This is a genomic window from Alphaproteobacteria bacterium (genome assembly GCA_030739735.1).
Classification (GTDB): Bacteria; Pseudomonadota; Alphaproteobacteria; order UBA7887; family UBA7887; genus UBA7887.
The window spans coordinates 1-57,671 of record JASLYQ010000019.1 but is presented as its reverse complement, the minus strand read 5'-3'; the positions used below and the strand labels follow the sequence as shown (position 1 = coordinate 57,671).

The 57,671-nt window shown below is 61.2% G+C and carries 53 protein-coding genes (1 of these 53 running past the window's edge); 31 read left to right on the top strand and 22 right to left on the bottom strand.

The window, feature by feature from the left end; all coding sequences use genetic code 11:
- From QF629_10180 to QF629_10170, 3 genes are all read left to right on the top strand, one after another.
- On the top strand, window positions 1–1,338 hold part of the coding region annotated (locus QF629_10180; GenBank protein ID MDP6013898.1) for an autotransporter domain-containing protein (this coding region is incomplete at its 5' end). Its footprint begins 988 nt before the window's first position; 1,338 of 2,326 annotated nt are visible.
- A gap of 104 nt (window positions 1,339–1,442) precedes the next feature.
- Window positions 1,443–3,011, top strand: a complete 1,569-nt coding sequence (locus tag QF629_10175) for a class I SAM-dependent methyltransferase (protein ID MDP6013897.1) — start codon at window positions 1,443–1,445, stop codon at window positions 3,009–3,011.
- Window positions 3,012–3,107: 96 nt separating this feature from the next.
- Window positions 3,108–3,851: an alpha/beta hydrolase gene (locus tag QF629_10170; GenBank protein ID MDP6013896.1), complete on the top strand. Its 744-nt coding sequence runs from the start codon at window positions 3,108–3,110 to the stop codon at window positions 3,849–3,851.
- 624 nt (window positions 3,852–4,475) lie between these two features.
- Here QF629_10170 and QF629_10165 read toward each other — a convergent pair.
- The 5 genes from QF629_10165 to dctP are packed head-to-tail and all read right to left on the bottom strand — an operon-like array spanning window position 4,476 to window position 8,668.
- Window positions 4,476–5,282 carry an enoyl-CoA hydratase gene (locus tag QF629_10165; protein ID MDP6013895.1) on the bottom strand — a complete coding sequence of 269 codons (807 nt, stop codon included), beginning with the start codon at window positions 5,280–5,282 and terminating at the stop codon, window positions 4,476–4,478.
- On the bottom strand, window positions 5,282–6,472 hold the full coding sequence (locus QF629_10160) for a CoA transferase (protein ID MDP6013894.1): 1,191 nt from the start codon (window positions 6,470–6,472) through the stop codon (window positions 5,282–5,284). The genes QF629_10165 and QF629_10160 overlap by 1 nt, the downstream gene beginning before the upstream one ends.
- A gap of 2 nt (window positions 6,473–6,474) precedes the next feature.
- Window positions 6,475–6,885: a nuclear transport factor 2 family protein gene (locus tag QF629_10155; protein MDP6013893.1), complete on the bottom strand. Its 411-nt coding sequence runs from the start codon at window positions 6,883–6,885 to the stop codon at window positions 6,475–6,477.
- 16 nt (window positions 6,886–6,901) lie between these two features.
- Window positions 6,902–7,675: an aldolase/citrate lyase family protein gene (locus QF629_10150; protein ID MDP6013892.1), complete on the bottom strand. Its 774-nt coding sequence runs from the start codon at window positions 7,673–7,675 to the stop codon at window positions 6,902–6,904.
- A gap of 6 nt (window positions 7,676–7,681) precedes the next feature.
- On the bottom strand, window positions 7,682–8,668 hold the full coding sequence (gene dctP, locus QF629_10145; GenBank protein MDP6013891.1) for a TRAP transporter substrate-binding protein DctP: 987 nt from the start codon (window positions 8,666–8,668) through the stop codon (window positions 7,682–7,684).
- Window positions 8,669–8,783: 115 nt separating this feature from the next.
- Between dctP and ggt the strand changes: the two genes are divergently transcribed.
- Window positions 8,784–10,373 carry a gamma-glutamyltransferase gene (gene ggt, locus QF629_10140; protein ID MDP6013890.1) on the top strand — a complete coding sequence of 530 codons (1,590 nt, stop codon included), beginning with the start codon at window positions 8,784–8,786 and terminating at the stop codon, window positions 10,371–10,373.
- 24 nt (window positions 10,374–10,397) lie between these two features.
- Here the strand turns inward: ggt and QF629_10135 are convergent, their stop codons facing one another.
- A complete protein-coding gene (locus QF629_10135) occupies window positions 10,398–11,273 on the bottom strand; it encodes a 4-(cytidine 5'-diphospho)-2-C-methyl-D-erythritol kinase (protein MDP6013889.1) in 876 nt (291 codons plus the stop codon).
- Between the two features lie 2 nt (window positions 11,274–11,275).
- Window positions 11,276–13,084: a tetratricopeptide repeat protein gene (locus QF629_10130; GenBank protein ID MDP6013888.1), complete on the bottom strand. Its 1,809-nt coding sequence runs from the start codon at window positions 13,082–13,084 to the stop codon at window positions 11,276–11,278.
- 159 nt (window positions 13,085–13,243) lie between these two features.
- On the opposite strand from QF629_10130, the gene QF629_10125 reads away from it, so the two are divergent.
- From QF629_10125 to moaB, 4 genes are all read left to right on the top strand, one after another.
- The gene (locus QF629_10125; GenBank protein ID MDP6013887.1) at window positions 13,244–13,435 is read left to right on the top strand and encodes a hypothetical protein; all 192 of its coding nucleotides are present in this window, start codon (window positions 13,244–13,246) and stop codon (window positions 13,433–13,435) included.
- A gap of 10 nt (window positions 13,436–13,445) precedes the next feature.
- Window positions 13,446–14,237, top strand: coding sequence for a uracil-DNA glycosylase (locus QF629_10120; GenBank protein MDP6013886.1), 792 nt, complete (start codon window positions 13,446–13,448; stop codon window positions 14,235–14,237).
- A gap of 215 nt (window positions 14,238–14,452) precedes the next feature.
- Complete coding sequence (locus QF629_10115; protein MDP6013885.1) at window positions 14,453–16,360, top strand: lytic transglycosylase domain-containing protein; 1,908 nt, start codon at window positions 14,453–14,455, stop codon at window positions 16,358–16,360.
- Complete coding sequence (moaB, locus tag QF629_10110; protein MDP6013884.1) at window positions 16,275–16,811, top strand: molybdenum cofactor biosynthesis protein B; 537 nt, start codon at window positions 16,275–16,277, stop codon at window positions 16,809–16,811. Before QF629_10115 ends, moaB begins: the two co-directional genes overlap by 86 nt.
- Here moaB and QF629_10105 read toward each other — a convergent pair.
- Window positions 16,792–17,370, bottom strand: coding sequence for a TIGR04282 family arsenosugar biosynthesis glycosyltransferase (locus QF629_10105; protein MDP6013883.1), 579 nt, complete (start codon window positions 17,368–17,370; stop codon window positions 16,792–16,794). The genes moaB and QF629_10105 overlap by 20 nt on opposite strands.
- The gene (locus QF629_10100) at window positions 17,370–18,050 is read right to left on the bottom strand and encodes a TIGR04283 family arsenosugar biosynthesis glycosyltransferase (protein MDP6013882.1); all 681 of its coding nucleotides are present in this window, start codon (window positions 18,048–18,050) and stop codon (window positions 17,370–17,372) included. Before QF629_10100 ends, QF629_10105 begins: the two co-directional genes overlap by 1 nt.
- Window positions 18,051–18,278: 228 nt before the next feature.
- On the opposite strand from QF629_10100, the gene QF629_10095 reads away from it, so the two are divergent.
- The gene (locus tag QF629_10095) at window positions 18,279–18,869 is read left to right on the top strand and encodes a ribonuclease HII (protein ID MDP6013881.1); all 591 of its coding nucleotides are present in this window, start codon (window positions 18,279–18,281) and stop codon (window positions 18,867–18,869) included.
- Between the two features lie 166 nt (window positions 18,870–19,035).
- Complete coding sequence (locus QF629_10090) at window positions 19,036–20,067, top strand: site-specific DNA-methyltransferase (GenBank protein ID MDP6013880.1); 1,032 nt, start codon at window positions 19,036–19,038, stop codon at window positions 20,065–20,067.
- Here QF629_10090 and mutY read toward each other — a convergent pair.
- Window positions 20,042–21,115, bottom strand: a complete 1,074-nt coding sequence (gene mutY / locus QF629_10085; GenBank protein ID MDP6013879.1) for an A/G-specific adenine glycosylase — start codon at window positions 21,113–21,115, stop codon at window positions 20,042–20,044. The two genes, QF629_10090 and mutY, sit on opposite strands and share 26 nt — an antisense overlap.
- Before the next feature lie 63 nt (window positions 21,116–21,178).
- Here mutY and QF629_10080 point away from each other — a divergent pair, with 63 nt between their 5' ends.
- The 10 genes from QF629_10080 to QF629_10035 all read left to right on the top strand — a co-directional run bounded on the left by QF629_10080 (window position 21,179) and on the right by QF629_10035 (window position 30,838).
- On the top strand, window positions 21,179–21,604 hold the full coding sequence (locus tag QF629_10080) for a DciA family protein (GenBank protein MDP6013878.1): 426 nt from the start codon (window positions 21,179–21,181) through the stop codon (window positions 21,602–21,604).
- A gap of 64 nt (window positions 21,605–21,668) precedes the next feature.
- Window positions 21,669–22,256 (top strand): DsbA family protein, encoded by a 588-nt coding sequence (locus QF629_10075; GenBank protein MDP6013877.1) that lies wholly within the window; start codon window positions 21,669–21,671, stop codon window positions 22,254–22,256.
- A gap of 68 nt (window positions 22,257–22,324) precedes the next feature.
- Window positions 22,325–25,825, top strand: a complete 3,501-nt coding sequence (locus tag QF629_10070) for an AAA family ATPase (GenBank protein ID MDP6013876.1) — start codon at window positions 22,325–22,327, stop codon at window positions 25,823–25,825.
- A gap of 134 nt (window positions 25,826–25,959) precedes the next feature.
- Window positions 25,960–26,301 (top strand): AtpZ/AtpI family protein, encoded by a 342-nt coding sequence (locus QF629_10065; GenBank protein MDP6013875.1) that lies wholly within the window; start codon window positions 25,960–25,962, stop codon window positions 26,299–26,301.
- Between the two features lie 30 nt (window positions 26,302–26,331).
- The gene (locus QF629_10060; protein MDP6013874.1) at window positions 26,332–27,066 is read left to right on the top strand and encodes a F0F1 ATP synthase subunit A; all 735 of its coding nucleotides are present in this window, start codon (window positions 26,332–26,334) and stop codon (window positions 27,064–27,066) included.
- 51 nt (window positions 27,067–27,117) lie between these two features.
- Window positions 27,118–27,342 (top strand): F0F1 ATP synthase subunit C, encoded by a 225-nt coding sequence (locus tag QF629_10055; GenBank protein MDP6013873.1) that lies wholly within the window; start codon window positions 27,118–27,120, stop codon window positions 27,340–27,342.
- A gap of 37 nt (window positions 27,343–27,379) precedes the next feature.
- Window positions 27,380–27,871: a F0F1 ATP synthase subunit B' gene (locus QF629_10050; GenBank protein MDP6013872.1), complete on the top strand. Its 492-nt coding sequence runs from the start codon at window positions 27,380–27,382 to the stop codon at window positions 27,869–27,871.
- Window positions 27,871–28,359 carry a F0F1 ATP synthase subunit B gene (locus QF629_10045; protein MDP6013871.1) on the top strand — a complete coding sequence of 163 codons (489 nt, stop codon included), beginning with the start codon at window positions 27,871–27,873 and terminating at the stop codon, window positions 28,357–28,359. The genes QF629_10050 and QF629_10045 overlap by 1 nt, the downstream gene beginning before the upstream one ends.
- Window positions 28,360–28,952: 593 nt before the next feature.
- Window positions 28,953–29,372 (top strand): DUF3775 domain-containing protein, encoded by a 420-nt coding sequence (locus tag QF629_10040; protein MDP6013870.1) that lies wholly within the window; start codon window positions 28,953–28,955, stop codon window positions 29,370–29,372.
- A gap of 116 nt (window positions 29,373–29,488) precedes the next feature.
- Window positions 29,489–30,838, top strand: coding sequence for an aspartate aminotransferase family protein (locus QF629_10035; GenBank protein MDP6013869.1), 1,350 nt, complete (start codon window positions 29,489–29,491; stop codon window positions 30,836–30,838).
- A 427-nt stretch (window positions 30,839–31,265) separates the two neighbouring features.
- Here QF629_10035 and QF629_10030 read toward each other — a convergent pair whose 3' ends face one another.
- Both QF629_10030 and QF629_10025 read right to left on the bottom strand, forming a co-directional pair.
- Entirely contained in the window at window positions 31,266–31,898 is a 633-nt protein-coding gene (locus QF629_10030; protein MDP6013868.1) for an HAD-IIIA family hydrolase, read from the bottom strand.
- Window positions 31,895–32,890: a GDP-L-fucose synthase gene (locus QF629_10025; GenBank protein ID MDP6013867.1), complete on the bottom strand. Its 996-nt coding sequence runs from the start codon at window positions 32,888–32,890 to the stop codon at window positions 31,895–31,897. Before QF629_10025 ends, QF629_10030 begins: the two co-directional genes overlap by 4 nt.
- A gap of 186 nt (window positions 32,891–33,076) precedes the next feature.
- Between QF629_10025 and QF629_10020 the strand changes: the two genes are divergently transcribed.
- The 6 genes from QF629_10020 to uvrC all read left to right on the top strand — a co-directional run bounded on the left by QF629_10020 (window position 33,077) and on the right by uvrC (window position 40,633).
- A complete protein-coding gene (locus tag QF629_10020) occupies window positions 33,077–33,775 on the top strand; it encodes a DUF2461 domain-containing protein (GenBank protein ID MDP6013866.1) in 699 nt (232 codons plus the stop codon).
- A 48-nt stretch (window positions 33,776–33,823) separates the two neighbouring features.
- Window positions 33,824–35,968, top strand: a complete 2,145-nt coding sequence (gene uvrB, locus QF629_10015; GenBank protein MDP6013865.1) for an excinuclease ABC subunit UvrB — start codon at window positions 33,824–33,826, stop codon at window positions 35,966–35,968.
- On the top strand, window positions 35,968–37,209 hold the full coding sequence (locus QF629_10010) for an O-antigen ligase family protein (GenBank protein ID MDP6013864.1): 1,242 nt from the start codon (window positions 35,968–35,970) through the stop codon (window positions 37,207–37,209). The genes uvrB and QF629_10010 overlap by 1 nt, the downstream gene beginning before the upstream one ends.
- Entirely contained in the window at window positions 37,206–37,973 is a 768-nt protein-coding gene (locus tag QF629_10005; GenBank protein ID MDP6013863.1) for an SDR family oxidoreductase, read from the top strand. Before QF629_10010 ends, QF629_10005 begins: the two co-directional genes overlap by 4 nt.
- Window positions 37,974–38,384: a dihydroneopterin aldolase gene (gene folB, locus QF629_10000; protein ID MDP6013862.1), complete on the top strand. Its 411-nt coding sequence runs from the start codon at window positions 37,974–37,976 to the stop codon at window positions 38,382–38,384. It abuts the gene before it with no gap.
- A gap of 350 nt (window positions 38,385–38,734) precedes the next feature.
- Window positions 38,735–40,633, top strand: coding sequence for an excinuclease ABC subunit UvrC (uvrC, locus tag QF629_09995; GenBank protein ID MDP6013861.1), 1,899 nt, complete (start codon window positions 38,735–38,737; stop codon window positions 40,631–40,633).
- Between the two features lie 274 nt (window positions 40,634–40,907).
- On the opposite strand, the gene QF629_09990 is transcribed toward uvrC, so the two are convergent.
- The 9 genes from QF629_09990 to QF629_09950 form a co-directional block, all read right to left on the bottom strand.
- A complete protein-coding gene (locus QF629_09990) occupies window positions 40,908–42,611 on the bottom strand; it encodes a methylmalonyl-CoA mutase family protein (GenBank protein ID MDP6013860.1) in 1,704 nt (567 codons plus the stop codon).
- Window positions 42,608–43,573, bottom strand: coding sequence for a methylmalonyl Co-A mutase-associated GTPase MeaB (gene meaB / locus QF629_09985; protein MDP6013859.1), 966 nt, complete (start codon window positions 43,571–43,573; stop codon window positions 42,608–42,610). Before meaB ends, QF629_09990 begins: the two co-directional genes overlap by 4 nt.
- Complete coding sequence (locus QF629_09980; GenBank protein MDP6013858.1) at window positions 43,563–44,984, bottom strand: phenylacetate--CoA ligase family protein; 1,422 nt, start codon at window positions 44,982–44,984, stop codon at window positions 43,563–43,565. Before QF629_09980 ends, meaB begins: the two co-directional genes overlap by 11 nt.
- Window positions 44,984–45,397 (bottom strand): cobalamin B12-binding domain-containing protein, encoded by a 414-nt coding sequence (locus QF629_09975; protein MDP6013857.1) that lies wholly within the window; start codon window positions 45,395–45,397, stop codon window positions 44,984–44,986. Before QF629_09975 ends, QF629_09980 begins: the two co-directional genes overlap by 1 nt.
- Window positions 45,390–46,058, bottom strand: a complete 669-nt coding sequence (locus QF629_09970; GenBank protein ID MDP6013856.1) for a GntR family transcriptional regulator — start codon at window positions 46,056–46,058, stop codon at window positions 45,390–45,392. Before QF629_09970 ends, QF629_09975 begins: the two co-directional genes overlap by 8 nt.
- Window positions 46,059–46,347: 289 nt before the next feature.
- Complete coding sequence (locus QF629_09965; GenBank protein ID MDP6013855.1) at window positions 46,348–48,204, bottom strand: VWA domain-containing protein; 1,857 nt, start codon at window positions 48,202–48,204, stop codon at window positions 46,348–46,350.
- 6 nt (window positions 48,205–48,210) lie between these two features.
- A complete protein-coding gene (locus tag QF629_09960) occupies window positions 48,211–49,233 on the bottom strand; it encodes a VWA domain-containing protein (GenBank protein MDP6013854.1) in 1,023 nt (340 codons plus the stop codon).
- On the bottom strand, window positions 49,230–50,228 hold the full coding sequence (locus QF629_09955) for a hypothetical protein (protein ID MDP6013853.1): 999 nt from the start codon (window positions 50,226–50,228) through the stop codon (window positions 49,230–49,232). The genes QF629_09960 and QF629_09955 overlap by 4 nt, the downstream gene beginning before the upstream one ends.
- A gap of 5 nt (window positions 50,229–50,233) precedes the next feature.
- Window positions 50,234–51,094, bottom strand: coding sequence for an alpha/beta hydrolase (locus QF629_09950; GenBank protein MDP6013852.1), 861 nt, complete (start codon window positions 51,092–51,094; stop codon window positions 50,234–50,236).
- Between the two features lie 84 nt (window positions 51,095–51,178).
- On the opposite strand from QF629_09950, the gene QF629_09945 reads away from it, so the two are divergent.
- A complete protein-coding gene (locus tag QF629_09945; GenBank protein ID MDP6013851.1) occupies window positions 51,179–51,721 on the top strand; it encodes a hypothetical protein in 543 nt (180 codons plus the stop codon).
- On the opposite strand, the gene QF629_09940 is transcribed toward QF629_09945, so the two are convergent.
- Window positions 51,711–52,700 carry an oxidoreductase gene (locus QF629_09940; GenBank protein MDP6013850.1) on the bottom strand — a complete coding sequence of 330 codons (990 nt, stop codon included), beginning with the start codon at window positions 52,698–52,700 and terminating at the stop codon, window positions 51,711–51,713. The genes QF629_09945 and QF629_09940 overlap by 11 nt on opposite strands.
- 113 nt (window positions 52,701–52,813) lie before the next feature.
- Here QF629_09940 and QF629_09935 point away from each other — a divergent pair, with 113 nt between their 5' ends.
- From QF629_09935 to QF629_09920, 4 genes are all read left to right on the top strand, one after another.
- Window positions 52,814–53,134, top strand: a complete 321-nt coding sequence (locus tag QF629_09935) for an NIPSNAP family protein (GenBank protein MDP6013849.1) — start codon at window positions 52,814–52,816, stop codon at window positions 53,132–53,134.
- A gap of 33 nt (window positions 53,135–53,167) precedes the next feature.
- On the top strand, window positions 53,168–53,884 hold the full coding sequence (locus tag QF629_09930) for an SDR family oxidoreductase (GenBank protein MDP6013848.1): 717 nt from the start codon (window positions 53,168–53,170) through the stop codon (window positions 53,882–53,884).
- A gap of 555 nt (window positions 53,885–54,439) precedes the next feature.
- Window positions 54,440–55,987, top strand: coding sequence for a glutamine-hydrolyzing GMP synthase (guaA, locus tag QF629_09925; protein MDP6013847.1), 1,548 nt, complete (start codon window positions 54,440–54,442; stop codon window positions 55,985–55,987).
- 141 nt (window positions 55,988–56,128) lie between these two features.
- A complete protein-coding gene (locus QF629_09920; protein ID MDP6013846.1) occupies window positions 56,129–57,436 on the top strand; it encodes a tyrosine-type recombinase/integrase in 1,308 nt (435 codons plus the stop codon).
- Window positions 57,437–57,671: the final 235 nt, after the last annotated feature.

The following is a 57,671-nucleotide window of genomic DNA, read 5'->3' as shown; positions in this document are numbered from 1 at the left end:
ATGCCGCAAACTTTCAACACCGGGACGATCACTCTGACCACAGAGACGGGCAATGCCGGTGCGGCGGCGGCGGATATTGCAAACATCACATTTAACGCCAACACATTGGCAACCTACACGGCAGCCGCTGATGCTGGTGACGATGACATCATTGTTACCGCAACCGCGAAGTCGTCCGCAACGATTGCGTCTGCTTTGGGCATTTCAACGGATGAAGCGACCGCTTTGGACAATGCCAACACGGCTATCGCAACTGGTGACGCGACTGCACTAGAAGCGTTTAATACGGTACTGACCGCCGGTGGCGCGGCTGCGACGTCAATGGCTGAACAAATTGCCGTCCAGGCGGATACTTTGACCGCAGGGTCATCGGCGGCGGTCGGATCCGGCGCCCAGGTCGTCGGGGTCGCGTCCGGTCGCCTAGCATCTCTCCGCTCTGACTCTGGTAAACAATACGCTTCTATCGAAGAACTGGGTTTCTCGACTGGTGAAGGATCTGCGTATTCCAAGGCCTTTTGGCTTAAACCTTTCGGCAACCTTGCCAGGCAGGACACTCACGACGGCGTCGCAGGCTTTGATGCCGACACATACGGGCTTTCCGGTGGTTTTGATGCCGAGGTTTCCGATGGTGTCCGCCTCGGTGGCGCGTTAGCGTGGTCCAACACGGATGTGGATGGAGCGGGAACGGGCAACTCGCAGCTGAGCATAGACAGCTACCAGGTTACCTTGTACGGTGATTACACAACCTACAGCCACTATATCGTAGGCTCTGTCGGTTATGCCCGAAGTGATACCGACAGCAGCCGCAGCGTGGCGTTCGGTGGCGTGAACCGTATAGCGTCGGCATCTTATAACTCCAACCAGTATATGGTTAATATTGGCGGCGGTATGCCGATGCAAATTAGCGATGGGGGAACCTTCTTTACCCCGACCGCTGGACTGGCCTGGACCCGGGTATCGTCGGATAGCTACACTGAAACCGGCGCAGGAAATTTGAACCTGATAATGAATCCCGACGATGTGGATGTTATACTTGCATCAGTGGGTGGCCAGATTCACACACAGATCAAGTCCGAGAACGGGATTTGGACACCTACGGCCAGGGCCGGTGTCAGCTACGATATAGCAGGCGACGAAGCAACGGCGACAGCAACATATACTGGTGGAGGGGCTGCCTTTAAGGTTACGGGCGCCGAGGTCGCCCAATTAGGTGCTAACGTCGGAGTCGGCGCCACATATTATCAGGCTGGATGGTCAGTAGGTTTGGCCTACGACGCAGACTTCAAGGACGACTACGTTGGTCACTCTGCAATCGTGCAACTAGGAGTCAGCTTCTAAATAGCCTCGAAAATATCCTCTTGAAATTAGAGCCCCGGGATAATATCCCGGGGCTTTTTTGCAAATATGCCTAAAACTTCTCAGTTCATTAGGTGGGAAACAAGATGACGACATATGACTCAGCACCATATCCCAGCAATTGCTACAGATATTCAGCACCCGAAAGTCTGAGCGCAATCGCCATATTGTTTGGCATGGTTCCGCCGGAGCTAAGAAACTCCCAAATACTTGAAATTGGTTGCGCCAGCGGCGGCAATGTTATCCCATTGGCGGCGCGTTACCCGGATTCCGGTTTTCTGGGCGTCGATCTGTCGAAAAACCAGATAGATCGGGCGCGAAAAACAGCGACAGCCTTGGGTCTTGAAAACCTGGATCTGGAAGAAATATCCATTCTCGATATAGACCTCAAAGGACGAAAATTCGACTATATCATCGCCCATGGCTTCTACTCATGGGTGGCAAGCGATGTTCAAGAACGATTGCTGGAAATTTGTGGTGAAAACTTGTCGCATAACGGCATCGCCTATATCAGCTACAACACATTACCTGGATGGAACGCCGTAAAGACGATCCGCGATATGATGCGTTATCACGGTAAGAATTTTGACGATCTGGACGAAAAAGTATTCGAAGCACGCCGCATGCTGAACTTTGTTTCCGAAAACATCAAAACGGCGAGTGACCCCTATAAAAAGACGTTAGAGAACGAAATCAAGATTCTGCAAGAACTTGATGACAACTATCTATTGCATGACCACTTGGAGGCCGTCAACGAACCGAGTTACTTCTATGAATTCATGGATAAGGCTGGGAAATATGGCCTGACGTACCTCGCCGAGGCCGATTTGCCTTCCATGTATCTGGGAAACCAGACGGATGCCGTTGCCGATATCCTGTCTCAAATAAACGATACCGTCCGCCAGGAACAGTATGTTGATTTTATAAGCAATCGCCGCTTCCGTATGACCCTGTTGGCCAAAGAAGGTGTCAGCCTGAACCGAACTTTGTCCCCCGAGAGTGTTGCCGGGTTGCGTTTGATCGCTAACTATGGACTTGAACAACCAATCCAGGCCGAAACGGAAAAGTCTATCGAAGCGCTCGACCTTGTGGGCATGGCACGTCAGGATCAAAAAGCCACCATGACCGGCCGGATCGCGTGCGTTTGCTATCTGCAGATGGTCAAGGCGGCGCCTGTTCCTCAGACACTTGATGAGATCGTTGAACTTGCATTCCCGATTCTAGAAGACGTTCCCAAGGATTTCATTCGCACCGAACTCAACGCAACCGTATTGCAATTTATATTTAGCGGGGTTCTTTCAATTACGACAGCCCCTCCGTGTTTTACGAAAGAAATTGCCGATAAACCGGAAGTCTTCAAAACCGCGCAGATTATTGCCCAAAATGAGGCGAGGTTGCCAAATATGAGACATGAAACCGTCGGCGGACTTACAGATGATCAACGTTTTTTTATGCAATATGTTAACGGTGAAAATACCAAGGAACAGATCGTTGACGCCCTTAGAGCGCATGTAAAGAGCGGTAAATTTACGGTAAGTATGGACGGCACACAGATAAAACCAAACACGGATGAGCTGAAAGAATATCTATCGAAATATGTAGAAACACAGTTGGCTTTGTTCGGGGCCAATGCGCTGCTGACTAAAAAGAAGTAATAAAATATGAGTCGACATTTAATCGGAATTCTATTGATTTTAGTTACAATTACAGGATGTAGCGTCAAGTCCTTGGAAGCCCGTAGGGACGCTGCTATGATTGTCGCAAAAGAAGCGGGGTTTTCCCCGTTCGCGATCAGTACAGATACATTTCGTTTAGCCGGATTTTCGAAACTCATTCAAAAAAAGGTGCCTGTTACACTTTATATTGAGGGCGATGGGTTTGCCTGGGTAAACCGCCGTACGGTCTCATCTAACCCAACACCGACAAAACCGATGCTGTTGGTAATGGCTACAATGGATGACGCCAAAAATGTTATTTATATTGCTAGACCCTGCCAATACATTGATCTATCAGAGGAAGAGATTTGCGACGATAAATACTGGACGAGCCATCGTTTCTCTGAGGTTGTTATTTCAAGCTACGTCCAGATACTGGATGGAATAACCGAAAAATATGATAGTGAAGGCTTCCATTTAGTGGGATTTTCCGGGGGTGGCGCCATTGCGGTATTGCTAGCGGCTCGGCGAACAGATGTTCTTTCACTGCGAACGATTGGTGGTAATCTCGACCACGCAGCGCTGAATAAGGCGAAACGTGTGACACCGTTGCGGGGGTCCCTGAACCCCATCGCAGTGGCTGGAATGGTAAAATTACTCCCGCAAATTCATTATATTGGAAGTGAAGACAAGGTAGTTCCGGCGTGGGTTTCAAGTGCCTTTGTAAAAGCGGTCGGGGGCGGGACCTGTGCCAAAAAGATACTCATTTCCGGAGTTGGTCACGCAGATGGATGGCTTGGTGTGTGGCGACAGCTTAGCCGCGACATTCCAAGGTGTTGACGGGGCACAGATTATTCTCCCAGTTCGCTATCGGCGGTGTTCCAGTTAGAGTAGAATTTTGGAAGAGTATTGATCTACCCTATTGAACAAAAGTGTCTGCATCTTGTAGACAAAACCATCGCAAGAAATGAGCTCTTGAACCCCCAACTTGAGGTAAGCGCTTAAGTTGCGATTTTTTACGCCCTTTGGTATTGGGCGAAATCTATTGAGATTTGACCTACCTTCTGGCGATCCGGCAAGCTCCGCTACATCTGGTGCGGCAGCGACATTTGCCTCTTGTCGTAGGGCGCCCTCACCTGAACGACCCTCAAGATAGCTGACACAGGTTGCAGGCGGAGCGGGGAGCGAGCGTCTCGGCCTGCTCTGGCCCGTCGGGCAGGATCATTCCTGCAGGCCCAGCACCCGAAACAAGGCGATCAACAGCAGTACGCCGCCATAAGCGGTGAGCCCGATCGCTGCGGCGATGGCAAAAACCTTGAGATGTACCATCACCTACGCATACACGAACCGAAGGCGCCAGCACCATCGCCAATGTCAGTTCTTGCGGTAATCACGGCAAAATCTTTGTGCGGCCCAATTACTTTGTCGCGCGTGATTCCGCTCCGATCGAGCTAGATTGACGCCTCAGCGCCCTTTGAACTGTGGCCGGCGCTTTTCCATGAAAGCCGTGCGGCCTTCCGTATAGTCCTCGCTATCGAAGCAGGCGCGCACCTGGTGCTCTACGGCCTCGAGGTCACGATTATCCGGATCCTTGAGCACTTCACCGATGGCCACCTTGGCGGCGCGCACGGTAAGCGGCGCGTTATCGGCGATGCCCTCTGCCAGCTGGCGCACAGTGGCTTTGAGGTCCGGCGCCGACACCAGCCGGTTGATCAGGCCCATGCGCAGGGCCTCCTCGGCAGAGAAGAGCCGCGCCGTGAAGAGGATCTCCTTAGCCATGGCCGGGCCGACCAGGGTTGAGAGCTTGCGCAGGCCTGTGAAGCCGTAACCGAGGCCGAGGCGTGCGGCAGGGATGGCATACTGCGAATCGTCGCTGGCTATGCGGATGTCGGCCTGCAAGGCGACCGCTAGGCCACCGCCGACACAAAAGCCGCGGATCATCGCCACCAGCGGTTTCTCCAATCTGCCGAGCGCCTCCTGGGCAGTGGCGGTGACGCGGTTGTATTCCTCTTCTGCTTCTGCCGAGTCACGGTGCTTCTCGAATTCGGAGATATCGGCGCCCGAGACGAAGGCCTTGTCGCCGGCACCTGCCATGATAACGGTGCGCACAGTATCGTCAGCGGCGAAATCGGCGATAATCTTGGAGACCGCCTGCCACATCTCCAGCTTGAGCGCGTTGCGGCGCTCAGGATTGTTGAAGATCATCCAGCCTATGCCGGCATCCTTGCGGGCAATCATGAGGTCGGTATCGAGGGTCAGCATCTCCGCCATCAAATTACTCTCTGTGTGCGTAAATCGGTAATCGCCGCGTCGTCGAAGCCAAGTTCGGCAAGAATAGCATCGGTGTCGCCGCCCATGCTGGGGGTGGGTCGGCGCACCTGCTCGGGCTGTGGCGTGCCGGTTAGATGCACTGCCTGACCGACCACATGCATATTGCCGTGCTCCGGGTGACTCATAGGCACGGCGATACCGAGGTGACGCACCTGCGCATCGGCGAAAGTCTCGTCGATGCAGTTGATAGGCCCACAGGGCACGCCCGCCACGTTCATGGCTTCTATCCAGTACGCACTCGGCTTTTTCGCGGTGATTTCGCCTAACATGTCGTTGAGAGTATGGCGGTTCTTCGATCGTGCATCGCCATTGATGAAGCGCTCGTCGTCGGCCAGCTCCGGTGCTTCAACGACGCCGAGGAAGCGTTGCCACAGCACATCGCCTGCGGCGGCGATGTTGAGGGCACCGTCGGCAGTCGGGAAGACGCCCATGGGGATGCCCGTCGGGTGGTTATTCCCGGCTTGCGGCGGCACTTCGGAGTCGATCAGCCAGCGCGCGGCCTGGAAGTCGAGCATGGCGATCTGCGCCTCCAGCAGCGAGGTATGTACCCACTGGCCCTGGCCAGTATGCTCGCGGTTGAACAGCGCTAACAGGATACCCATGGCAAGATAATTGCCGGCCGAAAGATCAGCCACGGGAATGCCGACGCGCACTGGCCCCTGGCCGGGCAGGCCGGTAATCGACATCAGGCCGCCCAACCCTTGCGCGATTTGGTCTACTCCGGCGCGGTCCTTGTAGGGTCCGCTCTGGCCGAAGCCGGAGATGCTGCCATAGATGAGGCGCGGGTTGCGCGCGCTCAACGTCTCGTAATCGATGCCGAGCCGGTGCTTCACGCGGGCGCGAAAATTTTCCACCACTACGTCGGCGCGATCAGCGAGTTTGAGGAATATTTCCTTGCCCTCCCCGCTCTTCAGATCGAGGGTCATGGCGCGCTTGTTGCGGTGTAGGTTAAGGTAGTCGGGCCCGTCGCGGGCACCGCCTAACCCCTCGTTGCCGGGCTCGCTGGGTGCCTCGATCTTGATCACGTCGGCGCCCCAGTCGGCTAAATGGCGCACGGCCGTGGGTCCGGCCCGCGCGCGGGTCAGATCGAGAACGAAGATGCCTTCAAGGGGCAGACGAGGCTCGCTCATGCCTATTCCGCCGCCGCTGCGACGCCGTCTTCCACTTCGACCGCGATGGGGATGTAGGTGTAGGTCTTGGAAATAATTCGCCAGCGGCCGTCGAGCTTGAGCAGACTGAGATAGTCAGTAAACAGCTTCGCCCCGATGGCAATCTGCACCCGCGCTAGCGCCGATTCGGCGCCCGACTTGTCGATCGAAAGAATGCAATCCTGACGCTTCTGGCCTGATTTTGCTGGCGCCTCGCGCCCCGCAACGCGTGCATAAACGGCCTCCATGGGATCGTCTTGCAGGGCCCCATCGGTTGCGGCGTAAAGGTGGCAGGCGGGGTGGAAGATGCTTTTCAATGCCTCAATATCGCCCTCGTAGAAGCCGTCGAAATAGTTGGCAAGGGTCGTGCTGATCTCGTCATAGGCTGTGTCCATCTGATCCTCCCAGTGGTTAGTCTTCGGCCTTGAGGCCGGCGATGCCCGCCTGCAGCGCACCGCCGAGCAGCGCGATATCGATCGAATAGGCTACCATGCGGAAGCCGCGCGCCATCCAGGCGCGGCCCCATTCCACATTGGGGGCTAGGCAGCCCGCCGGCTTGTTATGTTTGCGGCAGGCGGCGACGATTTTGCCGATGGCAGCGTCGAAATCCGGATGGTCGAACTCGCCCGGAATACCCATAGTGAGCGAGAGGTCGTAATGGCCTACATAGGCCGCATCGATTCCTCGCACCGCCAGAATATTGTCGACCGCTTCGACGCCTTTGACAGTCTCGATCAGGGCAATGACCATGGTGCGTGCTTCCGCACTCGCCATCTTGGCCGATACATTGCCACCGCTGTAGTCGTCGTGGGCGCCGCCGAACATGGCGCCGCGCACGCCGCGCGGCGGATAGCGCGCCCAGGAGACGATCGTCTCCGCTTCCTCGCGGCTCTCGACCATCTGGTACACCAAGCCCATGGTGCCGATATCGAGCAGGCGCGCCGTGGTAGCGTAGGATTTGTCGGGCGGTCGCACCAGCGGCACGATGTCCTGACCGCGGCAATAGGCGATTTGGCGCTTGATCTCCTCTTCGGAGATGCCGCTGTGTTCCATGTCGTAAATCACGTATTCCGCGCCGGCGCCGGCCAGCACCGTGGCCGTGCCGGGGTTGGCAAACTCAAACACCATGGTACCGAACGCGGTCTCACCGCGGGCTAGCTTCTCTTTGACCGGATTGGAACGCATGTGCGGTCACTCCTCGCGATAGAACAGGCGACGCAGCGCCTCGTAGTGGGTGTCGTCGCGCGACTTGAGCCGCGCCCAGGCGGTTTCATAGGCTTGGCGGCGGTATTTCTTGGCAGCCGCGTCCGATAGTGTCACCACTTCGATACCGCGCCGCTGCATCTCCGCATCTTCCTCCAGCCCCAGATCGGTGAACACGGCGTAGGAGCGCTGCTCATGGGCCAGTCCGAGTTCCCGCAAGGCGTTGCGTGCGATCTCGTCCATGGCGTTCCAGCGATCGAGATTGACCAGAATGACGATGTCGCCCTGGAAGTAGTGCGGGTCGATGCGGTGGGTCAGAAAGTTATCCCAGGAGAGATCCATCAAGCCGACGGAAGGCCAGCCGATACCAGCCACCGTGCCACGCTCGAGCGCGGTATAGACCTCCGGCACCTTGATACTGACGTAGGTCGCGCCGAGGCCCATGAAAAATTCGCGATAGAGTTGCGCGCCGCGGACGCGCAGGCCGTCGAGATCGGGCAACCCGGCCGCATCTAGTACGGGCAGCTGCGTGAGGTAGATGTGAAAGCCGAGGCTGCCTTCCGGATGGGAGAGCAGATAGGCGTTGAGTTTTTGCTGGTGGATCTCGTTGAGCAGCGCCATGCCCCCGTTCTCGCGCAGTTCGGCCGGCGGGACATTGCCGCCGACGAAGGCGTCGGTCTCGGGCACGTCGCCTGGATAGTAGCTGGACGGCCCGTAGATCATATCGACGATGCCGCTGCGCACCGCATTCGCTTGCTCCGCCGTCGGCAGCGCCTCAGGCCCGCCGAGCAGGTTGATGCGCACCACGCCCGCGGCCTCCATATTCACCCGTTCGATAAAGCTGATGAAGCTCTGGCTGTAGACTGTGCCAAGCGGCAACATCGACGTCGCCCGTAGCACCTCCTCTGCCCGGCCGCCTCCGGCCAGCGCCAGACCCGCTACGAGGGCCGCGGCAAACATCGCATGTTGTCTCATATGATTTTCTCCCGTGGCGATTATGAAGAAAAGCTTGCGCCTTGCGAAGGCCCGGTTCCAAAGCCCGCGGAAATGCTCTAGACGGGTCGCAACACACTCGTGAGTGAGACTTGCTATGCGCGATCTGCATCTGCCCGGACGCTCGAACGTCCATGCCCGCAACGGCATGGCCGCCACCTCGCACCCAGCGGCGACACTGGCAGCGCTCGACATGTTGCGCGAGGGTGGCAACGCCATCGATGCTGCGATCGCGGCGGCCGCCGTGCTGGCCGTGGTCGAACCGCAGTCGACGGGCATTGGCGGCGACGTCTTTGCGCTCTATGTGCCGAGCGGCTACGGCCAGGTCATCGCGCTCAATGGCTCGGGGCGTGCGCCGGCTGCAGCCACGGTCGAATGGTATCGCGACAACGGTATCAGCGAGATCGACTTTCGCTCGCCCCATGCGGTCTCGATTCCCGGGGCCATCGCGGCCTGGCAGACCCTGTCCGATGACCATGGTAGGCTGGGTCTGAATCGGGTTCTGCAGCCTGCCATCGCCCATGCCCGAGACGGTTATGTGGTGCACGAGGTCATCGCCGCGGTCTGGGCGCAGCAGTTCGACAAGCTCGATGCGACCGATGCTGCGCGCCGCGTCTTCCTGCCTGATGGGCGAGCGCCGTTGGCGGGCGAGGTCCACCGCCAGCCGGCGCTGGCTGAGACCTTGAGCGCTATCGCCGAGGGTGGGCGCGATGCCTTTTACCAGGGCCCCGTTGCCAAGGACATGGTGGCCTCGTTGCAGAGCCACGGCGGCTTACAGACCCTCGACGATTTTGCCGCTGCGCGGGCCGATTACGTCACGCCGATCAAGACCGATTACCGTGGCACGACGATCTACGAATGCCCGCCCAACGGCCAGGGCGTCGTCGCTCTGATGATGCTCAACATGCTCTCTGGCTTCGATATGGCGGCGCTCGATCCACTTGGCGCCGAGCGCTTCCACCTGGAGGCCGAGGCGGCGCGTCTCGCTTATCGTGATCGTGACGCCCTGCTTGCTGACCCGGAGCACACCAAGGTGCCGGTCGAGCATCTGCTCTCTACCGCCTATGCCGATGATCTGCGAGCGTTGATTAGCCGCGATAGCGCCTTGACGGATATGCCCCCACCCGGCACGGCGCCACATGGCGATACGGTCTATCTCTGTGTGGTGGACGCTGACCGTAATGCGGTCTCTTTCATCAACTCCCTGTTCCACTCCTGGGGATCGGGCTTAGTCAGCGAGAAAACCGGCGTCACATTCCACAATCGCGGCTCGGGCTTCGTCATCGATCCGAGCCACCCCTGTTGCGTCGCGCCCGGCAAGCGACCGCTCCACACCATCATCCCCGGTATGGCCATGCGGGATGGTCGCGTGATGATGCCTTTCGGCGTCATGGGTGGGCACTATCAGCCGATCGGCCACGTGCACCTGCTGACCAACATGCTTGACTACGGCATGAGCCCGCAGGAAGCGCTGGATTTTCCACGTGTCTTCGCCATCGGCCGCGAGCTTCTGGTCGAGCATGGCGTACCGGACGATGTGCGCAAGGCGCTGGCCGACTTCGGTCACGAGATCGTGGAAGTAGATTTTCCAGTCGGTGGTGGCCAGGCCATCACTATCGACTGGGACTCGAGCGTACTCACAGCAGGCTCCGAGCCTCGCAAAGACGGTTGCGCGCTCGGCTATTGAGGCCAAGCCTATAATCGAAAATTGTCACCAACTAAAGAGTGCAGGCGTGGCACTCCACCATTCCGGATATCGTGCGCTGAGGTCGTGTTCGGCCGCTCGTGCCTTTTCGAGCGTTGCGAATAATCCGAAGCATGTTGCACCGCTGCCAGATATGCGCGCGAGCAGACAGTCGGCTGTTGCGTTGATGGCGGCCAGAACCTCGCCGATGACCGGCGCGAGTTGGCGGGCGGGTGTTTCAAGATCGTTGCGACGTTGCTTGAGTGCCGCGGCAAGGCCGGCAACGTCTCGCGGTATTTCCGTGAGCGGGGCAGGGGCTGAAAAGGGGTTATTGCGGGCGGCGAAGACCGCTGGCGTCGAGAGCGGCACACGCGGGTTCACCAATAGCAACGCGCAGCGAGGCAACGCCGCGGTAAGGGGTGTCAGCTGCTCGCCGACGCCGCTGAGACTCACGGCACGCGAGCGTAAACAGGCCGGCACGTCGGCCCCGAGTTCGGCTGCGATAGTGTGCATGTCGTCATCGGTTAGCGTCACTTGCCAAAGGCGCGACAACAGGCGCAGGGCCGCCGCCGCACCGGCCGAGCCGCCGCCGATGCCGGCCGCGACGGGCAAGTGCTTTTCTAGGGTGATGGCGGCACGGGGCGTGACTCCGGCAACTTCAGCCAGGGCGCGCGCCGCGCGCAGCACCAGATTGTCCTCGGCTGCGGTCTCATTGAGGGCGGTGGCGTAAGGGCCGGCGACGGTTAGCGAGAGGTAGTCCGCCGCCACGGCGTTCAGCCGATCGCCGAGTTCTGTGAATACCACCAAGCTGTCGAGCCGGTGGTAGCCATCGTCGCGACGGCCGGTAACGTGTAGATACAGGTTGATCTTGGCCGGGGCTGGCTCGCTGAAGCGGTGCGTCAGAGCTACAGGTCCTCGGGCTTGTCGCCCTGCAGCGGCAACGGTTCAAGGCCGTTGGCGATCTTGTGGCGCAAGCTATCGGCGATATCGTCATCTGGCCCGAAAGATAACGCGCGGCGCCATTGAAAGCGCGCTTCCTCGCGCCGTCCGACGCGCCAGAGGCCGTCCGCGTAATGATCGATAATCACCGGATCGGAGGGCCGCAGTTCGGCCGCGCGTTGCAAATGCTCGGCGGCGCCCTCGAAATCGCCGAGCTGATATAGCACCCAGCCCAGGCTGTCGACGATATAGCCGTCGTCGGGCCTTTGCTCGACGGCGGTCTCGATCATCGTCTTGGCATGGTCGAGGTTAAGGCCTTTCTCGACCCAACTATAGCCAAGGTAGTTGAGCACCAAAGGCTGGTTTGGCTCGAGCTTGAGCGCTTGGAGAAAATCGGCCTCGGCGCGCGGCCATTGCTTGGAGCGCTCCAGTGCGATGCCGCGGGCATACAGCAATGTCCAGTGTCGCTGGTCGAGGGTTGGAATGCGTGCCAAGGCCGCGTCATAGGCCTCGACCGCGTCCTCCCAACGGCTGCGGCTGCGCATCATGTCGCCCAGGGTGATCAGCGGCTCGGCGCGCTCCGGACGCTCTAGCGCCATGCGGCGCAAAAGCTCGGCCGCCTCGTCGATGCGCTCTAGCTCCGCCAGGGCGCCGGCGGCGCTCAGGCGCAGATGCCAGGTCAAGGCGTCGCCCTCCGTCGGCGCTGTGTAGGCTTCGACCGCCTCCTCATAGCGCTCGGCGGAGGCCATGATAACGCCAAGCAGCATCAACCCCGCATCCATGTCGGGGCGCAGATAGAGCGCCATCTGGACATAGGTTGTCGCCGCTGCGACGGCGTTTTCCTGAAACAACGAGGTGGCAATGCCGTAGAAGACCTCGGCGTAGCCTTCCGCGCTGTCAGCCACCAGCAATGCCGGGGCCTCGCCGGTCACGAGCGTGCTGTAGGCCTTATCGAGGAATGTCGTGTCCGGGTTCTGGTCGACATAGGAATCGTAGATTGCGCGCGCCTCGTCGTTTCGCCCGGAACGCTGGTAGAAGCCAGCCGCGGCCAGCACCACACGTAGCGAGCCACCGTGAAGCGCGCTGAGCGCGCCAGCATAACCGGTCTCCGCCTCTTGCTGGTTGCCAAGGACATCACCGATCAGCCCGATGTGAAAATCGCGGGTGCTGGCGAAGGCGGAGGTCCTGCCGAGCTCTGCCAGCGCTGTCATGGGTTCGCCTGCGTCGGAGTCGACCAGAGACCATGCGGTCAGCAGCGGGATGAGATATTTATTTAGCCCGGTCTTGGGCGCGGCCTGCAGATGGCCGAGGGCGGCAGCGGCGTCGTCCTTGCCGATGGCGTCTACCGCCAGAACAATGCCGGCAACTCGCGTTTCTTCATCCACTTCCTGCAGGCGCACCGCATAGTCCACAGCGCCCAGCATGTCGCGTTCCGACAGTGATGCCGAAAGCGCTTGCGACAGCAGCTCCGGATTGGCAGGGTCGTCGGCCAAGACCCGGCCGATGTAGTGGGCGATGGCAGCGCTGTCATTGTTGTGTCGCGCATACCGTGCCGCGAGATAGCTGCCGAGACCGGAGGTTACTGCTGGCAGATCACCGTTGTCTGTTGCAGGCGCGAGCGCCGCGTCAATATTCGCCTCGTCCGCCGTATTTCCCCGGCCGTTGCCGCCGGTGTTGGCACAAGCGGTGGCCAGGAGCACAACGGCGAACATGGCCGCCACCGTCCGCAACGCGTGGCGTCGGCGCTTTGCAGTGGATATGACCAGGGGGCGCATGGGGCAAGGCCTCACATTGTCGCTGAATTCCCTATTAGATAGCCATTCCTGGTCGCGAAGTCCACGTGGCCGAAGGTTGACCTTCCTATGCCGTTGGCGCTAAACACCACGCTCAACCCATGGGAAACACCACGCTCAGCCCAAGGAGACAGCGAAGTTATGGCCAGCAAGAACAATCCGGCTCGCCGTCAGCTTCAGAGCGCGGAGAAGGACTATCAGGGCAAGAAGGTGAAGCCGGTGCTTTATGTTGGCTCCTTCGTCGGCCATGGGCGCTATGTGGCGGCCCAGGACGAAGGCGGCAAGGTGGTCAAGGACGCGGCCGGCAAGCCGATCCCTTTCAGCGCCATCTGATCCTGCGAGTATGGCCGGACAGGCGAGCGGCGATCTCGCCGGCGCGCTATCCGCCCTTGCCTGGCTGATCGGGGTCGGGGCCGACGAGGCGCTCGACGATACGCCGCGCGACCGGCTGGTCGCAGTCCCTCCTGAGCCCGAGCCGCAGCCGAAAACCCGTCGGGTGCCCGCCGCGGCGCCTGCGCTTACGCCTACTAACGACCTCATGGATCAAGCCCGCGCTGCGGCCGAGGCGGCCGACAGCGTTACGGCGCTGGCAGAGGCCGTTGCCGCCTTCGACGGCTGTGCTCTAAAGGCGACTGCCAAGAACACGGTCTTCGCTAATGGCAACCCGCAAGCCGACCTGATGCTAATCGGCGAGGCGCCGGGTGCCGAGGAGGACCGCCGTGGTCTGCCCTTTGTAGGCAAGGCCGGGCAGTTGCTTGATCGCATGTTAGCGGCGATCGGGCGCGACCGCGACAGCGTCTACATCACCAACATGCTGTTCTGGCGGCCGCCCGGTAACCGCTCGCCAAGCATCGAGGAGATCGCACTCTGCCGCCCCTTTGTCGACCGCCACATGGTGCTAGCAGGGCCAAAACTGGTGGTCTGCGTTGGCGGCATCTCAGCCAAGGCGTTGCTCGGGTGCTCGGAAGGCATTACCCGGCTGCGTGGTAAGTGGTACGAGATCATGCTACCCGGCGCCGCGCCGATTCCAGCGACGGCGATGTTCCATCCCGCCTACCTGCTGCGCCAACCCGCGCAAAAGCGACTTGCCTGGCGCGATCTTTTGGCGGTTCGCGACAGGCTGGCCAAAACTTAGCGGGAAATTAAAAAAAGTAAGTCTGTAGTGTTGGCAAGCTCTCTGAGGGGGCTCCGACAATCATTTGATATCGCTATGACAAACCACGTTTGGTTTGAATTTGGAACGATTTGGCAGCTTAATCACCGTTCTTGCGGCCATCGCGAGTCCCCCCTATAAGGCCAGCTTAATTTTGGACAAATTTTAGGCAAAAGCGAGGGTCGCGGGTGGCGCTTGTGGCAACATTTCGGTCGGCTGCGGCGATTGCAGTGCTCGCCATGATCCTGGGCGGCGGTGCTGCTGCTGGCCAGGACGTGGCGGCGGAGGAACGCGTGGCAGCGCTCAGCAGCACCGTTGTTGCGCTCGACCGCGTCGCTCATTTGCCTGCGGTCCTCGGCGGCTTGGATCGGGAGCGCTATCGCGGCATTTTTGTGCTGCAGCAAGGCGGTGCCTGGGAAGATGCGGACGCGCTGATCGAGGCGCTCGACAATACGGTGCTCATGGGTCACGTGCTGTTCCAGCGTTATATGCATCCGACCAAGTACCGCTCCTCCTATGCCGAACTCGCGGGCTGGCTGGCGCTCTATGCGGACCATCCGGGCGCGGCGCGCATCCACCGCCTGGCCCTGAAAAGGAGGCCTGAGGGCGTTGCGCTGCCGCGCGAGCCGGTCGCAGGTACGCTCCGGGGTATCGGCGAGATGGCCGAATATATAAAGCCGGCCCTGCCAAGGCGCGATCTCGATCGTGCGGGGCGCAAAGCGGCCAAGGCCGTGCGCCGCGAGGTCTTGCGCCTTGTGCGCAAGGGCAAGCCCGGCGAGGCCGAGGCCAGACTTTTCGCTGATGGCATGAACGCTCTGTTGAGTGCGGCTGAGCAGGACGCCCTCGCCGCCACAATCGCCCGCGGCTATTTCGTCGCTGGACGCAGTGCTGAGGCGCGGGCCATCGCCGAGCCCGCTGCGGCCCGCTCGGGCGAGCGTATCGGCGAGCCGTGCTGGATGGCCGGGCTCGCGGCCTGGCGCCTCGGCGATGTTGCGGGCGCCTTGCGTCATTTCGCCAGGCTTGCGGAATCGGAGTCCGATCCAATCCTGGTCTCTGGTGGTGCTTACTGGGCATCGCGCGCCTTCGCTCGGCAGGGCAATACAGCGGCGACGACGCGCATGCTGCGCCTTGCGGCAACCCATCCGCGCACTATGTACGGCCAGCTTGCGCAAGCCTCGCTGTTCGTGGCACCGAACTTCTCCTGGGAGCCGCCGCGCCTCAGCCAGGCAATGCTGGACGAGCTCGACGGCGCGCCCGGCACGTGGCGCGCCATCGCGCTTGCCGAGGTCGGTGAGACCGCGCTAGCCGAGCAGGAGGGCCGCAAACTCTATGCCCGGCTCGGCCGCGAGGCGGCGCCGGCCATTCTGGCGCTCGCTGATGTCCTTGCTTTGCCCGGCATCCAGGTCCGCCTCGGCAGCCAGCTCGCGGCCGCCGACGGCAGGCGCCACTTGCGCTCTCTCTATCCGCTGCCGGCCTGGCGACCGGCCGAAGGCTTTCGCATCGACCAGGCCTTGATCCTAGCCCTGGTACGGCAGGAATCGGTTTTCGAGCCGCGCGCCCGCAGCAAGAAAGGCGCCCGCGGGTTGATGCAGCTCATGCCGCGCACGGCAGCCCATATTGCCGAGGATCGCCGCTATCGCAATGGTGCTGTGGACGCGCTCTTCGCGCCCGACCTCAACTTGTCTCTTGGCCAGAAATATGTCCGCTACCTGCTCGAGCATGAGCACGTCAACGGCAATCTCCTGCGCCTGCTCGTGGCCTATAACGCGGGCCCCAGCCGGCTTGGTGAGTGGCTGGCACGGATGGACGGCGAGGACGACCCGCTGATGTTCATCGAGAACGTGCCGTTCCGCGAGACGCGGCGCTTCATCCGTCACGTGCTGGCAAACCTGTGGATCTACCGTGACCGTCTTGGCGAGCGGCCACACAGCCTCAACGCGCTCGTGGCCGGCCGCTGGCCGACCCTTGCTGCGCCTGACAAGCTGGCAAACGCGCGTAAATCTTCGAGAAGGCTACACTATGTCCAAGATCGATTCTCCGAGGCCCTTCCTTGCAGTCAACATTGCTATCCTCACAGTGTCGGACAGCCGCACGCTGGACGATGATCGGTCCGGCCAAACCCTGGTTGACCGCCTGCAGGCGGCTGGGCACGTACTCGCCGACCGCGCTATTGTTACGGACGATGTTGAGGCCATCGCGGCCAAGCTGGAGGTCTGGATCGACGATGCGCAAGTCGATGTGGTGATCGCCACTGGTGGCACCGGCGTGACGGGGCGGGATGTTACGCCCGAGGCCTTCGAATCAATCTACGAGAAATCGGTGCCAGGTTTTGGCGAGATGTTCCGCATGCTCTCCTATGAGAAGATCAAGACCTCAACCATTCAGTCGCGGGCCACCGCGGGGGTAGCCGGTGGCACCTATCTGTTCGCGGTGCCGGGTTCGCCTGGAGCCTGCAAGGACGCCTGGGACGACATACTCGTCCACCAGCTAGACAGCCGCCAAACGCCATGTAATTTCGTCGAGTTGATGCCGCGGCTTATGGAAGGCTTGCAATAGCGCGGCGATAGGCGACCACGTCGTCGATGTCTTCCAAGGTCTCTAGCAACGCAGCTCGCTGAGGCGCAAGAGCGGCGAGGGTCGCCGCCAAGGTGTCCGGTTGCGACCAGGCAATGCCACAAAATAGATTGTATCGCGGCGCCTTGCCGAAGCCCACCAGATAGAACCCGCCATCCACTGCCGGGCCGAACACGGCGCCGACGCGCCCGAGCTCCCGGAAAGCTGCTTCAACATGGCGCGCGTGCAGGCCCGGTATGTCGCTCCCGACCACGACCACCGGTCCCCGCAGCTCGCGAAAGGCGCGCGCCATGCGCTGGCCTAAGTCGCCAGGGCCTTGGCGCCGCCGCCTGATGCCCCGTGGCCAGAAAGCACCGTGCAGATCCGCATCCGGCGAGACCGCAAGCCATGTTTGCCAATTCCTACCGACAAGCCCCTTGATTGTTCTCTGGCTGATACGGCGGTAGAAGCGCGTCGCTGCGACCTGGCCGATGCTGCGGCCGAGGCGCGTCTTCACGGCGCCTAACCGCGGCGCTTTGACGAAGATCACGAGATGGCGCATTAGCCGTAGAGCCGCGTGATGAAGCGCGGCGGCATGCCGAGGAAATAGAGCCCGAGGCAGGCAAAGTTGCGCAGGCCCCGTCGTAGCACATCCGATCGCCGGTAGCGCCACCCCGAGGTGAGCATCGTCGACTCCAGCATCACCAGGCGGGCGCTGCCGATACGGCGCACCAAGTCTACGTCCTCCATTAGCGGCAGGGGGCGATAGCCGCCGACCTCGCGGTAGAACGGTTTGGCCATAAGCAAGGCCTGGTCGCCATATGGCAGAGCCAGCACCCGGCTGCGCCATGCGACCCAGCGCTCGAGGCGCCGCGCGCCGGCACCCGGCAGGTCGATCGCAAGGCGAAAAGCTGCTGCGCGCCGGGCATTTACGGGATAGGTGACGAAGGCTACGACCTGCTCCAGCCAAGCACTCTGCGGCACGGTATCGGCATGCAGGAAGAGCAGCCAGGCACCGCTTGCAGCCTCAGCGCCGGCGACGAGTTGCTGGCCGCGACCCGTCTGAGCTCTGACCACTTTCGCGCCGGCCGCCTCGGCAAGTGAAACGGTGGCGTCCGATGAACCACCGTCAGCGACTACGATCTCGGCATTGCCCAGCGCCGCCAAGGTCGTGGGTAAGGTTTCAGCCGCGTTCAGCGTCGGGATCACGACACTGACGCCAAGCTCCGCCAAGCTGCTCATTGCCGCCAGCCTACAGGCAGTTAGGCGAGTTGGGTAACTGGTCTTGTTGTGTTCCCGTTGATTTTCTACCGTGAAGCATGTTTAAGGCTGATGCCAGAACCGTTCGCAAGGGCCGCGGCGCCACCCGCGACCGTGATGGCCTACGCCCAGAAGAATCACAGCTTGATTGGAGCCAATTCCGCGTGCCGACGGACCACCTCTCGCTGTTCTGACGCTATAGTGCCCTTCATGCCCGATTATAGCCTGGAAGCCGCTTTGCGAGGTCCTGTCTGCGGTGTCGATGAAGTGGGCCGCGGCCCACTCGCCGGCCCGGTGGTCGCAGCCGCTGTCATTTTGGATGCGGACAGCATTCCCGCAGGCCTGAACGATTCCAAGAAGCTTAAAGCGAGCCGCCGCGAGGCGCTGTACGCGGAGTTGTGTGGCTGTTCTGCAATAGGCATCGCCGCCGCCTCGGCGCGTGAGATCGATCGGCTCAACATCCTAGGTGCCACTTTGCTGGCCATGCGCCGTGCCGTGCTGGCCCTGCCCAAGGCGCCGGTGACGGCACTGGTCGACGGCAATCGGGCGCCGGACCTGCCTTGTGAGGTTGAGACCGTGATCAGCGGTGACAGCCGCGCGCTCTCCATCGCCGCGGCGTCCATCGTCGCCAAGGTAACGCGCGACCGGATCATGCTCGCCCTGCATCATCGTTATCCGGCGTATTGTTGGGAGCGCAATAAAGGCTATCCAACAGCGGTCCATCGCGCGGCGCTAGAGGCGCACGGCCCGTGCCCCCATCACCGTCGCAGTTTTGCGCCCGTGCGTTTAACCAAAAATTGACTTGATCTATATATCTTGTTGCGATTCAATAAGATACGAGATTTATTGCGAGTTGAGTATTGCCGTGGGAACGATTTTAAGGGGCTCTGTGGTGCAAGCTAAGACTAAGATCGCGTTCGACGATGCGCCGTTCGGAGAAGTACGGCAGGGCGATTGCATCACCCAGATGCGCGCGCTTGGCGCGGGCTCGGCGAATATGGTCTTTGCCGATCCGCCCTACAACATGCAGCTCAAGCAGAGTCTGAGCAGGCCCAATAACTCTCGCGTCGACGGCATAGATGAGGCCTGGGATCGGTTCGACAGCTTTGCCGCTTATGACGCATTTTCACGCGATTGGCTTGATGCCGCCCGTCGCCTGCTGGCCGATGACGGCACGCTCTGGGTGATCGGTAGCTATCACAATATTTTTCGCATTGGCACAATCTTGCAGGATATGGGCTTCTGGATCCTCAATGATGTCGTCTGGCGCAAGTCGAACCCCATGCCGAACTTCCGTGGCAAGCGCTTCACCAATGCGCACGAGACCCTGATTTGGTGCGCCAAGAGCCAGGATCAGAAACGCTACACTTTCAATTATGATGCCATGAAGGCGCTGAACGACGATGCGCAGATGCGCTCTGATTGGCTGCTTCCCCTCTGCTCGGGTAACGAGCGTCTGAAGGCAGACGGCAAGAAGGCGCACCCGACACAGAAGCCGGAGGCGCTGCTGCACCGCGTTGTGCTGGCCTCGACCAAGCCGGGGGATCTGGTGGTCGATCCGTTCTTCGGCACCGGTACTACGGGTGCCGTCGCCAAGCGGCTCGGCCGGCGTTATCTCGGTATCGAGAGCCGTGCCGATTACTTGGCACTGGCCACGGATCGCCTGCGTGCGGTTGAGCCTGGCTGCGACATCGCGACGGCGATGACGCCGTCCAAGCGTTCGCTGCCGCGGGTGCCTTTCGGCAATCTGGTCGAGCGAGGTCTAATTGCGCCCGGAGCAGTGTTGACAGACGCCAAGCGACGCCATTCGGCGCGGGTCCGCGCCGATGGCTCGCTGATTGCAGACGGTGTCACGGGATCGATCCATCGTGTTGCCGCTGAGTTGCAAGGGGCTCCCGCCTGCAACGGCTGGGCCTTTTGGTATGTTGAAGCCAAGGGCGAGCTGGTGCCGGTCGACCTGTTACGTCAGCAGGTCAGGGCGCAGATGATAGCTGGCTAATATTTTTGAGAGCGTGGGCGACGACTTTTCGCATTACGCTCGGCAGGGCTTCGCCGTCGAGTCGCCAGGGATCGCGCCATATGCCATCGCCCAGGGTACTTGCCTTACCAGTGATTACCGTTAGCTCTAGCTCGAAATGAGTGAAGGTGTGTCGCACCACCCCGGCCAGAAGTTGCCAGTCATCCGCTGCTAGTGGCGCCTGCGCTATGGCGCTCCCGACGTCGGGCACGCATTCGTTCCATTCCGTAGACGGCACCTCAATCATGCCGCCGAGTAGGCCTTGTGGCGGCCGCCGGGCGAGCAGTACGGCGCCGTCCTCGCGCGTGATCCAGAAGGCGATGCCGCGGCGCAGCGTCTTGGGTTTGCGCGGCATGCGCTTGGGCAAAGTGGTCGCGACGCCGAGCGCATGGCCGCGGCAGGCCTTGACCCAGGGGCAGACCTCGCAGCGTGGGCGAGCGCGAGCGCAAACCGTGGCGCCGAGATCCATCACCGCCTGAGCGTAGTCGCCGGGGCGTTGGTCGGGGCTGAGGGCTGCAGCATGTTTCCGCAAGACTAGCTTGGCACCCGGGAGTGGCTCTTCAACCGCAAAAAGCCGCGCCATCACCCGCTCCACATTGCCATCGACCACGACGGCAGGCTTGTCGAAAGCGATGGCGGCGATGGCAGCGGCGGTATAGGTGCCGACTCCGGGCAACGCCCGCAGGGCCGCTTCGCAGTCGGGGAAGCGCCCGCGATGCTCACTCACCACCACCTGGGCACAGGCGTGCAGGTTGCGGGCGCGAGCGTAATAGCCAAGCCCGGCCCAGGCCTCAAGCACGGCTTGGAGCGGCGCCGCGGCAAGTCCCCTCACGTCGGGCCAACGCGCCAGGAATGTGGTGTAATACGGGATGACGGCTGCCACCGTGGTCTGTTGCAGCATGATCTCGCTGAGCCAGGTGCGATAGGGATCGGCACACTCGCCCGGGTCCGCTCGCCACGGCAGCTCGCGGCGTGCGCGGTCGTACCAGGCGAGCAAGGCCGTGCTCGTGGGCGCGTTTCGCGCTAGCATCGCTTTCGTTCCGTAATCACCGTACAAAGGTAGCCGATGAGCGCCGCGAAGAAGAGGGCAGGAATGCGCACCACTGCCAGACTGGTGCCCGGACTTACCCGCGCGGCTTTTGCTGCGCGCGGCTTTCACCGTGCCGCGGTGATCACCGACTGGCAGGCGATCGTCGGCGATGCGCTCGCCGGGCGCTGTGTGCCGGAGCGGCTCTCCGCCGACGGCGTGTTGACGATTCGCGCTTCCGGCAGCGTAGCGCTCGCCCTGCAACATCTTGAGCCGCAGATGCTCGAGCGAATCGCTGGTTATTTTGGCTTCCGTGCGGTGACCCGCCTGCGCTTCCGCCAGGCGCCACTGCCTCAGCCCAAGGCAACGGAAAGGCCGCGCGAAAGCCCACCGTCGCCGTCGAACCTTGCTGCGGTGCTGGCTGATATTGAGGATGACGCCCTGCGCAAGGCCTTGCTGCGCCTTGGCGCAGAGGTTGCGGCCAAAGACTGATTTACTTGCACTTTTCGGATTTCGGTCCCATCTATCTGCGACCATGATTCAGCGGAGACTTATCATGCGCCACGCCGTCGTTCTCGCCGTTCTCGCCCTGTTTGCGATCGCTGGACCGGCGACCGCCGATGGCATTGATACCAGTTTTAAGTCGATCGGTGATCCGAATGCTCCAGTGACCATCGTTGAATATGCTTCCATGAGTTGCTCCCACTGCGCTAATTTTCACACTCAACGCTTGCCCTGGCTCAAGGAGACCTACATCGACACGGGCAAGGTGCGTCTCGAGTTTCGTGACTTTCCGCTCAATGCGCCGGCGCTATGGGGCGCCATGGCTGCGCACTGCGCCGGACCTGAGCGCTATTTTGCCTTTCTCGATCTCTTGTTCCGACAGCAAGAGAACTGGGCCTTCTTCGAGGATGCGGGCGACCGGCTGAAGAAGCTCGCCAGACTCGCCGGCATGGGCAGTGGCGAGTTCGACCTCTGCATGGCAAATCAGTCGGTGCAGATGGCGGTTCTGCAATCGCGCCAGACGGGTGTATCCGAGCACAAGGTGGAATCGACTCCAAGCTTGGTCATCAACGGCGAGACGGTCACCGGTGTTCCCAGCGAGGAAGACCTCGCCCGGATGATCGAGGCGGCCGGCGGCTGAGCGGCGCTGTTGTCCAGCCTGCGCTGGGTTTCTATACTTTGCCCATCTAGTTATACGGCGGACATGCCTTGCAATTCACGCGTCTGAAACTCGTTGGCTTCAAATCCTTCGTCGAGCCCACTGACCTGGTCATCGAGCCTGGGCTGACCGGCATTGTCGGGCCCAACGGTTGCGGCAAGTCCAACCTAGTCGAGGCGGTCCGCTGGGTGATGGGTGAGACCTCCGCCAAGCAAATTCGTGGTGGCGAGATGGACGATGTCATCTTTGCTGGCACCGCCGAGCGTCCAGCACGCAATCTGGCCGAGGTCTCGCTGGTGCTCGACAATCGCGAGCGCGACGCGCCGGCCGCCTATAACGAGGACCCCGAGCTTGAAGTCTCGCGCCGCATCGAGCGCGGCTCGGGCTCGAATTACCGCATAAATGGCCGCGAGGTGCGTGCCCGAGATGTGCAGATTCTATTCGCCGATGCGGCGAGTGGCGCGCGCTCTACAGCGCTCGTCAGCCAAGGCCAGATCGGCCAACTCATTAGCGCTAAGCCGTCCCAGCGCCGCCATCTGCTAGAAGAGGCGGCGGGCATTACCGGCCTGCACACGCGGCGCCACGAGGCCGAGCTTCGCCTGCGCGCGGCAGAGACCAATCTGGATCGCCTCGAAGACGTTATCGCGGCGCTAGAAGCGCAAATGCAGGCGCTCAAGCGCCAGGCTCGCCAGGCCGCGCGCTACCGCTCCTTGAGCGGGCGTCTGCGCAAGGCTGAGGCTGCTCTGTTCTATCGCCGCTGGCAGGAGGCATGGGACGATCTGGCTGAGGCTGAGGCGGCCATGGGCGACGTCGAGCAGGTCGTCGCCGAAACCACGCGCATTGCTGCCGAGGCGACCACCCATCACGCTGGTATAGACGAGGGCCTGCCCGAACTGCGCCGGGTCGAGACTGAGGCAGCTGCGGCGCTGCATCGCCTTGAGGTCGAAGGCGAGGCGGTCGCTGACGAGGAACGCCGCCTCGCCGCGGCCACGGCCGAATGTGAGGCACAGCTAGAGATGCTGGCCCGCGATCTTGTGCGCGAAGAGGCTTTGGCAGCAGAGGCCGAGACCGCGGCGCGCCAGCTTGCCGATGAGGCGACGACGCTCAAGAGCGAGACAGAAGGCGCAGCAGGCGAGCAGGATGCTGCGGCGGCGAATCTCGACCAGGAGCGTGCAACGCTAGAAACCGTAGACCGTGAGCTTGCCGGGTGCACCGCCACAGTCGCCGCTGCGGAAGTCCGCTATGCCGATCTGGCGCGCCGCCAGGAGGAGCTTGAGGTGCGTCTGGCCTCGCTCGATTCCGAAAATGAAGAAGTGGCCCGGCAGCGCGCCGCTATCGCCGCGCGCCTTGCCGATGCGACCGCGCTCAGCGCAGCCGAAGTGAGGCTTGCCGGTGCCCGTGAGACGGTGGCAGCTGCCCATGCCACCCTGGAGGAGAGCCAGCAACAACTTGCCGCAGCCGACGCGGGCCGGGCCGGCGCCGAGGCCACGGAACGCGCCGCGCGGGAGGCCTTGCGTGAGGCCGAGATGGCGAGCCAGCGCACTACGGCCGAAGCGGATGCGCTAGCTGCTGCCCTTGATCATGATCACGCCGATGTAGGCAAGCCACTGATCGACGGTATCTCTGTGTTGGAGGGCTTGGAGCTGGCGCTAGGTGCCGCCCTTGGCGACGACCTCATGGCTTCGATCGACCCGGCTGCTGCTGCGCATTGGCGCGATCTTGGCAGCCGACCTGACGGCCCCTCCTTGCCGGACGGAGTTGAGCCTCTGGTGGATTTTCTCGAAGTGCCGGCGGCGCTTGAGCGGCGCTTCGCCCAGGTTGGCCTGGTCGAGGTTGCGGACGGCGCGCGGCTGCAGGGTGAGCTCAAACAAGGCCAGAGATTAGTCAGTCGCGGCGGCGATCTCTGGCGCTGGGACGGTTTTACCAGTGCGGCCGATTCTCATGCCGGCGCCGCGGCGCGGCTGCGCCGTCGCCAGCATCTCGAATCGTTGCTAGCCGAGGTGCCGGCGCTGGAGGAGTGCGAGGAACAGGCCGTGGCCGCTGTCAGTGCGGCTGCCGCGGTCCTGGGTGGGGCCCAGGTGGCCTATGAGGCCGCGCGCCGCGACGAGGCTGAGGTCCGCAACGCCGCCCGTGAAGCGAACCGCGATCTCGATGCGGTACGCGCCACCCATGCCGAGGCCAGCGAGGCAGTCGCTGCTGATCGCTCGCGCGATGCCGCCCTAGTCGAAGCCGCAGCCCGCCTGACGGGCGATCGCGACGACAGTGCACAATCACTCCGAGCCTGTCGGAGCGAGCGTGCCGAGGCTGAGCCGTTGGACGCCCTGCGGGCGCCGCTGGAAGCCTTGCGGCAAAGCCTTGCCGGTCAGCGGGTCACAGTGGATACCCGCGCCAGGGCGCATGAGCGTCTGGTGCGCGAAGCGGAAGCGCGGGCCGCGCGACTGGCCGTGATCATTGCCGACCGTGGCGCCTGGTGCCGGCGCGCCACTGCCGCGGCCGAGCGAATCGCCGTGCTGGAGGAACGCAAGACCGCGACCGGCGAGCGCCTGCAAGGCCTTCAGGCCGAGCCTACGCGGTTGATGGCGTGGCGCGATGCCATCGGCGAACGCATTGATGCTGCGGCAGCAGCGCGCCGCGACGCTGCTGACCGTCTGGCGGAAGCCGAGACGGCCCTGCGCGATGCCGATGCTGCGCTGAAAGCCGCAAACGAGACCATGGCCGAAGCCCGCGAAAAGCGCGTGCGCGGCGAAGGCGTGCGCGACCAAGCGCGCTCGCTCGGCGAAGTCGAGGCCGAGCACATCCAGGAGCGCTTCCAGGCGGAGCCGGAGGCGCTGCTGGAGATCGCCGAGGTCAAATCGGTCGATGCGCTTGAAGACACCGCGAAGCTGCAACGCGCTGTCGAGCGCTTGCAGCGCGAGCGCGAGACCATGGGTGCGGTCAATCTGCGCGCCGATACGGAAGCTGCTGAACTCGCCGCGCAGATCGAAATCATGGTCGGCGAGCGCGATGACCTGACGGCCGCTATCGCTAAGCTGCGCGGCGGTATCGCCTCGCTCAATCGCGAAGGGCGCCAGCGTTTACTCGCCGCCTTTGACCAGATTAACGGCCATTTTCAGACCCTTTTCGAGCGTCTTTTCGGTGGTGGCCGGGCGCATCTCGACCTGGTCGGCGACGACGATCCGCTGGAGGCCGGTCTTGAGGTTATGGCGAGTCCACCTGGTAAGCGGCTGCAAAATCTTAGCCTGCTGTCGGGCGGTGAAAAGGCGCTTTCGGCCCTGGCGCTGCTGTTTGCCGTGTTCCTGACTAAGCCGACGCCGATCTGCGTGCTCGACGAGGTTGATGCGCCGCTGGACGACGCCAATGTCGACCGTTTCTGCAATTTGGTGGAGGAGATCGCCAAGAGCTCGGCCACGCGATTCCTAGTGGTCACCCATCATCGCCTAACCATGGCCCGCATGCGCCGCTTGTTCGGCGTCACCATGGGCGAGCGCGGCGTGTCGCAGCTGGTCTCGGTGGATATGTGCGAGGCCGGGCTGTTGCAGGCCGTCGAGTAATTGGCGTCCACACTTTGTCCTTTATATCAATAACTTATGATGGTGCGACTGGTTCTTGACAGGTTCAGGGTCAAACCCTATGTTGCACCCGCTTTTTCGCCGCCGCTTCGCTGGTGGCGGGGCAGAGGATGCCGATGACGGTAGACGATGGGGATGATCTGCCGCCTCCATCTCTGGAGGATCTTGATAGACGTCTGAAAGAGGCCCGTAGCAAACACGAATCCGCCAAGACCGCCTCCTCCCGGGGCACGTCGATGGGACAGGCTCTCCGTTTGGCGACTGAAATGGCGTCGGCGGTGTTTGTCGGCGCAATATTGGGTTGGGGCCTGGATACGCTTCTTGGCACGCGGCCCTGGATGCTGCTGCTTTTCTTAGCTCTCGGGATGGCAGCCGGAACGTTGAATGCGTATCGGACGGCAGTGCGCCTCGGCACCGCTGCCGAGGAAAAGGACGAGGACGGCGGCCCCAGCGCTTGAGGCCGCCAGCCAGAAAATAGGAAAGAAGCGGTGGCCGCCGGACATAGCCCACTCGAGCAGTTCGCGATTCATCGCCTGGTGGAAATGCACATCGGCGGTATTGATGTGTCGTTCACCAACTCCTCGCTGATGATGGTTATCGGCGTCGCGCTAATGTCGGCATTTCTGACCCTGAGCCCGAAGCGCAACGCGCTGGTACCGGGGCGCTGGCAGCTCTTAGCGGAGATGAGTTACGAGCTGATTGCGAAGACCGTGCGCGATAGCGTCGGCTCGGAAGGGCGCAAGTTTTTCCCCTTCGTCTTCACGCTGTTCATGTTCATCCTGTTCTGCAACTCGCTTGGCCTGATCCCGTATAGCTTCACCGTCACCAGCCACATCATAGTCACTTTCGCGCTCGCCGGTGTGATCTTCGTCAGCGTAACCATACTCGGTATCGTTCGCCACGGGGCCAGGTTCTTCTCGCTGTTTTTGCCCCCTGGTGTGCCCATCTCCCTGGCGCCGCTCTTGGTGCCGATCGAGTTCATCTCTTATCTCTCACGTCCGATCAGTCTCTCGGTGCGGCTGGCCGCTAACATGATGGCCGGCCACACCATGATCAAAGTCTTCGCTGGCTTTGTCGTGGCGCTCGGGTTGTTCGGCTTCGCGCCGTTTATCTTCATCGTCCTGTTGTTCGCGCTGGAGACCATCATCGCGTTCCTGCAGGCGTATGTCTTCGCCGTTCTGACCTGCCTCTACATCAGCGATTCGGTGCATCTGCATCACTGATGGGCAGGCCGGACCTTACTTTTGTGACCTTGAAACGAAGGATCAAGAACCGTGGATATTGAAGCCGCAAAACTCATTGGCGCCGGTCTGGCGACCATCGGCGTGGCCGGCGCAGGGGTCGGTATCGGCACCATCTTCGGCCAATATGTGGCCGGCGGCATGCGCAACCCTGCGGCGGCGCCGAAGATGTTTGGCAACGTGCTACTGGGTTTCGCACTTACCGAGGCAGTGGCGCTCTATGCGCTGGTCATGGCCTTTCTGATCATGTTCGGCTAGGCGGCCGAGCAAAGATCCCGGAAACGGGGAGAACGCTATGCCGCAAATGGATTTTGCCGACTATATGCCGCAACTGGTGTGGTTGGCGATTACCTTTGGTGCTTTCTATTGCGTGATGGCCCGCGTGGCTCTGCCGCGTATTGCCGAGGCGATGGAGCAGCGCCAGGAGCGTATCGCGGGCGATCTGGAGACGGCGACGCGCATGCGCGAGGAGGCGGCAGAGGCGCTGGCTGCCTACGAAGCGACGATGGCCAAGACTAGCGCCGAGGCACAGGCGATCGCCGCCGCGGCGCGTGAGGAGATGATGGCTGAGGCGGCTAAGCGCCAGGCCGCGTTCGAGATCGAGCTTGATACCCGCGCCGCGACGGAGGAGGCTCGTATCGCCGAGGCCGTGGCCGAGGTGCGCACGGGCCTGCGCGACGTCGCCGTGGCCGCAGCACAGGCTGCGACCGCCAAGTTGCTCGGGGCCGAGGTATCGCAAGACGCACTGGCCAAGGCCGTTGATACCGAGATGGAGATGCGCGCCTGATGTTTCATGATCCTGAGTTATGGGTGCTCATCGCTTTCGTGGTTTTCATAGCCGCGGTCGGCAAAAAGGCCTGGGCAATGATCACCGGTATGCTCGACGGCCGCGCTGCGGCGATAAAGAGCGAACTGGAGCGCGCGGTGGCGTTGCGCGAGGAGGCTCAGACCCTGCTCGCCGGCTATCAGCGCCAGCAGCGTGACGCGGTCAAGGAGACCGAAGGCATCGTCGAGCAGGCCAAGCAGACCGCGCGCATCGAGACCGAGCAGGCCAAGGCCGACCTCGAATCGGCGCTTGAGCGCCGCGGCAAGTCAGCCACCGATAAGATCGCCCAGGCCAAGGTGAGAGCGCTGGAGCAGATCCGCGCCAACGTGGTCGACGTGACCATCGCCGCGACGCGGCGGGTGATCGCTGAAAGTATGGATGACGCGCGCTCCGACGCGCTGGTCGACGAGGCGATCGCAGCGGGGCTGGCCAGTCGGCTAAGAAACTGAGGTCACTCTTACGCCCCCATTGCTAACCTGCGAGTGAAACGCGGAGGCGTTGCTCGCATGTGGCGTACTGGCGCCCCCAGCCATACTGACATCAGGAACGCGTCAAGGCGTTCAGTGCCTCCCGAGAAGTTATTAAGGCAAACCACTGAGCCGGCGCTCTTCACCTGCACCGTTCCGCAGGCCGCTACCAGTTCTGAGAGCACATCGGACGCGAACGTCACTGCCGTTCCACGGTCCGACCTGGAAGCGATCCTGGTCAAGTTCGAGACCTCGCTTGCGCTTGTTGACGCCAGCGAGTAGCGACCTCCCTAGTGGGAACCATCCGCCAGCAGCACGGCGCCCACGATGTAAAGCAGTCCGATCAGGGTCATTGCGAGTGGAATTCTGGTTGAGATCCTCAAAGGGCTGTCAGGGCTAATCGTGGTCATGGCCGCTTCCTAGTGCTTCATATTCCCAGAAAAAATAAGGGTGGTTTGCGCTACCGCTTTCGTCAAGAGTGGCCCGTGCAATTTTTTGCTGATTACCGTTTGACCTGTACTTTCGAGATGCGCATGGTTTCGGTCACTGAGGCTCCGAACAAGGTTAGAGGTGCAATGAGCGACAAAAGCGAAACCGAGCTCGGCATCTCGGTCGAGAAAGTCTGTAATTTTATCACTCACGTGCGCGCTCACGACGCCAGGCTGGAAGAAATCGACTCTGAGAAAACCGCCGAAGCGACCGGCGACGAGCTAGACGAGGACATTGAAGACGGCATCGAGACCTATCACACTGATCCCGTGCGCGACGAACTGATGGCGTTTATTGACGCCCTCAACGAGGAGGAACAGATCAATTTGGTGGCGTTGGTCTGGATGGGACGGGGCGATTTCGTCGCAGTCGAGTGGTCGGAGGCGCTGGACGCGGCGCGCGATGCGCGCTCCGATCACACAGACATCTATCTGCTCGGCATTCCCCTGCTCGGCGACTATTTGGAGGAGGCGCTGGCAACTCTCGGATACGACTACGAAGCCTAGAGCAGCTGCGTTGCATTATAATCGTCGCCACAATCTGTCAGATCATGACCCGATTGTTTACCATTCGGAAAGCGGCACGGTCGTAAATCTATTTCCACGCCATACGGAGACAAACGATGAGCGATATTGCGACTGAAGCTGAGGCTCCCGCCTTGGCCACGCCCAATACCCTTGACGCACTGTGGAAGCCGTTTACGGCCAATCGGGAGTTCAAGCAGGCGCCGCGATTATTCGTCGGCGCCGAAGGCGTGTACTATGAGACCAGCGACGGCCGCCGTATTCTTGACGGCACTTCGGGCCTTTGGTGCGTCAATGCCGGACATGGCCGGCGCGAGATCAGCGAGGCGATCCATGCCCAGAGCGAGCGCATGGACTACGCGCCCGCCTTCCAAATGGGGCATCCGCTGGAATTCGAGCTTGCCTCGCACGTCGCTGCGCTGCTCCCCGGCGATCTTGACCACGTCTTCTTTACCAATTCGGGCTCGGAAGCGGTCGATACAGCTCTCAAGATCGCGCTCGCCTACCACCAGGCTAATGGCGAACCCGCCCGCACCATACTGATCGGACGCGAGCGCGGCTATCACGGCGTCGGCTTCGGCGGCATGTCCGTTGGCGGCATTGGGGCCAACCGGCGCCAGTTCCGCAACCAGCTTGGCCAAGTCGATCATCTGCCCCACACCCATGCGCCCGAGCACAATACATTCTGTCGCGGTCAGCCAAAATGGGGCGCGCATCTCGCCGACAACCTGGAAAGCTTGGTGCAATTGCACGGTGGCGATCGCATCGCGGCGGTGATAGTTGAGCCCATGTCGGGTTCGACCGGCGTCCTGGTGCCGCCGGTCCGCTATCTGGAGCGGTTGCGTGAGATTTGTGATCATCACGGCATATTATTGATCTTTGACGAGGTGATAACCGGCTTCGGCCGCCTCGGTGCCGCCTTCGCCTGCGAGCATTTTGATGTGATTCCAGACATCGCGACTATCGCCAAAGGGCTCACCAATGCGGCCGTGCCGATGGGCGCGGCGGTAATGCGCAAGGGCATTCACGATGCGCTGCTGGCCAATGCGGAACAGGCCATCGAGCTGTTCCACGGCTATACCTATTCTGGCCACCCGCTGGCTTGCGCGGCAGGTCTCGCCACGCTCGATATCTATCGCCGGGAGGAACTCTTCGACCGGGCAGCGGCGCTCGCTCCCTATTGGGAGGAAGCGGTACATTCTCTGGCTGACCGATGCAACGTCATCGATATTCGCAATATTGGGTTGGTCGCTGGCATCGAGGTTGAATCGCGTCCCGGCGCCGTGGGCGCGCGTGCTTTCGATGCCTTCCTCGATTGTCTCGACAATGGGCTCTTGGTGCGCACCACGCAAGACACCGTGGCGCTGTCGCCGCCGTTGATTGTCGAGCGTGCGCACATCGACACCATCGCTAACGTGCTTGGCGACGCGCTAGACGCCGCGGCATGAGGGGATGGGGAGGGCTAAAGTTATGATGTTGAGACTGTCTGGATATGCTGAGGAGTAGCTAGGCATCTTCCTGCAGAACTTAGAATCGATTTTATTCGTCTGACAGGTGGTGTATCTAGATTTTTCTCTGTCGCGCCCGCTCTGATTGATCAACACTGTAGCTGGGTGGATCACCTATTACCGACACGATGGACTTTGTCTAATGGTCAGATTAGACGGCCATATTGGTATGCTCGAAATAATGTCTTAGCTCAGGCGTATCCATCAAGCCCAGGCGTATTCATCACCTGATCATAGAACGCCGAGACGATCTGGCTGACCGTCGCGAATCGGCTATAGCGGTCGAACATGGTCGTTATTGACTGTCTCTCTTCCTCATATGGGAAAAGCATCTGACAAGCCGCTGTGGGGCATCCCCGGTAACACCCTAGATCGCCAGCCGCTCGGCAAGCGAAAGGCAATCGGCGATCGTCGCCACCGTTTCTACCGGATACGCTTTGCCGGACACTGCCAGCGCGGCGGCGCGCTCGGCCTGACCGTGGCCGCTTAGCACGTGGACACCGCCGGCGAGGCCGGCTGCCCGGCCGGCCGCCATGTCCTTGGCGTGATCGCCGATGATCCAGGAGTGCGTCAGGTCGAGGCTGAGGGCGGCTGCCGCGGCGCGCAGCATGCCGTCACCAGGCTTGCGCCAGGAGTGGGTGGCGATGGCAAAGTCCGCTTGGCCCTCGGCGTGATAAGCGCAGGCATAGACGCCATCGATGTGGGCTCCGTTCGTCTCCAACAGCGCCCGCATGCGGGCTTGGACCGCAGCAAAATCAGCCCAGTTGTAGTAGCCGCGCCCGATACCGGATTGATTTGTTACCATCACCACCGGCACGCTGGCCGCATTGCAGGCGGCGAGGGTGTGTGCTGCACCCTCAATCATTTTCACGCCTGCGGGGTCGCCGAGATATCCGGAATCTTCGATCAGAACCCCATCTCGGTCGACAAACAGCGCGGGAATGGGGAGGGGGTTCGGCTTTGCAAGCGGCTCGGCCCAGAGGCCGGTCTCGATGATCACTTCGCCGCCATCAGGCCTGGTGCCACGCTCTCCAGATACCAGGCATAGGTCTTGCGTAGGCCCTCCGCCAGGTCGGTCTCGGCGTGCCAGCCAAGCGAGGCTAGCAAGCTGTTGTCGACCAGCTTGCGCGGCGTGCCGTCGGGTTTATCCGCAAGGAAGACGAGATCACCATCGAAGCCGACAGTTTCCGCCACCCGCTCGGCAAGTTCGCGGATGGTAACTTCCTCGCCCGTGCCGACATTGACGGGACCTTCGTCGGAATAGACTTTCATCAGGTGCACCAGGGCATCAGCGAGATCGTCCACATAGAGAAATTCGCGCTTCGGCGTGCCCGTACCCCAGACCTCGAAGTTTGGCTTGCCGCGGGCCTTGGCCTCGTGCACCTTTCGCAGCAGTGCTGGCAGCGCATGACTTTGCCGAAGGTCAAAATTGTCGTTAATGCCATAGAGGTTAGTCGGCTGGGCAGAGATGAAATCGCAGCCATATTGCCGACGATAAGCATCGCAAAGCTTGAGTCCAGCGATCTTGGCGATAGCGTACCATTCGTTTGTCGGCTCGAGTGGGCCGCTGAGCAGAGCACTCTCAGCCATGGGCTGGTCGGCATCACGCGGATAGATACAGCTTGAGCCAAGGAACAGCAACTTAGCAACCCCGCTGTGCCTCGCCGCTTCGATGATATTGGTTTCCAGCGCCAGATTGTCATATAGGAACTCTGCTGGCCGCGTTGAGTTGGCATAAATGCCGCCGACGGTTGCCGCAGCCACTAACACTGCATCGGGCCGCACCTCGACCATCCAGGCCTCGACATCCGCCTGGCAGCGAAGATCTACGCGCTCGCGCCCAACGGTCAGCACCTCGCAATCCTCGTTCGCCAGCCGGCGCAACAGTGCCGAACCCACCATGCCCCGGTGGCCCGCCACCCAAACCCGCTTACCCGCTAGGTCGAACGTCACTGTCCGCTCCTTGTTTCTTGCGGCGAGTCTAGCACCCAAAGAGCAAGCTTGGAATTGAACACTGTAGCATACGCATTGAGTCGATGGTGAGCAGGTCGCATATCCGGCGAAAAGGCAATCATCGACTCAAGACACTGATCGTGCATGCGATTCAACACAGTATTTGTACATTGGATCGATTCGTTGCGATCTCCGCAACACCGTCTCATACGGAGCGCTGCCGCCATGACAGGTGCATTCATCCATTTTTCGCCAATCTTTTTCGCTTTCTTGGAGGAGTTGGCAGTGAACAATAACCGCGACTGGTTTGCCAACAACAAGGTGCGCTACCAGGATGAGGTGGTGAGCCCCATGGTCGCCTTCATCGCGACCATGGCGCCCAGACTACGCAAGATCTCGCTGCATTTTGTGGCCGATCCGCGCGCCAATGGTGGCTCAATGTTTCGCATATATCGCGATGTGCGTTTCTCGAAAGACAGGCGCCCATACAAGGAGCATGCCTCGTGCCACTTCCGCCACGAGATCCGCACCCGGGACGTCCATACGCCGGGCTACTATGTGCACCTAGCCCCCAACGACGTGCGCATCGGCGGTGGCATTTGGCTGCCGCCCGGTGCGGCCCTTGGCGCCATCCGCAACGCCATCGACGAGGACCGCTCTGGCTGGAAGCGGGTAGTCACCAACAAGCGCTTAAATGAGACCTTTGGCGGCATCGGCGGAGATGGCCTCGTGCGCCCGCCCCGCGGCTACGACGCCGACCACCCCCATATTGAAGATCTCAAGCGCAAGACCTTTTTTGCTATGCGCCGCGTAGACAGAAAGATCGCGCTCACGCCCGGCTTCCTTAACGAAGTGACTGACACCTTCCATGCTGCGACGCCGCTGATGAAGTTTCTTACGAAAGCTTTGGGGCAGGCGTTCTAAGCACCCACCCCATTGCATCCTCGCGCGCCCTCGCTGAAAATGCGCCACATGGCACAAGTGGCGAAGAGAGAGGCGGCCGCAGAGGCGGGGCGGGCGTTTGAGCTGGTTTCGAATTTTGCGCCTGCGGGGGATCAGCCGCAGGCGATATCGGAGCTTGTCTCTGGCTTACAGGCGGGTGAGCGCGACCAGGTCCTGCTCGGCGTCACCGGCTCTGGCAAGACCTTCACCATCGCCCATGTGGTGCAGGAGCTAGCGCGCCCCACGCTAATTCTCGCGCCCAATAAGACGCTGGCAGCGCAACTCTACGGCGAGATGAAAGCGGTCTTTCCGCATAACGCCGTCAATTACTTTGTCTCCTATTACGACTACTATCAGCCTGAGGCCTATGTGCCGCGCACCGACACCTATATCGAGAAAGACGCCTCGATAAACGAGCAGATAGACCGCATGCGCCATGCTGCAACACGGGCGCTGCTGGAGCAGGAGGACGTGGTCATCGTTGCCAGCGTCTCGTGCATTTACGGTATTGGTTCAGTCGAGACCTATTCGCAGATGGTGGTGGAACTCAGCGCCGGCGGTCAGGTAGATCGCAACACGCTCCTCAAGCAGTTCGTGGAGCTGCAATATCGCCGCAACGATACGAATTTTGTGCGCGGAACCTTTCGTGTGCGTGGCGACGGCGTGGAGATCTTTCCGGCCCATTATGAAGACCGCGCCTGGCGGTTGTCGCTGTTTGGTGACGATATCGAATCGATCGTCGAGTTTGACCCGTTGACCGGCGAGAAGACAGACCGGCTGGACAAAGTACGCATTTATGCCAACAGCCATTACGTTATCCCGCGCCCTACCGTGCGACAAGCCGTCAAGGGTATTCGCTGTGAACTCAGCGAGCGCCTCAAGGAGTTCGAAGCGCTGGGCAAGCTCTTGGAAATACAGCGGCTGGAGCAGCGCACCACCTTCGATTTGGAGATGATCGAGACCACCGGCTCGTGTGCCGGCATCGAGAACTATTCGCGCTATCTCACTGGCCGCCAGCCTGGTGAGCCGCCGCCGACATTATTCGAGTATCTGCCCGAGAACGCGCTACTAGTGGTTGACGAGAGCCACGTCACGGTGCCCCAGCTCAGCGGTATGTATCGCGGCGATTTTAAGCGCAAGTCGACGCTCAGCGAGTTCGGCTTTCGCTTGCCCTCGTGCGTTGACAACCGGCCGCTCAAGTTCGAGGAATGGGAGGCGATGCGCCCGCAAACGGTCTTCGTCTCAGCGACGCCGGGGCCATGGGAGTTGGAGCGCGTGGGCGGCGTTTTCACGGAACAGGTAATCCGACCCACTGGCCTCATCGATCCGGTCTGCATTGTGCGCCCGGCCTCGTCCCAGGTCGACAATCTTCTTGCCGAGTGCCGCGACGCAGCCCGGCAAGGGCAGCGGGTGCTGGTCACTACGCTGACCAAGCGCATGGCGGAGGATCTGACGGAATACCTCAGCGAGGCCGGCATCAAGGTGCGCTATCTGCACTCAGACATAGACACACTCGAGCGCATCGAGATCATCCGAGATCTGCGCCTCGGCGCCTTCGACGTGCTGGTCGGCATCAACTTGCTGCGCGAGGGGCTCGACATTCCCGAATGTGCGCTGGTTGCCATTCTCGATGCTGACAAGGAAGGTTTTTTACGCTCACAAACCTCGCTAATCCAGACTATCGGTCGCGCTGCGCGCAATGTTGATGGGCGCTGCCTTCTCTATGCTGATCAGATGACCGGCTCGCTGAAAGTAGCGCTAGAGGAGACCAACCGGCGGCGCGAGAAGCAACAAGCTTTCAACGCTGCCAACTGCATTACGCCAGAATCGGTGCGCAAGGACATCGGTGATATTCTCGAAGGCGTGCATGAGGCCGACTATGTCACCGTGGAGACCGGTGATGGAAAAACGCTGCATTTGGTAGGGGATAACCTGAAAGCGCATATTGCGGATTTGGAAAAGCGCATGCGTGCCCACGCTGGCAATCTGGAGTTTGAGGAGGCGGCGGCACTGCGCGACCAGATCCGCCACCTCGAAACGAGCGATCTCGGGCTGAACGAGGGTTTCTCTGGGGTTGCCCGCAGCACCGCCGGCCGCGCCAGCGCTATGTCGGGTTCGCGGCGTGATCACTCTGGCGGCCGCTCGCGCTCGGCACGCGCTCGCGGGGGGCGCTGATGAGCGATATTTTCATTCGCATCTGGGTGGCGGTGCTAACTTTGGCGGCCTTTCTGTTCGCACCGTTCGCCGTCCTGGTCCCGAAGGCGTTGGCAGCGCTGGCACTGATTGCCGCGCTGGCGGCGCTGCCGGTCTATGCGGCTGTAGGCGAGCGCCTGCCACAGGTGCTGCGCTGGGCCGCATTTGCCTTGGCGGCGATGCTTGTCTGGGCTGCCATTGACAGCCTGTGGGCCGAGTTTCCTGACCAGGCACGTGCGCGGCTTGTTAAGCTCGCCTTTATTAGCGCCGTCGGGCTGTTTCTGGTCGCCGGCACGCTTGCCCTGGAGCAGCCCTATCGTGATCGCATCGGTGCCGCGTTGTGCTTGGGCATCGCGTTGGCGCTAGCGGTAATGGCGGTGGATGCTCTGGGCAACGGCGCCTTACGCAAGGCCATTCACGACGATCCCGCTTATTACGGCGTGGCGGGGTTGAACCGAGGCGCGACCGTGATTGTGCTGATGGTCTGGCCCGCCGTTGCCTGGCTCTGGCAACGTGCGCGCGACAGCGGAAAAGGCGCCGTGCGCGGCGCGGCGTTGCTCCTGATAGTGGCGCTGATAAGCGTCTTGCTGTTGCTCGAGTCCAACTCGGCTGAGGTCGCCTTCGTGGTTGGCGCTGTCGTCTTTGTCGTCGTTGTGGTAGCGCCAGGTATAGCCACGCGTGGGCTCGCAGCGCTTGTCGCGCTGGGAACCATGGCCGCTCCGATACTGCCGATTACGGTGCTCTCGCCCAATGTCGCCTACGAATGGGTAAGCCAGATCTCCGCGACCGCGGTGCACCGCATCTACATCTGGCGCTTCGTCTCGGACCGCATTCTCGAGCGCCGCTTCACGGGCTGGGGTCTCGATGCCTCGCGCTCAATCCCCGGCGCCGATACCTACATCGTGCAGTTCGACCGTTCCTTGCCATTCCAGCCCTATGGTGAGATGACTGCCCTGCCGCTGCATCCCCATAACGCACCGCTGCAGCTTTGGCTCGAGCTTGGACTGCCGGGCGCGGCGCTGTTCGCCTTGCTCTGCGGCGGCCTGCTGCTGGGCGTGGCGCGCGGCTTGCCGCGGCGTCTGCCGGCGGCGGCGGCGTCTGCCGCCATCTTGGTAGCAGTTGCGCTTTCGAGTTTTTCCTATGGCGTATGGCAGACCTGGTGGTTGGCCGCGCTATGGCTCGCCGCGGCGATGACAACGGTCTTACTCGTGGGTCGGAAATGATAGACAAGAGTAAGGGGGTGGCCTTAGTCACCGGTGCCGGAGAGCGCATCGGTAAATCTATTGCTATGGCAACCGCTGAGCACGGCTACTCTGTCGCCGTCCATTATCGCCGCTCGGATGAGGCCGCGGCCGCAGTGGTGGCTGAGATCGAGGCGGCTGGCGGGCAAGCACGCGCCTTCGCTGCCGACCTCGCGGACGAGGAAGCCACCGCCGGGCTGGTCGCGGCGGCATCGGCGCTTGGCCCCGTCACCTGCCTGGTCAACAACGCCTCGCTTTTCGAATACGATTCCGCCGCGACGGTGAATCGTCGAAGCTGGGACGCGCATATGGTGGTGAATCTGCGCGCCCCGCTCGTACTCGCTCAGGCTTTCGCCGCGGCCCTGCCCTCCGAGCGCGAGGGCGTCATCGTCAACCTGCTTGACCAGCGCGTCGTCAACCTGACGCCCCACTTCCTGTCCTACACCGTGAGCAAGTCGGCCCTCTGGACCCTCACCCAGACCCTGGCTATGGCGTTCGCGCCGCGCATCCGCGTCATGAGTATCGGCCCCGGCCCGACATTGCCCAGCGCGTACCAGGACGAGGGCGCATTCGCCAGACAGGTTGCCGCCACGCCGCTCGCCCGCGCTGTCTCGGTAGATGAGATTTGCCATGCCTTGCGCTTTATCCTGGACGCGCGATCCCTGACAGGGCAAATGATCGCTCTCGATAGCGGCCAGCATCTCGGCTGGCGCAACGCACCCCCAAACGACGCGGACCTGGAATAGATGCAGACCCGAGGCAAGCTCCATCCCATCGCAACGCCGTCTGCCAAGACCCATTCCCGGCGGCTGTTCGTGCGCAACCTGGTTATCGACTGCGCCATCGGTATCCACCCGCACGAACGCGGCCGCAGCCAGCGCGTAGCGCTTGCCGTCACCCTCGACATCGCCGAGCCTGATGCGCCTCATAACGACCGCATTGCCGAGGTGGTGAGCTATGATGACGTCGTTGCTGGCATTCGCGCTATCGTTGCCGAAGGGCACATAAATTTGGTCGAGAGTCTAGCTGAGCGCGTCGCCGATATGTGCCTGGCCGACTCGCGAGTTACGCGTGTAAACGTTCAGGTAGAGAAGCTTGACGTGTTGAGCGACGAGGCCGTGGTTGGCGTCGAAATTGAACGGTCCTGCGCCAATTAACCAACGATTTTCAGTTCATTCAGGTCAGAGTTCTCAAGGAAATTTGTTCACAGCGTGTATTTGCCATTCTATTTTTGCCACGACAGCGTCCCGCATTCCAAACGGACCCATAAGAGAATCAAACTTCCATATTATTTATTCTTAGGAATCAATAGGTTGATAATTTTGCCTAGAAATTAGGCAAATTGGTTTAATCAAAGTGTATCCTTCCCTTAACACTTGTATTAGCTAGATTTTACACTGAGTTTTCCACAGGTTTGGTGGATAGTTGCACTAGCTTGTGGTGAGCCCCTATATTCCCTCGCTTTTGCCACATTGACCCGATACTCGACTGTGGGGATAGTGCGGTCATGGCGAGCACAGCTATGAGTGAGCAAAGCTCCCTTCCCGGCGGCGCGCCGGTTATCCGCGATACCGTGCGGCGGCTGCCGTCGGTCCCCGGCGTTTATCGCATGCTCGGTGCCAAGGGCAACGTGCTCTATGTCGGCAAGGCGCGCAGCTTACGCAAGCGCGTCGCCTCCTATGCCAACCCGGTCCGCCAGTCGGTACGCATCGCCCGCATGATTGCGGAAACTGCCTCGGTCGAGGTCATCAGCACCCATACCGAGGCTGAGGCGCTGCTGCTTGAGGCCAATCTGATCAAGCTGCTCAAGCCGCGCTACAATATCGTCCTGCGCGACGACAAGTCGCACCCCTATATCCTGCTCACCGGTGATGATGACTGGCCACAGCTCCTCAAACACCGCGGCGCGCGCTCCAAGCCCGGGCGCTATTTTGGCCCCTTTGCCTCGGCGGGTGCCGTCAACCGCACGCTCAACGCCTTGCAACGCGCGTTTCCGCTGCGCACCTGCTCTGACAGCGTCTTCTCGAGCCGCATCCGGCCCTGCCTGCAATATCAGATCAAGCGCTGTGTAGGCCCCTGTGCCAGCAAGGTTTCGGCCAAGGACTATGACGAGATTGTAGCCCAAGTCGGCGACTTTCTCGCCGGGCGCAGCCAGGCGGTGCAGAAGCGCATGGCCGAGCGCATGCAAGCGGCAAGTGACGCCCTTGCGTTTGAGGCAGCGGCGGTGCTGCGGGACCGTATTCGCGCCCTCGCCCATATCCAGGCACACCAGGGCATTAACGTGGATGCTGTGGGCGATGCCGACGTCATCGCCGCCTACCAGGACGGTGGGCAGACCTGCATCCAGGTGTTCTTCTTCCGCGGTGGGCGTAATTACGGCAACCGTGCGCACTATCCGAGCCACGGCCGTGACGACAATGCGGCAGCCGTGCTCGGCGCCTTTGTCTCTCAGTTCTACGACGGCCGCGAGGCGCCGCGGCGGGTGTTGCTCAGCCACCAGGTTGAGGGTCAGGCGCTAATGGGCGAAGCTCTCGGTCTGCGCGCCGGGCGTCGGGTCCAGGTGATCAGGCCACAGCGAGGCGATAAATGTCGCCTGGTTCACCAAGCGGTTGCCAATGCTCGCGAGGCTTTGGCCAGACGGCTGGCTGAGAGCGTCACCCAGCGCCGCCTGCTCGAAAGCGTCGCCGAAATGTTTGGACTTGAGGCCACGCCGCAGCGCATCGAGGTCTACGACAACAGCCATATCTCCGGTAGCCGCGCCGTCGGTGCTATGGTCGTGGCGGGATCCGAGGGCCCGATCAAGGGCGCCTATCGCAAGTTCAACATCAAGGGCAGCGGTGCCGGCGGTTTCGCGCCCGGCGACGACTATGCCATGATGCGCGAGGTGCTGACGCGGCGCTTCACACGGCTTAACAAGGAAGATCCGGAGGGGGCGAACGGGCAATGGCCGGACCTGGTGCTGATCGACGGCGGCGCCGGGCAGTTGTCGAGTGCACTCGCCACCTTCGCCGATCTCGGCGTCAGTGTCGGCGAGGGCGGCATCGGAGTTGCCGCCATCGCCAAGGGGCCGGATCGTGCCGTCGGGCGCGAGCGCATCCATATGCCGGACCGCCAGCCTTTCCTGGTGCGCCCCAACAGCCCTGTCAGCTATTTTCTCCAGCGCTTGCGCGACGAGGCCCATCGCTTCGCCATAGGCAGCCATCGCGCCCGTCGCGCACGCGCCTTGGCACGCTCAGAGCTAGACGAAATTTCCGGTATCGGCACCAAGCGCAAGCGCGCCCTCCTCCACCGCTTTGGCTCGCCGAAGGGCGTTGCAGAGGCGGGCCTTATCGACCTTGAGACGGTAGATGGTATTAGCAAGACCGTTGCCAAGACCATATACGACCACTTTCACGGCAGGGGGTAGAGCGGTTCGATAACGGTCTACGTCTTATAGAGAGGCTCAGTAATATGGACCCTTTGATAGCCCGAGACAGCTTTTCGGATAGGAACGACGCACCGGTCATATGGGGACTCAACCAAACGGTACGGCGCATCTATCCAGTAGGGCGAGCTGGGCTATCAATGATCGCGTATGGTTGAAAGGTGCTCTAGCAAGTGTAAGCACTGGCTAGAATTGTTTGCCAGAACCGAAGGAATAGAAGGCGGCGACGGCTACTGGCCACACACCTTTGGAGTATTCAAAAAACCGGCACCTCGCGATAGCCACCCCACATTTCCTTCAGACACTCGACGATCTCGCCCATCGACGCTCGGGCCTCGGCAAGTTCTATGGTAACGGGCATGATGTTCGCTGCTTCGTCCGTCGCCACCTCGCGTAGCTTCTGCATCAGCGCTTCCACCTTTGCGTTGTCACGCTCGGCGCGGGTCTTGTGCAGGGCGGCGATCTGGTGGCGTTCGGTCTCGGGGTCGTACGGGTGGACCTCGATTCCGGGGTCGGCCTCATCGGTCTCGACATATTTATTGATGCCGATCACGGTCTGCTCGCCGCTCTCTCGCCTCAGCGCCTCAGCATAAGCCGAATCGGCGATCTCGCGTTGAAACCAACCGGCCTCGATGGCCTTGATGGCGCCACCCATATCATCGACCTTGGCGAGGATGGCGAAGATCTCACGCTCCATACGCGTAGTCAAATGTTCAACATAATATGAGCCACCTAATGGATCGACTACGGCGGTGATGTTGCTCTCGTCCGCCATCACCTGCTGAGTGCGCAGTGCGAGCCGCATGGCTTCTTCGGTGGGGATGGTGAATGCCTCGTCCATGCCGTTGGTGTGCAGGCTCTGGCAACCCCCCAGCACGGCAGCGAGAGCCTGGTAGGCGGTGCGTACCAAATTCACCTGGTATTGCGGCTTGGTCAGCGTTGCCGCTGCCGTCTGGGCGTGGAAGCGGAGCCGCATCGATTCTGCCTTTTGTGCGCCGAAGCGTGTCTTCATGATCTTGGCATAGACGCGGCGCAGGGCGCGGAACTTCGCCACCTCCTCGAACATGTCCGCCTGACTGACGAAGAAGAACGAAAGACGTGGCGCAAATTCGTCCACCGACAGGCCTGAGGCCACCACCTCCTCCACGTAGGCGATGGTGTTGGCCATGGTGAAAGCGGCTTCCTGTACGGGCGTCGCGCCGGCTTCGGAGATGTGGTAGCCGGAGATGTTGACCGGGTTGTAGCGGCGCATGTGGCGGGCGCCATAGGCGATACAGTCGCGAACCAGGCGTACCGAGGGGCGGATCGGATAGATCCATTCCTTCTGTGCGATGTATTCCTTGAGGATGTCCGCCTGGATGGTGCCTGAAAGGTCGTTCAGATCGTAGCAGCGGCGTTTGCCCAACGCGATATACATGGCATAGAGCACCCAGGCGCTCGGATTGATGGTCAGCGAGACAGAGATCTTGGTTAGATCGATGCCGTCGAAAAGCTTTTCCATGTCGTCGATGGTATCGATCGCCACGCCCTCGCGGCCAACCTCGCCGTGGCTCATAGCGTGGTCAGAGTCGTAGCCCATCAGCGTCGGCATATCGAAATCGGTCGACAATCCGCTCTGGCCTTGCGTGAGCAAATAACGGAAGCGCGCATTTGTGTCCTCGCCCGTGCCGAAGCCGGCAATCTGACGCATGGTCCAGAGGCGACCACGATACATGGTCGGGTATGGGCCGCGGGTGAAGGGATAGCGCCCCGGCAGGCCGATATCATTGAGTGGTGTGTCGGCCACGTCGAGTGCCGTATAGGTGCGCTTGAGGTCGAAGCCCGAGGTAGTGTGATAGCTGTTTCGCGACTCGGGCTGGCGCGCCAAGAAGGCCGCCACGTCCTCGCGCTCCCACTCGGCGCAGGCCTGTTCAAGCTGCTCCAAAGCCATGCCGTCGGGAATAGCGCTCGCCTTGGTCATGCTGTGTTTCCCTGGTTGAGAATGTCTAACAATGCCAGGGCTGCCCCGTGTGGGTCCAACTTCCGCGCGCTAACGCGGTCGATGATTGCCTGTGCCTCGGCCCCGCGTCCGGCGGCGTAGCGCCCACGGATGATGCCTTCGGCGATCTTGAGGGTGCGGGTCTCGGCGCTGCGCCGCCGCCGCGCCGCTAGCGTGCCGCTGTCCTGGAGATGGGTGCGGTGGGCATCAATCAGGCCGAGCAGTTTGTCGATGCCGTGGCCGGTCAGCGCGCTAGTTGCCAGCACTGGCACTGCCCAGCCTTCTTGTTTCAACTCGCCCAACATCAGCATTTGTTTGAGTTCGGCCACGGTCTTGTCGGCGTCCGGCCGGTCGCCCTTGCTCACCATGTGGATGTCGGCGATCTCCAAGACACCCGCTTTGATGGCCTGGATGTCGTCGCCGAGACCGGGGGCGGAGACCACCACCGTGGTATCGGCGACGTGTACGATTTCCACTTCGTCCTGGCCTACACCGACGGTCTCGATGATGACTGGATCGAAGCCTGCCGCATCAAGCAGGTCCACCGCGTCGAGGCTTGTGCGGGCGAGCCCACCCAAGGCTCCGCGCGAGGCCATGGAGCGGATGAAGATACCGGGATCGCCGGCGATATCGGCCATGCGGATGCGGTCGCCGAGAATGGCACCGCCGGAGAATGGGCTTGAGGGATCGATCGCGACCACCCCGACCTTGCGCCCCCGCTCGCGCAAGGCGACGGTGAGCGCCCGGACTAGCGTCGACTTGCCGCAGCCAGGCACGCCGGTGAGCCCGATGACATGAGCGCGCCCACCATGGGCATAGGCCTGCGCGAGGGCTGGGCGGCTGGCGTCGTTGCCGGTCTCGGCGCAGGTCATGAGCCGCGCAATGGCGCGGGTCTCGCCGGCCAGCAAACGTGGCACGAGCGCCAAGGCGTCGTCAGGCACCATCCTTGTCTCCCTCATCCAGGCTGGCGGCGAGCGTGCGGAACAAATGGCGGTCGTCGATCACGCGGCGCGCTTTGAAGTCCGTGCGCGGGAACTCGCCCGCGTCTGTCACTTCCACCTGGGTACGCACGCCGAGCACCCTGAGCAGGCCGGCGGCGCAGCGCTCGCCGAAATCGGGTGCCGCCACCTCGCTAGGCTCAACCCGCACCAGTAGCTCGTCCATGGCGCCTTCGCGGCTAATGATGATGCGGTGCTCGCCGCCATAGCCGTCGATGGTGTTGAGCACGGCATCTATCTCGGAGGGATAGATGTTTTCGCCACGCACCTGGAACATATCGTCGATTCGGCCGTAGACGCCATCGGGTAAGCGCGGGTAGGTGCGTCCACAGGGGCTGGGGCCGTCGACCCAGTGGGTAAGATCGTTAGACAGCAAACGAATCATGGGTTGGGAGGTGCGCTCCAGGTGAGTATAGACTGGCGTGCCACGGCTGCCAAAGGGCACGCGGGCGTAACTCCCAGGGTCGCAGACCTCGTGATAGACGATGTCCTGCCACAGCAACATGCCCTCGCTCGCCTCCTTGCTGCCGGCGGCGCTCATGAATGGCATCATTTCGGCCATGGTGCCGCAATCGAAGACCGTGGCGCCATAAGCTTCGGCGATGCGGTCGCGCACGCCGGGGATGGAGGCGCCGGGCTCACCAGAGAAGAACATCACCTTGAGGCCGAAGTCGCGCGGCTCGTAGCCTTCCTCGCGTGCTACTTCTGCCAAGTGCAGGGCATAGGACGGCGTGCCGTAGAAGGCCTGCGGCTTTACGGCATCGAGCCAGGATGCGGCGCGCGCCGTCATGCCGCCGGCACCGGCACCGAAGGGGAAGACGCGACAGCCTAGCCGCTCACCTCCCAGCATGGCCCCCCAGGAGCCCAGATAGAGCGAGAAGATGGCGGCGACGAACAGTATGTCGCCGGGTCTCACGCTCATGCCCCAAAGGATACGCGCATGCGCGTCCGCTGTCGCCTGCCAGTCGTCGCGGCCGATGCCGAAGGTGGTCGGCCGGCCGGTGGTGCCAGAAGTTCCGTGTATATGGTGCACATCGTCCGGTTGGATACAAAGATAGTCACCGAAAGGCGGATGCGCGGCTTGCGCAGCGCGCAGGTCGGCCTTGGTCACCACGGGCACTTTTTCGAAGGCCTCTAGCGAGGTGATGTGTGAGGGGTGTACGCCCGCGTCGTCCCACTTGCGGCGATAGAAAGGAGCGTTCTTCCAAGCATGTTCCATGACCTCGCGCAAACGTATGACGATGGCGGCGTCACGCGCACCCGGATCCATGCACTCTCGCTCAGGAAACCAATGACGGGCGTCGGCTGCTGGCATATATGTCTCATCATAGGACGGGGGAAAATGCCAGTCTTCCATCAGCGCGCCCCTCGTTCGGCGACAAGATTGCGGATCGTCTCGACGATAACCGTCGGCGGTGTGTCCTGCAGCAGGGTCGCCGCGACGCCTATGTCTTTGAGTGCGAGAATATCCTCGTCGGGCATGACGCCGCCGCCGACGAGCAGAATGTCGTCGGCATCCGCTTCTTTCAGCAGCTCGAGTATGCGCGGAAAGATGGTCATGTGCGCGCCCGAAAGTAGGCTGATGCCGAGCACGTCGACGTCCTCTTGGACCGCTGCAGTCACCGTCTCTTCCGGGGTGCGGTGCAGGCCGGTATAGATCACGTCCATGCCGGCATCGCGCAGGCAGCGCGCCACGACCTTGACACCGCGGTCATGGCCGTCGAGGCCGACCTTGGCGATCAGCACGCGAATAGTGGGGGTGTCAGTCATGTGCGCCTCTGCCAATGCTCTCGGTTAAGGCCAGCCGCGCCGCCTCGACATGGGCACGGGCAAGCTCAGCCGCAAGATCGGCATCGCTCGCCGCGACGGCGTGGAAGATGGTCAGATGCTCCTGCCAGACGCGCTGCGGCCAGTCTCCCGGCATCTCTAGGACGGCGCCGATGACGCGCCGCGCGTGGGCCCAGAGCCGTTCCATGGCCTCGACGATGATGGGGTTATCAGCGGTTTCGTAAATCCAGCCGTGAAAGGCGGTCTCGATTTCGATGACTTGCGCCAGCGCGCCCTCGGCAAGAACGCTACGGCCTTGCGCCAGGATGGCGCGACCTTGTGCTAGGTCTGCCTCGGTATGGCGCTCCGCGGCTTTTGCGGCGGCCAGGGCATCGACGGCGGCACGGTATTCATATTGCTGGTGCACCAGCTCGGCCGACAACGGCGCCACCTTTAGCCCGCGGCGACCGGCATCGCAAACGAAGCCTTGGGCCTTGAGCAACCCCAAGGCTTGCCCCACCGGTTGGCGCGAGACATTGAGCCGTCCCGCGATCTCGGCTTGGGTCAGCCGCTCCCCCGGCGGCAGCTGGCCGTCGCATATGGAGTCGAGAATCGCCGCATAGGCTTGCTCCACAAGCCCCGGCGGACTTTCAATGGTGCGCACCTGTAAGCCTCCTTGCATACAGTATACCGAATTCAGTACTGCATAACGACCCCCGAGTCCACAACATTGATTTGGCAAAGAGCATTAATTATTTTTTAATTAGGTACCAAATGTTTATCAAAGAACTACTGACGATCGATAGTCTCACGAGCTAGCGCTATGATCCCCTTGTGGTAAAGTAAATTTCGAAACGAACCCAATGCAGAGTTTCGTCTGCTGATCAATAGCTTTTAACGGTATCGGCTAACGTTCCGCCTGCCATGACGCGCGCCTTGCGACTGACCTGGCGCTACCAGGGCCGCTCCACTTTGGGGTCGCGCAGGCGCGCGTCCTGCCATTCCCGGCGCTGGCGTTCGGCTTCGCGGGTCTTGCTTTGTACCAGGTCGATGAGATCCTCGGCCTCTTCCCGGGTCATGGTGAAGCGGGCGCCGGCGCCAGGGCTACCGCTTGAGGAGTTGTCCTCGCTGGGTAGAGCCTTTGGCGCCGCTTTGCTGGCTTCGCCCGTACGATTCTGCACCGACTGGTCCGTTACGGGCTGGGCGCCGGGGCCGGGTTGGTTTCCGGAGGCCCCCGTGGCCTCGCCGGGCTTGCCCGCCGCCTGAGGCGATTCCTGTTCCTGTGGCGCCCCGCTCTGACTACGTTCATCAGATAAATCGTCGAGTAAACGATAGGCTAGCTCGAGATTGTACATGGCGTTTTCCATATCCGACTGTAGCGAGAGCGCGGCACGGTAACTCTCCATGGCCTGCTCGATAAAGCTAACGGCATCCTCTACCGAGGTCTCGCGCACGTCGAGTGCCTGCACGTAGCGAGCATTACCGAGATTGTAGTGAGTGAGGGCAGCGAGCCTAGTGTCATCAGTATTAAACGCGGCTGAGAGCGCTGCTTCGGCCGCTTTCGGATCGCCAGCCTGGAGGCGTGCGACGCCGATGTTGAAGGCCACCAACGGTTCGTTTGGAAGCTTCGTGCGTGCGGCGGCATAGAGCGTGGCGGCCTCCTCGTAGCGCTCCTCCGCATATAAAGCGTTGCCTCGCGCCACGGCGTCGTAGGGAGAGTCGGAATCGGCGAAGCCGGTGAGTCCGAACAGCAGCAGCACTGCGGCGGCCAATGTGGGCGAATAACGGGACCCCGCCTGTGCCGCCGGACGCGGTTGCTCGTCGAGCAGCATCTCCAGTGCCAGCAGCAGCACCGCGGCTAGCGCCAGCCAGCGGAAAAACTCACCGGCGCTGGTCTGGGCCAGGCCCTCGAGTTCGCGTCCGCGCTTGAGCGAGATGGCATCGCGATAGAGCTTGCCGAGATCCACTGGTGCGGTGCGCGCCGCCACATAGACGCCGTCGGTGATGCCCGCGATCTGGCGTAGCAGGGGCTCCTGTAGCTTAGTCATCACCGGCTCGCCGTTATGCATCAGGGGTGCACGCTCGCCGGTTGTGCTGGTCAGGGGAATGCTGGCGCCGGTCAGGGGATTGCCGATGCCGATAGGATAGAGGGTGACGCCGAGGCGTGCCGCCTCGCGGGCCGCCGACAGGGTCGTGCCGCCATGGTCCTCTCCGTCGCTGATCAGGATGACGTCGGTATAGGGCGAAGCGCCGGGCTCCAGCTCCCGCAGCACCTTGCCAATAGCGTTGCCGATCAGGCTGCCACGCCGCAGTGCCGCGCCACCGCGAACCCCATCCAATCGGTCGAGGAAGAAAGCGTGGTCAAGCGTGACCGGGCTGTGCTGGGTGGCGCGGCCGGCGAAAGTCACCAGGCCGAGACGGTGACCACCCCTATCCTTAATCACCTCAACCATGTCGGCGATAGCCGCCTTGGCCGCCTCCAAGCGACTCGGAACGACATCCTCGGCCAGCATGCTGCGTGAGATGTCGAGCAGGAAGATGATATCGCGCCCGGTGCGCGGTGCGTCCTCGACGCTGTCGCCCCAGCGCGGCCCCATAACTGCGACCACCAACAAGGCCACGGCGGTGGCCAGTATGCTAGCTTTGGTCCAGCGGCGGCGGTCACGGGCGGCATCCTGAGCGCTGGTCTCGTCACTGCCGAGAAAGGCCGTGCGCGCTTGGTGCCGGCGCCGGATGCCATGGGCCGTCAGTGCCAGCACCAGCGGTGCTAGCAACAGCAAAACGGAGAGCAATGGGGCGTCGAAGTGCATTTTTCCTTACGGCGTCATGCGCAAGACAGTATTGCCGAGCATCGCCTCAAGTAATAGCAGCAACAGGGCGAGACCCAGGAAGGCCGGGAAGATCTGCACCGAGCGCTGGTATTGCTCGATCACCTGCGTCGATGTCTCGAGCTTGTCGATTTCGCTGTAGATCTCGGCCAGAACGGTGCCGTCGGTGGCGCGGAAGGCTTGGCCGCCCGTGGTATTGGCGATCTCCTTGAGCAAAAAGTGGTCAAGGAATCCGGGCGTTGCCATGGTCCGCGTGCCGGATTCCGCCGAGACCGTCGTCGTGGGCGCGGCATCGTGCGTGCCGGCGCCGATGGTATGCACGGTGATGTCGAAGGTTTTTGCCACCCAGGCCGCGTCCATTGGGTGGACGGTGCCGGCATTGTTGTTACCGTCGGTCAGAACCACCATCACCTTGCTGTCGGCCTCGGCTTTGCGCAGCAGATCGGTCGCCATCACCATGGCATCGCCGATGGCGGTGCCGTCCTCCTGCGGCACAACGACGATTTCAACCGCATCGAGCGTAGCTAGAAAGGCGTCGTGGTCGAGGGTCAACGGGCTTGCCGTATCGGCATAGCGGGCGAAGGTGACGAGGCCCAGCGCGTCCCCTTCGCGCCCCTTGCTGTCCGGCCCGCGGCCGTTGACGAAGCTGCGCAAGGTGGTCTTGACAACGCCCAGCCGTGTGGCGCGCTCGGCGGTGGTTTGCAGGTCCTCGGCGAGCATGCTGCTGGAAATGTCGACGACGACGATGATGGCGACGCCCTCCTGGTAGGCACGAGACGATTCCAGGCCCCAGCGTGGATCGGCCACGGCTATTACTGCCAGCGCCAGGGCCAGCCCCCGGGACCATGGCATGGCGGCGGCAAGACGCATGCGCGCGCTCCGCGGCAAGGTGAGCAGCGGCGCCGTGGTCGGAAAGCCGATGGAGCCGCGGCGCCGTTGGCCGTGCTTGAGCAACAGTAGCAGCGGCACTGCCAGCAGCAGGATCAGAGCGGTGGGATCGTCGAAAGTCATGCTTCGGCCGCCGTTTCTTCGACAAAGGCCTCGGCCGCGCGAAGCCTTGCGCGCATATCGGATTCGGTCGGTCGGCCTCGGCCGAACTTGACTCGGTCGCATTGGCTGAGGGTCGGACCGAGAGCGTCATGAGGTGCTGTCTTGGTGGCGAGCAGGATCTCTTCCGTGGTGCGCTTGCTTGCTGGCAGGCCAAAGCGCCCTGCTAGGTAGGTGCGCAGGATGGCCGAGAGGCGGGCATGAAACTCATGCACGCGCGCGGCATCGAGCCCGGCCAGGCGCTTAAGCGCGGCTAGCGCCAGGTTGTGGGCATGGCGTCGCGCCCGCACGCCGCAGGTTGCGCTGAGTTTGTGTTTCAGGAAGATGGCCAGCGCCAGGGCACCGACCGCCACGATGCCGAGAACACCGAGTATCTTAGCGAGAGACGGCAAGGAGGATGGTGCGATAAGCTCGAGCGGCGGCGCCACGCCTTTGGGCCGTGTCGGTACGGCGTCGTCGGGCAGCACGGAGGTGACGCTCAGTAGCAGCGGTCGCGTGCGCAGCCGCCGCATCTTACTGCCCGCGGGCATCAATTCGCCGCCGCAGCGGTCCATGCGTACGCAGGCGAAATGGTTGATAGTATTCTCGTCCTCGACCAGCACCGGCAGTGACGGCAGCTGTTGCTCGCCGGCGGCAATGGCGCGCAGTGTGTAATGGCGCTCCCAGCGCTGCCGCCCCTCGCCCGTCCAGAAGGGCCCCTCGTCACGTTCGCTGAGCACCCGGAACGGCCCCATTGCGCCCTTGCCGCTGGGCAAAGCTATGGCCAGGCCGACTGGCGTCTCAACCGAGATCGAGACCTGCACCGGATCGACGATGGCGGTTACCGTGCGGTCGGCGGTGACGCTGATGTGCGCGCTGCGGAAGTTGGATTCAAGCACTTGCGGCACCGGGTCCTCCGCCACCGCCTGCCCTGAGAGCAGGGCGACAAAGGCGGTGACATATGTGGTGCAGCGACGCATACAACTTACGTAAAAAGGCCATTTATTGCTGCAAACAGTGGGCTTGCCGGGTCACCGTAACCGTCCAGCACCGAGAAATGGTTCTCGCCCTCGATCGGCAAATAGTCGCCCTCATGCCCGGCAGTGGTCCAGGCGGCGTGGAAGTCATGGCTCTGGCGCACGAAATCGCCCGTCTCGGCGGTACCGATGGCAACCGTCAGCGGCGGCGCGGTGGCGGGAATGTGGTCGATGGGACTGAGCTGCGCGATGTCATGCGCGCCAAGCTGCACCGCCGCTTGCACGAAAGTATAGGGCAGGGGGCGCAGGTCGAAGACGCCGCTTATGGCGCAGGCGGCCTTTACGAGGTCTCCAGGCAGGCTATAGTCGCCGGCCCAGTTGGTGGCTAGCATCATCGCTGTCAGGTGGCCACCGGCGCTATGGCCGGAGATGGTGATGCGCTCGGGGTCGCCACCGTAATCGGCAATGTTCTTGTAGGTCCAGGCCAGCGCGGCGCGGCTCTGACGCACGATCTCAGCCAACGAGACGGTGGGGCAAAGGGCATAATTGTTGATCACCACGCAGGCGCCGGCTGCCACCAGCTCTGGGGCAATGAAACTGAAGTCCTGGGCGGTGAAGCGACGCCAATAACCGCCATGGATGAAGAGGTGGACCGGCGCCTTGCCGCCTTCGGGCTTGGCCGGGAAGATGTCGAGATATTCCTCAAGGGTCGGCCCGAAGGGCACGCTGAGCACTGATTCCAAGCTATCGCGTGCCTTGGAGCTATCGCTCGTCCAGCGCTCGGTGATCGCGCCGGCTTCGGGTACGGCCATAGTCAGATTGTAGTGGGCGTCGATCTCGTCGAGGGTTTTGTAGTCGCGGTAGAGCATGGTTAGCGATCCTCCTCGGCCCCTCTCATACCCGAGCAGCGTTGCCGGATCGACCCTTTCGCACACGCGTGTTAGACCGGAGACATGGGCAATCGGGAGAAATCGGCGAAAGCTGTGCTGGTGGTGTGCGATCAAGGCCTGCCACCTGCCCTCGCGGATGCAGCAAATTCCTCGCTCACCCTGCGCATTGCGCGTGCTGGCGGTCGTGCCTGGCGGCGCGATGACGAGCGTCTGTCGGTGGCCTTCGTCTCACCCCTGGCGGCATTGCGCTGTGCCCTGCGCACGCGCTGGGATCTGACAGCTATGCTCGGCGATGAACACGGCTTTGCTATGGGCATCGCGGTCGGCGAATCGGCGGAGACGGAGGCGGCGGCACTCGCGGCGCTCACCGAGCGCGGACTGGTCTCGTCGACCGCGACGCGAAAAGCGGTCGACGGTAAAATCGACGTGGACTACGAGGCTGTCAGCGATGACGCTTGGCTTGTGCTTCCGCGCCACAAAGGCCGTGGCATTTTTCGCTTCAAGCCCTGGACCAGCCCATGGCGGCGGCGGGTCGGCCTGATCGCCACCACGATTCTGATCGCCATAACGATCGTTGGCCTGGTGCTGAGCCCGCCTAAAGCTTGACCACCGTCCTGCCGCGTATTTCGGCCTTGAGGATGCGGCTGAGCACCTCCGGAAGGCCGTCGAGGTCGGTCTCGACGGCGATGGTCTCGGCGAGGCTGTCGGGCTTGATCTCACCGGCCATGCGCTGCCAGAGATCGGGGCGCTCGGCCATCGGGCAGATCACCGAATCGATACCCAGGATCGAGACCCCGCGTAGCAGCAGGGGCAGCACGGTCGACGAATAGGCAAACCCGCCGGTGAGCCCTGTGCAAGCTACGGCGCCGCGATATCGCAGATGGGCAAGCAGCCAGGGCAGCGTCGTGCCGCCGACCTGGTCGATGGCGGCGGCATAGATCTCCTTACCCAGCGGTCGGGTCTCCGCCGACACCTCGTCGCGGTCGAGGATGGTGCTTGCGCCCAGGCTGCGGAGGTAGTCGTGCTCATCGCTCTTGCCGGTCGAGGCGACGATATCATAGCCGAGCCGGGACAGCATGGAGACGGCAAGCGAGCCGACGCCACCGGTGGCGCCGGTGACCAGAACGGGACCGGCAGCGGGGGCCAGGCCGCGCGCCTCCAGCTCACGGATCGCCAGCGCAGCGGTAAAGCCCGCTGTCCCCAGCGCCATGCATTCCCGCAAAGTCAGACCGTCGGGCTTGGCCACGATCCAGTCGCCCGGGACCCTGGCCAACTCGGCAAAGCCGCCATCATGGGCGACGCCGAGATTGAAGCCGGTGACCAGGACCTCGTCGCCTGTGGCGAAGCGCGAATCGCTCGAGCGCTCGACCGTTCCCGCGAGATCGATGCCGAGCACCAGCGGGTGCTTGCGCGCCACCCCCCCTTTAGCCAGGGTCGCCAGCCCGTCCTTATAGTTGACGCTGGAATAGGCAACGCGAATAGTGACGTCACCCCCTAGGAGGTCTGTCGTTTGTCGTTCCTGGATGCCCAGCGATGCGCCGTCGCCGTCCTTGTCGACAACCAACGCCCTGTAGGTCTCGGTCATGGGGCTCTCCTTCGCTCGGGACATGCGCTCTTAGCCTTCGCCGATCGCGTTGACAAGGCTCCAGTCGGCTGAAATCGTGACCGGTGAAACAAAATCCAGGGAGGACCTACGATATGTCGAAGATCGTCGAGATGCGCACTTATGACCTGCAACCCGGTAGTCACCCCGAATGGCTAAAAGTCTATCAGAACACGGTGGTGGATTTGCAAAAAGAGATCCTGGGTCACAGATACGGCTATTTTTATACGGACATCGGCCCACTCAACCAGATCGTTCACATGTGGGCCTACGACAGCCTCAACGATCGCGCGGAGCGCCGTGCCGAGCTGACTTCGCGCCCGGAATGGATCGAGTTTACGCCGCAGGTCCGGCCGATGTTAAAAAAAATGGAATCGAAGATCTTGATCCCGGCACCTTTCCATCCTGTCGAATAGTTACCGCGTAGCGGACTCGGGAGGAGCTTATCAATGTCTGACAAACGAATTGTCTTACTTAGCAACCCTGGCCGCTTTGCCGGGCCGGCTGTAAAGCGGGCGTTAACCGAGGACGGCGCCATTGTCCTCGGTTGCGCACCGCTTGGCGATGAGGCGGCGGGTGCATTGCCGGCCGACCTCGCCATGGTCTCCGCGCGCGAACCCGCGGCGATTGTCGATGAGGTCGTACGCAGCCACGGCCAGATCGACGTGCTTATCAACAATGATGCCTTTCCCGCCATCCGCGCCAAGGTGGAAGAGGCGGATCCTGCCGACATGCGGGCGGGGCTCGAGGTAATGGTCGAGGCGCCCTACGCTCTTGCCGCCGCCGTGGTGTCCGGTATGAAGGCGCGCAGTGCAGGGAAGATCGTCTTCGTCACCTCCGCAACGCCGTTTCATGGTCTACCCAACTATTCCATGTATGTGACCGCGCGTGGGGCGGCGAACGCGATGGTGCTAACCTTTGCCAAGGAGCTCGGACCGCATAACATTCAGGTCAATGCCGTGGCACCCAACTATGTTGAGAATCCAGATTATTTTCCGTCCGAGGTGGTCGGCGATCCGGATACGCTGAAGAAAATCGTCCGCCCGATCCCGCTCGGCCGTCTCGGCAAGCCCGACGAGCTCGGCGCGTTGGTCGCGTTTCTTGCATCCGACCGCGCCGACTGGATAACGGCCCAGGTCATACCATTTTCGGGCGGCTGGGCTTAGGTTACTAATTTCTGATAGCTGCCGCGCGCGTAAAGTAAGGGTGCTATCCAAGCCGCGAAACTGCGGCCTCGAAGATGATAAAATGCGTGCCGATACTATGACTATTCGTCACGGCGCAATCGAATGTTGCGAGAGCTCCCATAAGCCGTGGCGCAGCGGTTATATCCGGTGTCCAGTTCGCCGCCGCGAACTTGTTGCCGTGCCACGGCCGCTGAAGGAGACTGAGAGATGCTCTGATTCGAGGCCTGGAGGTTGACACAGAAGGCGCTGCTCTGCCGCAGTGCCTTGCCAGCAGAGCTCTTGTGGTGGATGCAAACTAACAGGGCCGGCAGCACCGTGCCGGCGGAGGTCGACCGTCACTCGCGTTGCTTTCTCTACGGTGGCCAGTACGGCATTGCGCCAATGGTCTTGCAATTGTGGCCTGCACTCAGCTTTCAAATCTGTAGTTGCGTGTGGGCGTCCGCCCGGGCTACGTTTCGCCCATGTTCACAGCCAAGGGATACGGGCAGTTCTGCTCCGTCGCGCGTTGCCCTTGAAGCCGAGGCTTGATTGCCCGTGTCCGACCGTATCCTGATTATCGATTTTGGCTCCCAAGTCACCCAACTTATCGCCCGCCGTATCCGCGAATCCGGTGTTTACTGCGAGATCGTGCCTATCCAAAATGCGGCGGATGCGCTCACTGGCGCGGCGCCACGGGCGATCATTCTTTCCGGGGGCCCGGACTCGGTCACGTTGGAGAACGCACCCCGCGCGCCGGAATCCGTCTTTAAACTCGGCGTCCCTGTTCTTGGAATCTGTTACGGTCAGCAGACCTTGGTGCAGCAACTCGGTGGCAGCGTCGTCGGAACTGGGCATCGCGAGTTTGGCCGCGCCTTCGTCGATGTCGTGGATGACTGTGCGCTGTTCGATGGTGTCTGGGAAAAAGGCGACCGTGAGCAAGTCTGGATGAGCCACGGCGATCATGTGGCCGAGCTTCCGCAAGGCTTCCGCGCCGTAGCCACCTCCGAGGGCGCGCCCTTTGCCGCGATCGCCGACGATGCGCGCCGCTATTACGGCGTTCAGTTCCACCCAGAAGTGGTGCACACGCCGTACGGCACGGCGTTACTCGGCGCCTTTACCCATGCCGTTGCCGGCTGTGCCGGCGATTGGACTATGGCGGCCTATCGCGATACCCAAGTGGCTATGATTCGTGAACGGGTGGGCGATGGGCGCGTGATCTGCGGGTTATCGGGCGGGGTCGATTCCTCGGTTGCTGCGGCGTTGATCCACGAGGCCATCGGCACGCGCCTAACCTGCGTCTTCGTTGATACCGGCGTGTTGCGCGAAGGCGAGGCGAATGAGGTGGAAACGTTGTTCCGCGACCGTTTCAACACACCGCTGGTGCATGTGGATGCGGCTGCCCAATTCTTCGACAAACTCGCCGGCGTCACCGATCCGGAGGCCAAGCGCAAGATCATCGGTGCCACCTTCATCGATGTCTTCGAGGAAGAGGCGGGCAAAATCAACGGTGCCGATTTTCTCGCCCAGGGTACGCTCTACCCGGACGTTATCGAGTCTGTCTCGTTTGCTGGCGGGCCGAGTCATACCATCAAGTCGCACCACAATGTGGGTGGTCTGCCAGAACGCATGCGTTTGCAACTTATTGAGCCCCTGCGCGAGTTGTTCAAGGACGAGGTGCGTGTGCTGGGCCGCGAGCTTGGACTCCCCGAGACCATGCTCGGCCGCCACCCCTTCCCGGGGCCGGGGCTTGCCATCCGAATTCCCGGCGAGGTGACCGAAGACCGCGCGACGATCTTGCGCCAAGCTGACCGCATCTACCTTGAAGAGATCCGTGCCGCTGGCCTTTACGACGCTATCTGGCAAGCCTTCGCCGTATTGCTGCCGGTGCGCACCGTCGGTGTGATGGGCGATGCGCGTACTTACGAGCATGTGTGCGCGCTGCGCGCCGTCACCTCGACCGACGGTATGACGGCCGACACCTACCCCTTCGACCACAGCTTCCTCACGCGCACCGCCAACCGCATCGTTAACGAGGTACGCGGCGTCAACCGAGTAGTCTACGACGTGACCTCGAAGCCACCGAGCACGATCGAGTGGGAGTAATCCGTAGTTTATAATAGTCAATAAAAACAATTACTTAACAATTTTTATAGACATTCAAAGTAGATTCAAAGTATATTAGAATCAATGGTTTAGGTTTGAAGGTTTCAAAGTAGATTCAAACTTAAGGGATTATTGATTCACATGAGTACAGAACCGCAAAACGAACAAATGCACGGTGATTTAGCACTTGGTGAAAACCCACCATCAGCATCAAATCCCAAGACAGAATTCTATACCCAAGAGGTTGAGATTTTAGACGGTGCGGTGAAACTCATGCGCACCAAGCAATCCAATCAAATTTGGCAGATGCGTGTCTGGGTCAGTGATGAGAAAAGGCATTTCCGTAAATCCATGCGTACCAGAGATTTGGATTTAGCAAAGGAGAAAGCACGGAAAATTTACTACCAAATGATGGGGCAGAAGGAAGTTGGAAATAAGATATTTTCAATCACGATGGGTAGGTGTGTTGAGGAATATTTGGAATTCCAGCAACAGAGGGTTGATGGCGGTTTTATAACGCAAGGCAGGCGGACAACCATTTCATCCCAAGTGAAGCACCTATTAAAATTTGTTGGTGCGAATACCAAACTGGATAATATCCAGAGGCACAAATACAAAGATTATTATGCGTACCGAAAAAGGATAAACCCAGAGGTACGAAATGTGACTCTCATCAATGAGAGGGCAACCATTGGTCATATGTACAAATGGGCAATGGAAAAGGGGTATGCAAATCAGTCCCAAATTCCAGTGTGGAGTGAGATAAGGAAAATCGTTGCATACCGTAATGCAATGCAAAGGGAAGAGTATCGGGTTCTCTATACCTATCTACGCAACTGGCATAAGAATTTAGACAACGAAAGAGAAGTGTATGAACGGCAGTTGGTTCGTGATTTCATTCTCATTCTTGCAAATACTGGTATGCGTTTTGGCGAGGCAAGACGCATTAAATGGAATTTTGTGCAGGTTAAGAAATCCCCACCATCAACTGATGAAAGAACCAACTACCCAAATGTCCATATTCGTATCCCGGCAGAACTGTCCAAAGTAAGGAAAGACAGAACAGCAATCGGGATGCGGGGTGATATTTTTGGGCGCATCAAAACCTACAGCAAGCATCTGCATCCACAGGATTTTGTCTTTGCAGGTTTTGATACGAGTGAGGCGGTTAGCAAAAAGACACTTTATCGTCTGTGGGATGTGATACGGGCAGAGAGTGGTATCACAGAATTTCCAGAAGATTACACCTACTACTCACTCCGGCACACTTATGCGACTTACAGATTGCAACTGGGGAATGTGGATGTTTTCACCTTGTCCAAGGTAATGGGGTGCAGTGTGAAATACATTGAAGAACACTATGGGCAGATACAGACGGAGAAGATGACGGATTACATCACCCGCACAAAAAGCACGATGGATGAGGTGGATGCGTTGTTTTTAGATTGAGATACTGGAAGTACCAGTACCTTGATTTTATAGATTACGAAATCGTTGGCAGTTCTGGTTAGGGGGGCAATCCCTACTCAACACCCTTTGTATTTCTTACCGGTACATTCACGGGCAAGTTTTGGTCTTACGGAATTAAAAAATCCTGCTATTCGGTAGTCCCTCCCCATTTCGCAGTGCTCCAAAAAACGCGGTGGATATGTCTTTTATCCACCCAATAAAAAAATAACCCAAT

Coding starts and splice junctions, on each gene's coding strand:
- meaB (MDP6013859.1), bottom strand. CDS start 43,573: ATGGTGCCTGACGACGCCTTGGCGCTCGTGCCACGTTTGCTGGCCGGC.
- QF629_10010 (MDP6013864.1), top strand. CDS start 35,968: ATGAGCGATATTTTCATTCGCATCTGGGTGGCGGTGCTAACTTTGGCG.
- QF629_10020 (MDP6013866.1), top strand. CDS start 33,077: ATGACAGGTGCATTCATCCATTTTTCGCCAATCTTTTTCGCTTTCTTG.
- QF629_10050 (MDP6013872.1), top strand. CDS start 27,380: ATGCCGCAAATGGATTTTGCCGACTATATGCCGCAACTGGTGTGGTTG.
- QF629_10100 (MDP6013882.1), bottom strand. CDS start 18,050: ATGAGCAGCTTGGCGGAGCTTGGCGTCAGTGTCGTGATCCCGACGCTG.
- QF629_09950 (MDP6013852.1), bottom strand. CDS start 51,094: ATGCTCTACCGCGACTACAAAACCCTCGACGAGATCGACGCCCACTAC.
- QF629_09945 (MDP6013851.1), top strand. CDS start 51,179: ATGGGCAATCGGGAGAAATCGGCGAAAGCTGTGCTGGTGGTGTGCGAT.
- QF629_09920 (MDP6013846.1), top strand. CDS start 56,129: ATGAGTACAGAACCGCAAAACGAACAAATGCACGGTGATTTAGCACTT.
- QF629_10130 (MDP6013888.1), bottom strand. CDS start 13,084: ATGCGCCCCCTGGTCATATCCACTGCAAAGCGCCGACGCCACGCGTTG.
- QF629_10150 (MDP6013892.1), bottom strand. CDS start 7,675: ATGCGTTCCAATCCGGTCAAAGAGAAGCTAGCCCGCGGTGAGACCGCG.
- folB (MDP6013862.1), top strand. CDS start 37,974: ATGCAGACCCGAGGCAAGCTCCATCCCATCGCAACGCCGTCTGCCAAG.
- QF629_10095 (MDP6013881.1), top strand. CDS start 18,279: ATGCCCGATTATAGCCTGGAAGCCGCTTTGCGAGGTCCTGTCTGCGGT.
- QF629_10035 (MDP6013869.1), top strand. CDS start 29,489: ATGAGCGATATTGCGACTGAAGCTGAGGCTCCCGCCTTGGCCACGCCC.
- ggt (MDP6013890.1), top strand. CDS start 8,784: ATGCGCGATCTGCATCTGCCCGGACGCTCGAACGTCCATGCCCGCAAC.
- uvrC (MDP6013861.1), top strand. CDS start 38,735: ATGGCGAGCACAGCTATGAGTGAGCAAAGCTCCCTTCCCGGCGGCGCG.
- QF629_10125 (MDP6013887.1), top strand. CDS start 13,244: ATGGCCAGCAAGAACAATCCGGCTCGCCGTCAGCTTCAGAGCGCGGAG.
- QF629_10075 (MDP6013877.1), top strand. CDS start 21,669: ATGCGCCACGCCGTCGTTCTCGCCGTTCTCGCCCTGTTTGCGATCGCT.
- QF629_10165 (MDP6013895.1), bottom strand. CDS start 5,282: ATGGCGGAGATGCTGACCCTCGATACCGACCTCATGATTGCCCGCAAG.
- QF629_10160 (MDP6013894.1), bottom strand. CDS start 6,472: ATGAGCGAGCCTCGTCTGCCCCTTGAAGGCATCTTCGTTCTCGATCTG.
- QF629_09975 (MDP6013857.1), bottom strand. CDS start 45,397: ATGACTGACACCCCCACTATTCGCGTGCTGATCGCCAAGGTCGGCCTC.
- QF629_09965 (MDP6013855.1), bottom strand. CDS start 48,204: ATGCACTTCGACGCCCCATTGCTCTCCGTTTTGCTGTTGCTAGCACCG.
- QF629_10105 (MDP6013883.1), bottom strand. CDS start 17,370: ATGCGCCATCTCGTGATCTTCGTCAAAGCGCCGCGGTTAGGCGCCGTG.
- QF629_10045 (MDP6013871.1), top strand. CDS start 27,871: ATGTTTCATGATCCTGAGTTATGGGTGCTCATCGCTTTCGTGGTTTTC.
- QF629_10170 (MDP6013896.1), top strand. CDS start 3,108: ATGATTGTCGCAAAAGAAGCGGGGTTTTCCCCGTTCGCGATCAGTACA.
- QF629_09960 (MDP6013854.1), bottom strand. CDS start 49,233: ATGACTTTCGACGATCCCACCGCTCTGATCCTGCTGCTGGCAGTGCCG.
- QF629_10155 (MDP6013893.1), bottom strand. CDS start 6,885: ATGGACACAGCCTATGACGAGATCAGCACGACCCTTGCCAACTATTTC.
- QF629_10080 (MDP6013878.1), top strand. CDS start 21,179: ATGCGCACCACTGCCAGACTGGTGCCCGGACTTACCCGCGCGGCTTTT.
- QF629_10065 (MDP6013875.1), top strand. CDS start 25,960: ATGACGGTAGACGATGGGGATGATCTGCCGCCTCCATCTCTGGAGGAT.
- dctP (MDP6013891.1), bottom strand. CDS start 8,668: ATGAGACAACATGCGATGTTTGCCGCGGCCCTCGTAGCGGGTCTGGCG.
- QF629_10120 (MDP6013886.1), top strand. CDS start 13,446: ATGGCCGGACAGGCGAGCGGCGATCTCGCCGGCGCGCTATCCGCCCTT.
- QF629_10175 (MDP6013897.1), top strand. CDS start 1,443: ATGACGACATATGACTCAGCACCATATCCCAGCAATTGCTACAGATAT.
- mutY (MDP6013879.1), bottom strand. CDS start 21,115: ATGCTAGCGCGAAACGCGCCCACGAGCACGGCCTTGCTCGCCTGGTAC.
- QF629_09935 (MDP6013849.1), top strand. CDS start 52,814: ATGTCGAAGATCGTCGAGATGCGCACTTATGACCTGCAACCCGGTAGT.
- moaB (MDP6013884.1), top strand. CDS start 16,275: ATGTCCAAGATCGATTCTCCGAGGCCCTTCCTTGCAGTCAACATTGCT.
- QF629_10005 (MDP6013863.1), top strand. CDS start 37,206: ATGATAGACAAGAGTAAGGGGGTGGCCTTAGTCACCGGTGCCGGAGAG.
- QF629_09930 (MDP6013848.1), top strand. CDS start 53,168: ATGTCTGACAAACGAATTGTCTTACTTAGCAACCCTGGCCGCTTTGCC.
- QF629_09990 (MDP6013860.1), bottom strand. CDS start 42,611: ATGACCAAGGCGAGCGCTATTCCCGACGGCATGGCTTTGGAGCAGCTT.
- uvrB (MDP6013865.1), top strand. CDS start 33,824: ATGGCACAAGTGGCGAAGAGAGAGGCGGCCGCAGAGGCGGGGCGGGCG.
- QF629_09980 (MDP6013858.1), bottom strand. CDS start 44,984: ATGGAAGACTGGCATTTTCCCCCGTCCTATGATGAGACATATATGCCA.
- QF629_09940 (MDP6013850.1), bottom strand. CDS start 52,700: ATGACCGAGACCTACAGGGCGTTGGTTGTCGACAAGGACGGCGACGGC.
- QF629_09955 (MDP6013853.1), bottom strand. CDS start 50,228: ATGCGTCGCTGCACCACATATGTCACCGCCTTTGTCGCCCTGCTCTCA.
- QF629_10090 (MDP6013880.1), top strand. CDS start 19,036: ATGCGCGCGCTTGGCGCGGGCTCGGCGAATATGGTCTTTGCCGATCCG.
- QF629_10040 (MDP6013870.1), top strand. CDS start 28,953: ATGAGCGACAAAAGCGAAACCGAGCTCGGCATCTCGGTCGAGAAAGTC.